This is a genomic window from Desulfogranum mediterraneum DSM 13871, assembly GCF_000429965.1.
GTDB lineage: Bacteria > Desulfobacterota > Desulfobulbia > Desulfobulbales > Desulfobulbaceae > Desulfogranum > Desulfogranum mediterraneum.
The window spans coordinates 1-57,553 of the sequence record NZ_AUCW01000019.1; the positions used below are offsets into that span (position 1 = coordinate 1).

53 protein-coding genes and 1 tRNA gene (1 of these 54 cut by a window edge) are annotated in these 57,553 nt (G+C 56.1%); 17 read left to right on the plus strand and 37 right to left on the minus strand.

Translation table 11 applies throughout. The annotated features are described in order from the left end of the window. On the plus strand, positions 1-852 hold an 852-nt coding region (locus tag G494_RS0110030), incomplete at its 5' end, for a reverse transcriptase domain-containing protein (protein ID WP_028584437.1). Between the two features lie 191 nt (positions 853-1,043). Here the strand turns inward: G494_RS0110030 and G494_RS0110040 are convergent. The 3 genes from G494_RS0110040 to G494_RS26115 form a co-directional block, all read right to left on the minus strand. Then, the gene (locus tag G494_RS0110040) at positions 1,044-1,733 is read right to left on the minus strand and encodes a hypothetical protein (protein WP_028584438.1); all 690 of its coding nucleotides are present in this window, start codon (positions 1,731-1,733) and stop codon (positions 1,044-1,046) included. 136 nt (positions 1,734-1,869) lie between these two features. Then, entirely contained in the window at positions 1,870-3,864 is a 1,995-nt protein-coding gene (locus G494_RS0110045) for a nuclease-related domain-containing DEAD/DEAH box helicase (protein ID WP_028584439.1), read from the minus strand. Positions 3,865-3,956: 92 nt separating this feature from the next. Further along, on the minus strand, positions 3,957-4,994 hold the full coding sequence (locus G494_RS26115; RefSeq protein WP_084456660.1) for a hypothetical protein: 1,038 nt from the start codon (positions 4,992-4,994) through the stop codon (positions 3,957-3,959). 430 nt (positions 4,995-5,424) lie between these two features. Between G494_RS26115 and G494_RS22800 the strand changes: the two genes are divergently transcribed. Next, complete coding sequence (locus tag G494_RS22800) at positions 5,425-6,765, plus strand: integron integrase (protein ID WP_208597663.1); 1,341 nt, start codon at positions 5,425-5,427, stop codon at positions 6,763-6,765. A gap of 265 nt (positions 6,766-7,030) precedes the next feature. On the opposite strand, the gene G494_RS26715 is transcribed toward G494_RS22800, so the two are convergent. The 5 genes from G494_RS26715 to G494_RS0110095 all read right to left on the minus strand — a co-directional run bounded on the left by G494_RS26715 (position 7,031) and on the right by G494_RS0110095 (position 11,849). Then, positions 7,031-7,174: a hypothetical protein gene (locus G494_RS26715; RefSeq protein ID WP_153305830.1), complete on the minus strand. Its 144-nt coding sequence runs from the start codon at positions 7,172-7,174 to the stop codon at positions 7,031-7,033. 454 nt (positions 7,175-7,628) lie between these two features. Continuing rightward, a tRNA-Arg gene (locus tag G494_RS0110075) sits at positions 7,629-7,705 on the minus strand. Positions 7,706-7,958: 253 nt separating this feature from the next. Then, positions 7,959-8,270, minus strand: coding sequence for an HNH endonuclease (locus G494_RS0110085; RefSeq protein ID WP_028584443.1), 312 nt, complete (start codon positions 8,268-8,270; stop codon positions 7,959-7,961). A 10-nt stretch (positions 8,271-8,280) separates the two neighbouring features. Beyond that, the gene (locus tag G494_RS0110090) at positions 8,281-9,606 is read right to left on the minus strand and encodes a bifunctional folylpolyglutamate synthase/dihydrofolate synthase (protein ID WP_028584444.1); all 1,326 of its coding nucleotides are present in this window, start codon (positions 9,604-9,606) and stop codon (positions 8,281-8,283) included. A 29-nt stretch (positions 9,607-9,635) separates the two neighbouring features. After that, the gene (locus G494_RS0110095) at positions 9,636-11,849 is read right to left on the minus strand and encodes an ATP-dependent helicase (protein WP_028584445.1); all 2,214 of its coding nucleotides are present in this window, start codon (positions 11,847-11,849) and stop codon (positions 9,636-9,638) included. Positions 11,850-12,007: 158 nt separating this feature from the next. Between G494_RS0110095 and G494_RS0110100 the strand changes: the two genes are divergently transcribed. After that, the gene (locus G494_RS0110100) at positions 12,008-12,403 is read left to right on the plus strand and encodes a pancreas/duodenum homeobox protein 1 (RefSeq protein WP_028584446.1); all 396 of its coding nucleotides are present in this window, start codon (positions 12,008-12,010) and stop codon (positions 12,401-12,403) included. Positions 12,404-12,562: 159 nt separating this feature from the next. On the opposite strand, the gene G494_RS0110105 is transcribed toward G494_RS0110100, so the two are convergent. Further along, entirely contained in the window at positions 12,563-13,576 is a 1,014-nt protein-coding gene (locus G494_RS0110105) for a GGDEF domain-containing protein (RefSeq protein ID WP_028584447.1), read from the minus strand. 229 nt (positions 13,577-13,805) lie between these two features. Between G494_RS0110105 and G494_RS22805 the strand changes: the two genes are divergently transcribed. Both G494_RS22805 and G494_RS0110120 read left to right on the plus strand, forming a co-directional pair. Next, positions 13,806-14,858: a glycoside hydrolase family 3 N-terminal domain-containing protein gene (locus G494_RS22805; protein WP_051305582.1), complete on the plus strand. Its 1,053-nt coding sequence runs from the start codon at positions 13,806-13,808 to the stop codon at positions 14,856-14,858. Then, positions 14,828-15,262, plus strand: coding sequence for an NINE protein (locus tag G494_RS0110120; RefSeq protein ID WP_028584449.1), 435 nt, complete (start codon positions 14,828-14,830; stop codon positions 15,260-15,262). Before G494_RS22805 ends, G494_RS0110120 begins: the two co-directional genes overlap by 31 nt. A gap of 27 nt (positions 15,263-15,289) precedes the next feature. Here the strand turns inward: G494_RS0110120 and yaaA are convergent, their stop codons facing one another. Further along, positions 15,290-16,060: a peroxide stress protein YaaA gene (yaaA, locus tag G494_RS0110125; protein ID WP_028584450.1), complete on the minus strand. Its 771-nt coding sequence runs from the start codon at positions 16,058-16,060 to the stop codon at positions 15,290-15,292. Between the two features lie 112 nt (positions 16,061-16,172). Then, positions 16,173-17,069, minus strand: a complete 897-nt coding sequence (locus G494_RS0110130; RefSeq protein ID WP_028584451.1) for a GGDEF domain-containing protein — start codon at positions 17,067-17,069, stop codon at positions 16,173-16,175. Positions 17,070-17,388: 319 nt separating this feature from the next. On the opposite strand from G494_RS0110130, the gene G494_RS0110135 reads away from it, so the two are divergent. Together G494_RS0110135 and G494_RS22810 are read left to right on the plus strand one after the other, a co-directional pair. Next, on the plus strand, positions 17,389-17,667 hold the full coding sequence (locus tag G494_RS0110135) for an HP0495 family protein (RefSeq protein ID WP_028584452.1): 279 nt from the start codon (positions 17,389-17,391) through the stop codon (positions 17,665-17,667). Then, positions 17,664-18,206, plus strand: coding sequence for a hypothetical protein (locus tag G494_RS22810; protein WP_051305583.1), 543 nt, complete (start codon positions 17,664-17,666; stop codon positions 18,204-18,206). The genes G494_RS0110135 and G494_RS22810 overlap by 4 nt, the downstream gene beginning before the upstream one ends. Here G494_RS22810 and G494_RS0110145 read toward each other — a convergent pair. The 8 genes from G494_RS0110145 to G494_RS0110185 form a co-directional block, all read right to left on the minus strand. Beyond that, on the minus strand, positions 18,178-18,546 hold the full coding sequence (locus G494_RS0110145; RefSeq protein ID WP_232362523.1) for a Smr/MutS family protein: 369 nt from the start codon (positions 18,544-18,546) through the stop codon (positions 18,178-18,180). The two genes, G494_RS22810 and G494_RS0110145, sit on opposite strands and share 29 nt — an antisense overlap. 1,343 nt (positions 18,547-19,889) lie before the next feature. Then, positions 19,890-21,092: a lipid-A-disaccharide synthase gene (lpxB, locus tag G494_RS0110155; RefSeq protein ID WP_232362524.1), complete on the minus strand. Its 1,203-nt coding sequence runs from the start codon at positions 21,090-21,092 to the stop codon at positions 19,890-19,892. Then, positions 21,089-22,087, minus strand: coding sequence for a Gfo/Idh/MocA family protein (locus G494_RS0110160; protein WP_028584456.1), 999 nt, complete (start codon positions 22,085-22,087; stop codon positions 21,089-21,091). Before G494_RS0110160 ends, lpxB begins: the two co-directional genes overlap by 4 nt. A gap of 125 nt (positions 22,088-22,212) precedes the next feature. Beyond that, a complete protein-coding gene (locus tag G494_RS0110165; RefSeq protein WP_028584457.1) occupies positions 22,213-22,920 on the minus strand; it encodes an ABC transporter ATP-binding protein in 708 nt (235 codons plus the stop codon). Then, positions 22,913-23,701 carry an ABC transporter ATP-binding protein gene (locus tag G494_RS0110170; RefSeq protein ID WP_028584458.1) on the minus strand — a complete coding sequence of 263 codons (789 nt, stop codon included), beginning with the start codon at positions 23,699-23,701 and terminating at the stop codon, positions 22,913-22,915. The genes G494_RS0110165 and G494_RS0110170 overlap by 8 nt, the downstream gene beginning before the upstream one ends. A gap of 148 nt (positions 23,702-23,849) precedes the next feature. Next, a complete protein-coding gene (locus tag G494_RS0110175; protein WP_028584459.1) occupies positions 23,850-25,064 on the minus strand; it encodes an ABC transporter permease subunit in 1,215 nt (404 codons plus the stop codon). A 36-nt stretch (positions 25,065-25,100) separates the two neighbouring features. Continuing rightward, entirely contained in the window at positions 25,101-26,003 is a 903-nt protein-coding gene (locus tag G494_RS0110180) for a branched-chain amino acid ABC transporter permease (protein WP_028584460.1), read from the minus strand. Between the two features lie 123 nt (positions 26,004-26,126). After that, positions 26,127-27,251 (minus strand): branched-chain amino acid ABC transporter substrate-binding protein, encoded by a 1,125-nt coding sequence (locus G494_RS0110185; RefSeq protein WP_028584461.1) that lies wholly within the window; start codon positions 27,249-27,251, stop codon positions 26,127-26,129. A 299-nt stretch (positions 27,252-27,550) separates the two neighbouring features. Here G494_RS0110185 and lpxK point away from each other — a divergent pair, with 299 nt between their 5' ends. The 4 genes from lpxK (at position 27,551) to G494_RS22815 (ending at position 31,686) form a co-directional block, all read left to right on the plus strand. Next, positions 27,551-28,600: a tetraacyldisaccharide 4'-kinase gene (lpxK, locus tag G494_RS0110190; RefSeq protein WP_028584462.1), complete on the plus strand. Its 1,050-nt coding sequence runs from the start codon at positions 27,551-27,553 to the stop codon at positions 28,598-28,600. Positions 28,601-28,867: 267 nt separating this feature from the next. After that, a complete protein-coding gene (gene lpxC / locus G494_RS0110195) occupies positions 28,868-29,866 on the plus strand; it encodes a UDP-3-O-acyl-N-acetylglucosamine deacetylase (protein WP_028584463.1) in 999 nt (332 codons plus the stop codon). Positions 29,867-30,013: 147 nt separating this feature from the next. Then, complete coding sequence (gene proC / locus G494_RS0110200) at positions 30,014-30,829, plus strand: pyrroline-5-carboxylate reductase (protein ID WP_028584464.1); 816 nt, start codon at positions 30,014-30,016, stop codon at positions 30,827-30,829. Next, a complete protein-coding gene (locus G494_RS22815) occupies positions 30,826-31,686 on the plus strand; it encodes an NAD(+)/NADH kinase (protein WP_035246142.1) in 861 nt (286 codons plus the stop codon). The genes proC and G494_RS22815 overlap by 4 nt, the downstream gene beginning before the upstream one ends. A 268-nt stretch (positions 31,687-31,954) precedes the next feature. On the opposite strand, the gene G494_RS0110210 is transcribed toward G494_RS22815, so the two are convergent. Both G494_RS0110210 and G494_RS0110215 read right to left on the minus strand, forming a co-directional pair. Further along, complete coding sequence (locus tag G494_RS0110210) at positions 31,955-33,343, minus strand: sigma-54-dependent transcriptional regulator (RefSeq protein WP_028584465.1); 1,389 nt, start codon at positions 33,341-33,343, stop codon at positions 31,955-31,957. 38 nt (positions 33,344-33,381) lie between these two features. Continuing rightward, a complete protein-coding gene (locus G494_RS0110215) occupies positions 33,382-34,233 on the minus strand; it encodes a PHP domain-containing protein (protein WP_028584466.1) in 852 nt (283 codons plus the stop codon). A gap of 232 nt (positions 34,234-34,465) precedes the next feature. On the opposite strand from G494_RS0110215, the gene G494_RS0110220 reads away from it, so the two are divergent. From G494_RS0110220 to G494_RS25385, 3 genes are all read left to right on the plus strand, one after another. Then, the gene (locus G494_RS0110220) at positions 34,466-35,278 is read left to right on the plus strand and encodes a CbbQ/NirQ/NorQ/GpvN family protein (protein WP_028584467.1); all 813 of its coding nucleotides are present in this window, start codon (positions 34,466-34,468) and stop codon (positions 35,276-35,278) included. A 3-nt stretch (positions 35,279-35,281) separates the two neighbouring features. After that, positions 35,282-37,567: a nitric oxide reductase activation protein NorD gene (locus G494_RS0110225; RefSeq protein WP_028584468.1), complete on the plus strand. Its 2,286-nt coding sequence runs from the start codon at positions 35,282-35,284 to the stop codon at positions 37,565-37,567. Positions 37,568-37,634: 67 nt separating this feature from the next. Next, the gene (locus tag G494_RS25385) at positions 37,635-38,423 is read left to right on the plus strand and encodes a tetratricopeptide repeat protein (RefSeq protein WP_153305831.1); all 789 of its coding nucleotides are present in this window, start codon (positions 37,635-37,637) and stop codon (positions 38,421-38,423) included. 69 nt (positions 38,424-38,492) lie between these two features. On the opposite strand, the gene dusB is transcribed toward G494_RS25385, so the two are convergent. The 15 genes from dusB to G494_RS0110310 all read right to left on the minus strand — a co-directional run bounded on the left by dusB (position 38,493) and on the right by G494_RS0110310 (position 54,721). Next, positions 38,493-39,455 carry a tRNA dihydrouridine synthase DusB gene (gene dusB / locus G494_RS0110235; RefSeq protein WP_028584469.1) on the minus strand — a complete coding sequence of 321 codons (963 nt, stop codon included), beginning with the start codon at positions 39,453-39,455 and terminating at the stop codon, positions 38,493-38,495. 82 nt (positions 39,456-39,537) lie between these two features. Continuing rightward, on the minus strand, positions 39,538-40,083 hold the full coding sequence (gene lptE, locus G494_RS0110240) for an LPS assembly lipoprotein LptE (protein WP_028584470.1): 546 nt from the start codon (positions 40,081-40,083) through the stop codon (positions 39,538-39,540). Positions 40,084-40,136: 53 nt separating this feature from the next. Next, positions 40,137-42,614, minus strand: coding sequence for a leucine--tRNA ligase (gene leuS, locus G494_RS0110245; RefSeq protein ID WP_208597664.1), 2,478 nt, complete (start codon positions 42,612-42,614; stop codon positions 40,137-40,139). Positions 42,615-42,686: 72 nt separating this feature from the next. Beyond that, on the minus strand, positions 42,687-44,069 hold the full coding sequence (gene dnaB / locus G494_RS22825; protein WP_051305586.1) for a replicative DNA helicase: 1,383 nt from the start codon (positions 44,067-44,069) through the stop codon (positions 42,687-42,689). 277 nt (positions 44,070-44,346) lie between these two features. After that, positions 44,347-44,802 (minus strand): 50S ribosomal protein L9, encoded by a 456-nt coding sequence (rplI, locus tag G494_RS0110255; RefSeq protein WP_028584472.1) that lies wholly within the window; start codon positions 44,800-44,802, stop codon positions 44,347-44,349. Between the two features lie 84 nt (positions 44,803-44,886). After that, the gene (locus G494_RS0110260; protein WP_028584473.1) at positions 44,887-45,801 is read right to left on the minus strand and encodes a DUF2232 domain-containing protein; all 915 of its coding nucleotides are present in this window, start codon (positions 45,799-45,801) and stop codon (positions 44,887-44,889) included. A 77-nt stretch (positions 45,802-45,878) separates the two neighbouring features. Continuing rightward, positions 45,879-46,118, minus strand: coding sequence for a 30S ribosomal protein S18 (rpsR, locus tag G494_RS0110265; RefSeq protein WP_051305587.1), 240 nt, complete (start codon positions 46,116-46,118; stop codon positions 45,879-45,881). Between the two features lie 49 nt (positions 46,119-46,167). After that, positions 46,168-46,638 carry a 30S ribosomal protein S6 gene (gene rpsF, locus G494_RS22830; RefSeq protein ID WP_051305588.1) on the minus strand — a complete coding sequence of 157 codons (471 nt, stop codon included), beginning with the start codon at positions 46,636-46,638 and terminating at the stop codon, positions 46,168-46,170. 135 nt (positions 46,639-46,773) lie between these two features. Continuing rightward, entirely contained in the window at positions 46,774-47,157 is a 384-nt protein-coding gene (locus tag G494_RS0110275) for a MazG nucleotide pyrophosphohydrolase domain-containing protein (protein ID WP_028584475.1), read from the minus strand. Positions 47,158-47,176: 19 nt separating this feature from the next. Next, a complete protein-coding gene (locus tag G494_RS0110280; RefSeq protein WP_232362525.1) occupies positions 47,177-47,734 on the minus strand; it encodes a response regulator in 558 nt (185 codons plus the stop codon). Between the two features lie 53 nt (positions 47,735-47,787). Beyond that, positions 47,788-48,624: a CheR family methyltransferase gene (locus G494_RS0110285; protein ID WP_028584477.1), complete on the minus strand. Its 837-nt coding sequence runs from the start codon at positions 48,622-48,624 to the stop codon at positions 47,788-47,790. 92 nt (positions 48,625-48,716) lie between these two features. Then, complete coding sequence (locus G494_RS0110290) at positions 48,717-49,838, minus strand: protein-glutamate methylesterase/protein-glutamine glutaminase (RefSeq protein ID WP_035246145.1); 1,122 nt, start codon at positions 49,836-49,838, stop codon at positions 48,717-48,719. Positions 49,839-49,952: 114 nt separating this feature from the next. After that, positions 49,953-50,423, minus strand: a complete 471-nt coding sequence (locus G494_RS0110295) for a chemotaxis protein CheW (protein ID WP_028584479.1) — start codon at positions 50,421-50,423, stop codon at positions 49,953-49,955. A gap of 185 nt (positions 50,424-50,608) precedes the next feature. Further along, complete coding sequence (locus G494_RS0110300; protein ID WP_028584480.1) at positions 50,609-53,518, minus strand: hybrid sensor histidine kinase/response regulator; 2,910 nt, start codon at positions 53,516-53,518, stop codon at positions 50,609-50,611. 762 nt (positions 53,519-54,280) lie between these two features. Further along, the gene (locus G494_RS0110310) at positions 54,281-54,721 is read right to left on the minus strand and encodes an FKBP-type peptidyl-prolyl cis-trans isomerase (RefSeq protein ID WP_028584482.1); all 441 of its coding nucleotides are present in this window, start codon (positions 54,719-54,721) and stop codon (positions 54,281-54,283) included. Between the two features lie 602 nt (positions 54,722-55,323). Between G494_RS0110310 and hisI the strand changes: the two genes are divergently transcribed. From hisI to yihA, 3 genes are read left to right on the plus strand one after another with little or no spacing between them, the layout of a single operon-like run. Then, positions 55,324-55,749: a phosphoribosyl-AMP cyclohydrolase gene (hisI, locus tag G494_RS0110315; protein WP_269746572.1), complete on the plus strand. Its 426-nt coding sequence runs from the start codon at positions 55,324-55,326 to the stop codon at positions 55,747-55,749. A gap of 42 nt (positions 55,750-55,791) precedes the next feature. Then, positions 55,792-56,664, plus strand: coding sequence for an ATP phosphoribosyltransferase (hisG, locus tag G494_RS0110320; protein WP_028584484.1), 873 nt, complete (start codon positions 55,792-55,794; stop codon positions 56,662-56,664). A gap of 33 nt (positions 56,665-56,697) precedes the next feature. Further along, positions 56,698-57,297 (plus strand): ribosome biogenesis GTP-binding protein YihA/YsxC, encoded by a 600-nt coding sequence (gene yihA / locus G494_RS0110325; protein ID WP_028584485.1) that lies wholly within the window; start codon positions 56,698-56,700, stop codon positions 57,295-57,297. 76 nt (positions 57,298-57,373) lie between these two features. On the opposite strand, the gene lepA is transcribed toward yihA, so the two are convergent. Continuing rightward, positions 57,374-57,553 carry the final stretch of a translation elongation factor 4 gene (gene lepA, locus G494_RS0110330; RefSeq protein ID WP_028584486.1) on the minus strand. The gene runs 1,614 nt beyond the window's last position, so 180 of the gene's 1,794 nt are visible here — the last part of the coding sequence; its start codon lies beyond the right edge, outside the window; the stop codon is at positions 57,374-57,376.

Here is a 57,553-nt window from a genome sequence, read left to right on the forward strand (position 1 = left end):
TTGGCCAAGTTTTTCGACACGGTGGAGCACGATGTGCTCATGGCCCGGGTCAGCAGCAAGGTACGCGACAAGCGTGTCTTGAAGCTGATCGGCACATACCTGCGAGCAGGAGTGGTGATAGGTTGCCGCCTTCACGAGACCCGTAAGGGTGTTCCCCAAGGTGGTCCGCTCTCACCACTGCTCAGTAACATCCTCCTGGATGAGCTGGACAAGGAGCTGGAGGGGCGAAGCCACCGTTTCGTCCGCTATGCCGATGACTTCGTCATCTTGGTAAAAAGTCGTCGGGCGGGCGAGCGGGTGATGGCCAGTATCAGCCGGTTCCTGGAAAAGAGGCTCAAGCTCACAGTCAATCAGGAGAAGAGCAAGGTGGCTCACATCAACGAAATCACCTTCCTCGGTTTTGCCTTTAGGGGCGCCAAGATACGCTGGTCGGACAAGGTCCTCGTGCGCTTCAAGCAACGCATTAAGGAGCTGACCGGACGTAGCTGGGGCGTCTCCATGGACTATCGACTGTTCAAGTTAGCAGAGTATCTGCGCGGCTGGATGGGGTATTTCGGGATATCAGAGCTGTATCGTCCCGTACCCGAACTCGATCACTGGCTGCGCCGCAGGGTGCGTATGTGCTACTGGAAGCAGTGGCGTTACTGCCGCACCAAGGTTCGCGAGCTGACCAAGCTCGGAACCTACCTGCATGCTGCTATTTCTGTTGGTTTGAGCCGGAAAGGTCCATGGAGATTATCCCGCACCCTGGCCACCCACTCAGGTATGACCAATCAATGGCTCAAGGGTCAAGGTTTGCTTTCTATCAAAGATCTATGGGTAAACATCCATTACCCGGCTACGGCTCGGTAGCTCATGGGAACCGCCTAGTGCGGACCCGCATGCTAGGTGGTGTGGGGGCTGGGGGAGAGATTCCCCCGGCTACCCGATTATAATTCTATTTTTTAGGTTTTGGAGGTGGAGGTGGTGCTGTTGGTTTTCTTGAACCTGTAGTAGTGGTTGGTTTTTGCACTCCACCTTTAATAGACCCTCTAGTATTACCTTCATTCAACGGTTTCTTGCTCATTTTCTTCCCCAATTAGTTCTTCTGAAATTTGTTCAATTAGAAAGCGACCTATGTTTTTACTTAAGTAAATAGATGGAACAGAGTAATACTCTTCTGATTCTTTGTAGGAAAAAACTGTTACATCTGACAACACAATTTCTTGAATATTATCATTTTCTGAATATGAAACAACTCGACCTTGATAAGTAAGGTTTTGCTCAATATCTCTTACGTAGACCCAATCAATTTCATCTGCATTTAAGAAAAACGAGAATAAATTTTCATCACCATACTTGTTGGAAATTGATAGTCTCTGAGCAATTTTATTGAAGAGTTTATAATTTACAATTGCAGAAGCAATATATGCGACTGGCAATGAAAGTAATGTTGCTTGAGCAACCTCTAATGGAAGTAGCTTGGTGTTACCATTAGAAATGATGCTCCAAATTTTTAATGTATGCCAAGCGATATCTTTTCTATCAACATTGAAGTAGATTAAGAAAAATACATCAGTGAAAAAAAATAATAATTGGAGCAAAATATAGCAACTGGCCCCAAGAACAAATGAGTAAATGCCAAACTTTACTTGATCCCATCTAGGATTGTGAACAATTACTTTGTCACATATGACAGCGGCAACAATTCCAGGGAACATAATTATTGCTACTGCTATGACCAATTGATTCAATGTTTCTTCCTATTATAACGTGGAGTTGAGGGGCGGCTTCTAAGTGTAATGTACTAAGAAAGAATTGCTTCCGTTTACCGATATTATGAAAGTGCCGCAAAGTTAAAGCCGTCCCTCTCGAACGCTTGGTTAACTTTTAATTCATTTTAATAGAGCTATGTTTCTTGAAAAAATCACGATATCTATTATGTTTATCAATGAATAAGATTAAATCTTTTTTTGACCTAGTAATTGCTGTATAAGTAATTTCCTCGCTATCTTTGTCGGTGGCAATATATATCAAGAAAGAAGCTTCTATGCCCTTAAAGCTGTGGATAGTTGATAGCTTTAGATGACCACTATTTTGTTCGAATGAAAATTTAAGACTGTCTCTTAGTTTCTTTAGCTCTATATCTAGCCGTTTTTGGACTTCAAATTCTTTAAATTCTTTTCTTATACTATTATTATTATAAACAATTTCACTTTCTCTCTTCTTAACCTCCTGATACACCTCCTCTTTTTCAAAAGTCCTCATTGTTTCTTCATTTGTCCTTTCTCTAATCTTCTTATCTAAACTCCTCAATATTTCAATGTTTTTGGACACTATAGCGATATCGTTAGGGTGGATTTCATGTTTTGTTATATTTTTGACAATACTTTCAAATATATCATCTATATTTTCCTTAACCTTTAAAGGCAAAGTTGTTCCTTCAATCACATCAAATGCTAATTGCATTTGTGTTGGCTTTGATTCAATAGTGTCTATGTCATACTTTTGAATGAGGAAGTTTGTTTGATAATCTTTCAACAATGATACCAACTGAGACTCCGACTGTGCTCTGTACGATTTTGTTAGTCGCTCCCAGCGACCAAAACCTCTAATATTAAAAGTCTTATCTCTATCTATTTCCCTTTCGTAAATATTCTGACTCTCATCACCAAAAAGTACCATTTCACCTTCCTCTGACAGGAAGTACTTTCGAACGATATTAATCCATTCAGGTCTGTAATCCTGAATTTCATCTATCAAAATAGTATTATACTTTTCAATAAGTTTCTCGTGTCCTTCAAACAAGGAAGTGTTAGAGTATATTTGTTCATAAAAAATAGACAACTCGTCAATGGACATATTCTCTTTAGTGCTGAATTCTAAACCACAAGCATTTATTTGAGACTTTATGAATGCGTGATAATTTAAAATTGCAAAACTTCCCCATGAGAAGTCGTCTCTTACATCACTAATCTTATCCCTTATAAAGTTTCTTAATGTTTTATTGTAGGTAAGGATTAAAATTTTACCATCATGCCTTTTGTGCCCATTCACAGCTCTCTTGGCCAGCACAGTTGTTTTCCCGGATCCAGCAACGCCTTTTACTTTTTGCAATAATCCTGTACCACTCACAACTAAACGTGATTGTTTTTTTCCATAATCTATATCAATGCCCTGACTGGCAACATGCATTGGTGGCTTCAAGTAACGCCTGAATTCATAATAAATATCGTCTTCAAATAATCTATTTTGAGTATTTAATATTTTATTTATTTTATATTTTAGATTGTCGGAATGTATTGAAATATTATTATCTCTCTTAATCTGACGACTTTTGCGATCAAGATAGATACGTGCTTTTTCATATTTTTGAAAGTCAATTTCCTTTCCCTTAAATTTTTCATTATTTTTAGCAGCTTTTTCTTTTAATGTTTTCTCTGCATTTGAATAGAGGCTCTCAATGTCAGATTTGCTCGAATTGTGAAAATATACAAAAGTGTCAATTACCTTATAAACGTTTTTGTTTAAAACATTTTTTTCAGCTAAGCCATTTATATGTAAATCAAACATGTTGGATTTATAACCAAATACCTGCTGAAAAGGAGATCTAAGAATTGCATTATTTTTATCAAGAATCCATGCATTTGAATAGTCCACACTATACAAAGACAATTCCCAATCTTTTACTTCAATAATCATCACTCCATAATCTCGCTTCATTACAATGATATCAGGCATATCCCCATTAAGAAATGGTTGAAAATATACCTCATATTCATCAGAAAGATGCTCAGACATATAATTGAGTAAAAATAATTCACCGGCTGTAGGCTTCACCTTCAACCTTTCAATATTTTCTAATGATGGTAACAATTCTGCCATGGTAATTATTCTTTATTGTAAATATCAATATAGTTAACGTGGACATAACCGGCGCAGTTCATCGCGTCCGTGTTGATGGATTTGTTAACTGTTTATTTTGCTGTTTCTTTTATCGCAGAGACCACGGGCGTTGATAGTATTTCAATCATTGATTTTTGATTTGAGATATCACTTTCTCCATTAGAGGAAGTATAACCTGTCGATTGAGGTGAGAAGATGCAGCTTGATGCTTGAAGCAACACCACATCCCTTACTCCTTCATTTCCTGATGCCTCCACCAGTGCAGTATGTGTCATTAGTGCATTTTGTCTGTGTTTATTTATAATTGCATTATGTTTGTGATTAAGGAAATTTTTTGTTGCCATAAACAGCATGTAAGCCATAACTGAGAATATTAGGAATTTACTGGTAGCAAGCTGTATTGTATCGTATGTATCGGCTGGTTTTAGAAATGGAATCTTATGAAGAAACAAAGTTAAAACTGCAAACGACCCTAACCCACAAGCAAGTTTTAATGAGTAACCTTGCCATTTTTCTGATTCTGCTTTGTGATGCTCATATTCTGCATTAAAATGTGATGCTTGTTTCGTTACCCCTTCTTCGGCTGCTACTCTCCTAATTTCATCTAATACTGTTTTTGCATTTTGTTCATGAGTTGATAGATTTTCGGAAATCTTGTTAGCTTTATCTTCAATGCTTTGCAAGGTTGCCCTAGCTTCTGTATCCAATCTTTGGAAATCGGCCGACCTATGAAGAGAATATGAAATATAGTGATGAAGAGATTGAAAAGCTGGTTGGTATGCTGACTCAATTTGGCTGATATATGATGTTCGAACCGAACTCGGATTTTGTTGCTCTGGGTCAAAATCTAAAATTTGTTTAAAAAGATTATAATTCGCATTAGCGTTGTCACGTATTGGGGTTAATACATTATCTGGAAAATCTTGAAGAGCTGTTGGAGATAATCTTTTATAAAGATCAATTAGTTGTTGAGCGGGATCTTGCACATCTTCAAAATTCAATTTACTACCAAGTTCTGACGTTCTTGAAAGAGTGCTAACATCAAAAGTTTGTATCCTTTCAAGAGATTCTTTTGCTTCATCATACAACTCTTGGCTTCCAATTGTCATATTAGCACCTTAATTTAATTTTCTGATCAGTTAACGTTTAATCTACGAACTTCGCTTTTGACGGCCTTTTTGAATTTCTTGGATATCTGGACAGGCCTGCTAACGGCTGCTGTTAAAAAAAAAGTGCTTAAATCGCAATGGCCTCAGGCAAGACACTCCTGATTCCAGTCATCCCTAATGTCCCAAAATTACAAGAAAGTTTCTTTAAATCTCTGTCTATATCTAAATTGTTTATCCATGACAAGTGAAAACAGTTTTTGATATACTTGAATTATTAGATATTTTTTAAGATCATTTTCGGCGGCCGCATATTGGGATATTTTTTTATGTTGCATCCGTCTTTTTTGCCAAATTTGGTTCGCTTTTGACTGCTCTGTCCCCAATATGCGTCGTTCGTATAAGCAGGTCTTTTTTATCGGATCAGGTTAATATGACTAAGGAAAACAACCATTTTCATGCTGAAGAGTTTGGGGATTTTTTGCTGAAAAGCCAGATGGTCGCCGCTGGCAAAGAGAAGTTCTATCTGATGTGGGTTCGTAAATTCTTTCAGCAGCGGCTCGATGCGGCACGGTTCAATTGGCAAGAACAACTGGATGCCTACACTTCACAGCTCAGCGATGAACCCACCATCCAAGCTTGGCAGGTAGTTCAGGCTGAACAGGCCGTTCGACTCTATTATCAAAATTTCCTGCCCAATTTTCACGGTAGCTCTGCAACCTCACCATCTCAACCCACTCCGCTGATAGTGCTCAGAGCTGATGGCACCTTTCAACCATCTGCAGCCCTCACCGCCTATCGCGAGGCAATGCGGTTGAAAAACTATGCCTACAGCACGGAGCAGACCTATCTCGGCTGGTGTCGCCGTCTCTTTGCCTACTGTCAGACCAATAACTCCTCAGGGAGGTTTCAGGATACCTTTCTATGTATAACCACTCAAAACGTAAGGGATTTTCTAGCACAGCTTGCCGTTAAGGGGCAGGTAGCTGCCCCAACCCAAAATCAGGCCTTTAGCGCGATACTTGGTTTTTTCCGGCTGGTGCTCAGGCAGGAGCTTGGTGACTTGAAAGATAGTGTGCGAGCGCACCAGGGGAGAAGGCTACCGGTAGTCTTCTCTCCAAAGGAGGTGCAGCGCCTCTTTGAGGTACTGCATGGGATCAATGGCCTTATACTCAGGGTAATCTACGGTGGAGGCCTCCGGTTGATCGAGTGCCTTGGTCTACGGGTCCAGGACCTGGATTTTGAACAGCAACTTATCCATATTCGCCGTGGTAAAGGGGACAAAGATCGGACCACCCTGTTGGCAGGGGCAACCATCCCAGAACTCCAAGCGCACCTGCAACAGGTACAGCTGCTTCACCAGAAAGACCTCCAGGAGGGGTATGGTGAGGCTGCTCTACCTAAGGCTCTTGCGAGAAAGTACCCAGCGGCAGGGCGGGAGTGGGGCTGGCAGTTGGTCTTCCCCAGTGGGAAGCGCTCTGTTGATCCCAGAACCAGGACCATACGACGACATCACCTCCATAGCCGCAGTGTGCAAAAGGCCATGAAAAAGGGCGTAAAAGCGGCAAACATCCACAAGCATGGTTCTGTGCATACCTTGCGTCACAGCTTTGCCACTCACCTGCTCTTAAACGGAGTGGATCTGCGTCAGATCCAGGAATATCTCGGCCATGCCAAAGTGGAGACCACCATGGTTTACACCCACGTGGTCAAAGATTTTCGTAATCCAGCGGTCAGCCCTCTGGACCTGCTGGAGCAGATGAACCGACACTAAAGCTAACCCTTCTCTTGGAGTCGAGTCGATGTTAAACAGGGAAAGGAAACGGGAAGGGGGAGGTGCTGGCTTTATGCTCTACTCTACTCAGGCCTCAGGTTTAGTGGTCAGGTATCCCGCCTATGGTGTATAGCGAGTGTATAGCGAGAACCATAAAATTCTGTCCCTGGCTCTTTACTCCTTTACTTCCGCATAACCGTCCTCCCGCATCAACTTGATGTAACCTCGATCCAGGTCGCGCCTTCGAATCAGCCCTCCCATGGAATCAGCCCTCCCATGTCTTGGCAGCCTTCTCTGTAACCGGCAGGGTGTGTTCCAGGGTCATGCCGGCAGACTGGAGGTGGAAATTGTTGCGCCGGTCTGCCAGATGCTCCACGGTCAGAGTACAGACCCCAAATTCCTCATCCACGGTGCCTTCAAGCAGTGGGGAAAATGGGGAAAAATAGCGTCAGATTTATTTGCACTAGCCAACCTCTTTCCACTATATCTGAACACACTATATCTGAACAGGAGACCCTCTGCCTCGAGGTGGCCACAACCGACCTGAAGCGTTTGCAGGAACAACATTTTCTCCTGGGAGCGGCTGTTCATATCAGGGGCCAGGTTGATCTATTCAGTATTATTTTATTCATTAAAATTGACCTGTTACACAGTACATCTGTTGCTTGAATTTGAAAAATATTTTTCTCTTAAACAAAAATTTTGATTACCAGGTGTTGTTGATGCTAAGAGGTTCGGTCTGAGGAAAGAGCTGTCCAGATGATCCGAGGTAGTCTTTCTTTCAATCGGGGTCGAGCTGTGGGGGGAAGGGTGGGGGAAACAAAAAAGGCACGTAACTGAGAGTCAGTTACGTGCCTTATATATGGTGGGCGGAGCGGGATTCGAACCCACGGCCTTTGGCTTCGGAGGCCAACACTCTATCCAGCTGAGCTACCCGCCCGGGAACTCAAGAATTGATGGCAGATATATACACCGTTGCTCGCCATCTGTAAACCAAAGATTGCAACCCTTTTTTCCCTGTTCGGGAAGTTCTTTCAAGAGATTCCTGCTCTGGCCCGGCTGACCCTGCGACTGACCCAACTTTACCGGGAACCAGGCTGGGGTGGGGGGAGACATGTTGAGGGCTCCCTGTCCAAGGTGCGGCATACAGCCGCCCGGTTCGAGGAGCGGACCGGTTCGATCAAGGGGCAGGCTTAGCCCCTGCGCTCCTGGAGCTGGCCCATGTACTCCTCCCACTCCACGGGCAGCGAGGATTTCTTCTTGGTGTTGCAGTCCTTGCAGCAGGGCACCAGGTTATCCTTGGTGCTTCTGCCGCCGCGGGCCAGGGGGATGACGTGATCCATGGTCAGGTTCTTGAACCCCACCTTTTCCCCGCAGTAGTAGCAGCAGCCGGTGGAGGTCTTCTGCTGCCACCAGCGGCTGCGCCGCATCTGTCGGGCCTTGTTGCGTTCGGCCCGGATGAGGTCATCATCCACACCGTCCAGACTGTAGTATTCTTGATTCATGCTCTCTTGTCTAGTGTTTCTGGGTAAGTGGGCCGCAGAGCAGCTCCCGTGCTGCCCCGACCAGGTAGAGGGAACCGGCTATGCAGATCAGCTCATCGTCCTTGGCCAGGCGGGCGGCCTGCTCCAGGGCCTGCTGGACCTGGGGCGCCAGCAGTAGCTTCCCTTGTTCCCGGTCCGGGACCTGGGCAGCCAACTGCTCCGGGCGGGCCGAGCGGCGGGGCTCGGCCTGGGTGAGGATGATGGCCCTGGCCCGTGTCAGCAGTCGTCTCCAGGCCGGGCCCAGTTCCTTGTCTGCCATGCTGCCCCAGACCAGGATGATGGGCTGCTCTGCAAAGTCCTGTTCCAGGGTTCTCAGCAGGGCGGTGATGCCGGCCTCGTTATGGGCGCCGTCGATAAGAATTTTTTTGTTTTCCTGCTTCTTTGAGTGGGGCCAGGGCGGCGAGTCGGCCTGCGAGCAGTTCAGCAGCTCCATCCGGCCGGGCCAGCTGACCCGGGCAAGTCCTGCCCTGAGCTGGTCGCCCTTGACAGGGAAGCCCCGTGTCCCCAGCAGCTCCATGGTGGCCAGGGCCAGGCAGCTGTTGGCCAGCTGATGCTGCCCGGGCAGGGGCGAGTGCAGCTGCTCGATTCTGGTTTCGTTGAGGCCGCTGTAGTGAAACAGGTCGGGCTCTCCCAGGGCGCTGAACTCCTCACCCAGGGTGAAGAGGGGACTCCGGAGGCGGTGGCAGCGCTCAAGGATCACCTCCCGGGCCTCGGGTTCCAGAACCCCGGAGACCACCGGCGTGCCGGGCTTGACGATCCCGGCCTTTTCCCGGGCAATCTCTGCAAGGGTATCGCCCAGGTGCTGCTGATGGTCCAGGGCAATGTTGGTGAGCACCGAGACCAGGGGGCTGAGCACGTTGGTGGCATCGAGCCTTCCGCCCAGGCCGGTCTCGACCACCGCGATATCCACGCCGCGCTCCTGGAACCAGCAAAAGGCCAGGGCCGTGGTGAACTCGAAGTAGGTGGTGGTGCGGCTGGCCAGGGTGGTGGTCAGTCGCTCGGCGCAGGCGGCAAACTCCTCTCTGGAGATGAACTGCCGGTTGATCCGGAAACGTTCCCGCACCGAGCTCAGGTGCGGGGAGGAGTAGAAGCCCACCCGATAGCCGGCCTCGGACAGCATGGCCACCAGGTTGGCGCCCACCGAGCCCTTGCCGTTGGTGCCGGCCAGGTGGATGGTGGGGAACTGCTCCTGGGGTGCGTCCAGCTCTGCCAGCAGCTCGCGGATGGACTCCAGCCCCAGCTTGATGGTAAACATCTGGAGCGCGTCCAGGGTGGCCAGGGCCTGTTGATAATCCATGATCCTGCTCTCTGCGAGTGGCTAGGTGGCTAGGAGGCCTGGCGGCTGTCCATCACGCTCAGGTTGGCATAGTCCAGGTGGAGGATCTTGGTGCCGTGGCGGTCAAAGGCCACCTCCACCCGCCGGGGACCGGGGATGCTGGTGATCCGGCCGTTGCCGAAGTAGCCGTGGTGGACGATCATGCCCGGGGCAAAGGTCTGGCGGGCGGACTGCACCTTTTGATGGGAGGGCTTCGGGGCAGCACCCTGAGGGGCATGGGTCTCCTGGACGCCATAGGGGGAGGGCGCCTGCTCCTGGATATAGAGCCCATGGGGGAGCTCCCGCAGGAAGGGCGACATCCCGGTGCGGTGGTGTTTGCGGTCCGGGGTCATCAGCTCACAGGGATAGGTGAGGAAGAGCTGCTTCTTGGCCCGGGTGGCGGCCACATAGAGCAGCCGGCGTTCTTCCTCCCACTGCTCGCCGGAGCCGGCATGCTGGTGGGGGAAGCGTCCCTCGGCCAGGCCGATCACAAAGACCGCATCCCACTCCAGCCCCTTGGAGGAGTGGATGGTGGAGAGGATCAGCTTGCCCGACTGCTCCTCGCCGCCGCCCTTGCTCTCCGGCTCTGGCGGATCCAGGGCCGTGTCATCGACAAAGGACTGGAGGTCGCCGTAGCCGCCGATCAGGCTGGAGATCTGGTCCAGCTCCTTGCGGCGTTTGGGATAGTCGTCGTAGTAGATCTTCTCAAAGATGGGCAGATAGTACTGGCTCACCAGGTCGTAGATCGTCGAGGGCGGCAGTTGGGGACGGCTGATCTCCCGGAGGATCGCCACCAGCTCGTCGAAGCCCGCCTTCCAGGTCTTGCCCGGCGGGTAGTCGGCCAGGCGGGCGATGGGATCGTCGGCCTGCTTGATGAAGTTGATGATCTTCTGGGCGGTCTTGGGCCCCACCTTGTCCAGCTGGAGCAGCAGCCGGTTCCAGGAGAGGGTGTCCCAGGGGTTGACCAGGATCCGGAAGAAGGAGAGGATATCCTTGATATGGGCCGACTCGGTGAGCCTGATCCCGCCGCGCTTCTCAAACTCATAGTAGTGGCTGGCCAGCTCCATCTCCAGCTTGTAGGAGTGGAAGCCGGAGCGAAAGAGGATGGCGATCTCGTTGATCGGGGTGCCCTCCTCCTGCAGCTTCTTGATGGTCGTGGCGATATAGCGGGCCTCGGCCGCCTCGTTGCGGGCCTTGAACACGGTGGGCCGGATGCCGCCCTCGATGGAGCTGAACAGGGTCTTGGTGAACTTTTCCTCGGCGCTGGCGATCACCGCGTTGGTCAACTCCAGGATAGGCTGGGTGGAGCGGTAGTTCTCCTCCAGCTTGATGATCGAGGTCCCCGGGAACTGCTCGGAGAAGCGCATGATGTTGTGGAAGTCTGCCCCCCGGAAGCTGTAGATCGACTGGGCATCGTCGCCCACCACCATCACGTTGCCGTGGATGGAGGCCAGGCGGCGGATGATATGGGCCTGGATCAGGTTGGTGTCCTGGTACTCATCCACCAGCACATGTTCAAAGCGGCTGCAGATGGCCTCGTGGGCCTCCTTGGACTCGCTGATCAGCCGCTGCCAGTTGACCAGCAGGTCGTCATAGTCCATCAGGGCATGATCTTCCTTGAACTGCTGGTAGTGCTTGTTGATGGCGTGGAAATCCTCGATGAACTCCGAGAGATGGACATGGCCTTCCAGCACCAGGTCGTCGATGGTCCGCGACTTGTTGATCGAACCGGAAATGAGGTTCATGATCACCCGCTTGGAGGGGAAGCGCTTGCCTGCCCCGGACATGCCCAGCGAGGACTTGATCAGGTTGATGATCCCCTCGGCATCGCCCCGGTCGATGATGGTGAAGCGGGAGCCAAAGCCCAGATGGTGGCCGTAGCGCCGCAGCAGCAGGTTGGCGGTGGCATGGAAGGTGCCGCCCACGATCCTGGCCGAGGACTGGTCGGTGAGCTGGCCGGCCCGCCAGAGCATCTCCTGGGCAGCCCGCCGGGTAAAGGTGAGCAGCAGGATCGATTCCGGCGGCACCCCCTGGCGGAGCAGGTGGGCCATGCGGTAGACCAGGGTCCTGGTCTTGCCGGAACCTGCGCCTGCGATCACCAGCACCGGTCCGGCTCCGTGATGCACTGCGGCATGTTGGGCAGAGTTGAGGCTGTGGGCGTCTGCTGGGGAGGAGTCGTTGAGCGGCTGGTTCGGGTCGGTGTAGATGGTGTCTTGATTGTGCATGGGGCCATTACTACCACAGCGCTCTGGAAGAGGCAATGGCTGTTGACACTATATAGAAAGGAGATTAAATTGGCGGCTCTTGAGCCAATTCAACCATGAGCCCCTGGGAAGATGGCTCTTCTCCCCGGGATCCAATCCAGCCAAGGAAAAAAAGACCCATGGATACTCTTGCCGACCGTTTCACCGCCCAGACCCTGCTCGACATCTTTCCCCAGGAGCGCAGCAATGACTTTTTTGAGGCCCTGTTCGGGGATGCCGAAGAGGGGGCCTTTGACATCCGGCTCGCCTATGACCGCTACGAGCAGAATGATCAGACCCTCCACTTTAAGCTGGAGCTGCATGAACGGCCGGGCAGGTGTCTTGCCTGTAACCTGACCTATGGCCTGCCCGATGTCTTTGCCCGTCATCCGGTGATCAATCTGGCCGGTCTGGTCAAGGATATCGATCAGCTGCTTAGTCCGGATCTGAGCTGTGAGGAGTGGAAGCTGGGCACCACCCAGCAGCAGCAGGGTTGCCACTGCATCCCGCTGGTGATCGCGCTCCGGCCACAGTAGCAGCCAGGGCAGGGGCAGGGGAGGTATCTTGTCCCGAGAGCTCCGTCCCGTAATATCAGGGACGCCGAGTCCCGGCTCCATCTTCCGCAGGCATCTTCCGCAGGCCGGTTCAACCGGCCCCGGGGTGCCTGCCAGGGCTGCCAGGGCCGGGCTGGAACCTCAGTTGGCCATGAGGCGATCGCTGTGCCGGGCCTTGCCCCTGGCCTTGACCCGGTAGAGGATATCGTCGGCCGTTTCCAGCCACTCTTTCTTATCCACGCCCTGGCTCCACTGGGAGAGGCCGATACTGACCCCGAGCTTGCCGGCAGTGGTCAGGACATTCAGGCGATCCACCGCGTTCACCAGTCGCCTGGTCAAAAACTTGGCCTTGTGGATATCGGTATCAGGCAGGATCAGTAAAAACTCATCACCGCCCATCCGTACCAGCAGGTCGGTCTGACGGATCTGCTCCTCCATCACCCTGGCCACGTCCTGGAGCACCCGGTCCCCCATGGGATGCCCCATGGTGTCGTTCACCGACTTGAAGTGATCCAGATCCAGGGCCGCGATGGTCAGGGGATGACCATGGCGCCTGGCCTGCTCGATGATCATATCGATGCGCTCTTCAAAGACAAAGCGGTTGGGCAGTCCGGTCAGGGTATCCCTGCGCACCTGGGAGAAGACCTTTTCAAACTCCAGGGTCCGCTGCAGGGGGGCAGCGATCACCGTCAGGGTCTGTTCGAGGAAGGGACGTTCCTCTTCCCGGAACGGCTCATCTTTGCGGATAAACACCAGCCTGGCCCGGTGATCGGCCTCGTTGAAGCTCCACTCAAAGGCATGCAGTGTTTCCGGCCCTGCTCCAACCGGGGAAACCTGCTGCCCTCTGAGGAGATGCTCGCCCATGGTGATGGCCTGGCGACGCTCCGGGCCGTGACTGGAGCAGTACATGTGCATCTTCTCCTGCTCCGGGTTGTAGTAACCGACCAGATCGTGGCTGCAGTGTTCCATGATCCAGATCGAGTAGGTCTCGAGCATGGTGGGCAGGTCAAGCACTCCGGCAATCCGTTGGTGGAGGATGTTCACCTTCTGCAGGATAGCCGACTGCTGCCGGTAATGTTCCAGTTCGGACAGGAGGGTGTTCATGGTGTCCGCTACTTGGGGGTCCTGGAGTGGGGATACGGTACTCGCGTTCATCGGTTTGGTCCTGATAAGTGGGTTTCGGAGTGGAGCTGGTTGTTCTTAAGTTTGAGCTTATGCGAATAGCATGCCGGTTTTTCTTCCCTTTTCAGGGGCATTCCCGGTTCAAAGAGCCGGATTTCATGGTATTTCATCCGGGGAAAGAGCCGGCTTGTCATAAATCTGACAGCCTGTTTCAAGATCATGTCAGTGATCTGTCTCTGGGCAGAGAGAAAGGAGAAAGCGTTTGAATATCGGACAGATGTTTCTGGTCGGCTTTCAGGAGGATCGGCTGGAGGAGGACTCCTGGCTGGTCGAGGATATCTGTGAGCATGATCTTGGCGGGGTGATCCTCTTTGACCGCAACATCAGCGGCAGAGTCCAGAATTTTGACAGCCCGCATTCCCTGGGGCGGCTGGTGGAGCAACTCAGGGGCTATGGTTCTTCCCCCCTCCTGATCGGGGTGGATCAGGAGGGGGGGAGGGTCTGTCGACTCAAGGAGCGGGACGGTTTCCCGGCCACGGTCAGCGCCGCTGCCATGGCCGCAGGCGGGGCTGCCTACGCCGGAACGCAGGCAGCACGCCTGGCCGCCATGCTCCGCGAGCATGGGGTCAACCTCAACTTTGCCCCGGTGGTGGATCTGGAGCTGAATCCGGATAACCCCATCATCGCCCGCTATCAGCGCAGTTTCGGTGCAGATCCAGCCACCGTTGTCCGCCTGGCCGAGACCTTTATCCGGGAGCACCACCTCCAGGGGATCGCCTGCTGCCTCAAGCATTTTCCCGGTCACGGCAGCGCCGGAGGAGACTCCCATGCGGGCTTTGTCGATATCAGCGACTGCTGGGAGGAGAAAGAGCTGGCCCCCTATGCAGCCCTGCTTGGCCAGGGCTATGCCGACGGGGTGATGAGCGCCCACCTGGTCCATAGGGGCCTGGATCCCAAGGGGCTGCCTGCCACCCTCTCCCGGGAGATGGTGGCCGGGATGCTCCGCGGGCAGTTGGGTTTTTCAGGGGTGGTCTTCAGCGATGACCTCCAGATGGGGGCCATAACCCGCGGCTGGAGCTACAAAGAGGCCGTGCAACTGGCGGTCCTGGCCGGAGTGGATATCTTGGTGGTGGGCAATAACCTGGAGTATCGGCCCGACTGCGTCCGCCAGGGGATCCGGGCCATCACCGAGCTCCTGGATTCCGGCCGGATAGAGGAGCAACAACTGGAGCGCTCCCTGGAGCGGATCAGGATCTTGAAAGAAAAAATCAAAGGAGAACGTCCATGGAAGAGCGTCCGTCAAGCCACAGCCTGATCATCGGCTATATCATCTGGATCTTCGGCTTCATCGGGGCCCACCGTTTCTATTACGGCAAGCCCATTTCAGGCACCATCTACTTCTTTACCCTGGGGCTCTTCTTTGTGGGCTGGCTGGTGGACCTCTTCCTGATTCCGGCCATGGATCGCGAGGCGGATATCCGCTTCCAGGCCGGTCCTGTCGACTATACCGTGGCCTGGCTGCTCCTGGTCTTTCTGGGGCTGTTCGGCATCCACCGGATGTACATGGGTAAGTGGATCAGCGGCATCATCTACCTCTGCACCTGCGGCCTGTTCGGCCTGGGTTATATCTACGACATGTGGACCATCAACGATCAGATCACCCTGATCAATGGCCGCCAGGGTAACTCCGGAGGCGGATTCGCCCTGCGGCAGCAGTGAGGAGCAGGCCAATCGGCATGGGCCTGATCAGGGTTTGGGCCGGGTAAAGAGGTAGCGAGCAGGGCTGGACAGGGTGGGGGCAAAAGAGTAGCCCTCGGCGCTGAAGCCCTCAACCCCTTTGAGGGTGGTGATGCGGTTCCTGATGATGTAGTCCGCCATCAGCCCCCTGGCCCGCTTGGCATAGACGGAGATGGTCTTGAGCTGGTCGCCCTGCTGTTCCTGGAACAGGATATCGACCATGGGCAGCTCCAGCTCCTTCTTGGGTATGACCCTGGAGTATTCGTTGGAGGCCAGGTTAAAGAGCACCCGGGCATCCGTGGCCCTGCCGGCCTGGTTGATGGCCTCGGCCACCCGCCTGCCCCAGAAGGCGTAGAGGTTCCTGCCCCGGCCGTTGGCCAGCCTGGTCTTCATCTCCAGGCGATAGGGTTGAATCAGATCCAGGGGCCGCAGGCAGCCATAGAGCCCGGAAAGGATCCGCAGCTGCGTCTGGGCAAAATCCAGATCAGCCACGCTGTAGTCTGCCCTCTCCAGGGGACGGTAGACATCACCGCTAAAGGCGTAGAGGGCCTGCTTGGCGTTGCCCGGGCTAAAGGGCAGGCTGAAGTCGGCATAACGCTGCTGGTTGAGGAGGGCGATCTTTTCACTGATCTGCATCAGTTCGCGGAGTTCTGCGCAGGAGTAGTCGCGGAGCAGTTTGATCAGTTCCAGGGAGTGCTCCAGAAAATCAGGGGTGGAATAGCGATCAGTGGGGGCAGGGTGGTCAAAATCCTGTCCCTTGGAAGGTGAGAGTATCAGCATGAGCGTGAGCGTTGGTTACCGTTAAATTAGCGTTACTTAACGTTAATTAGTGTTGTTATGGTTGGGCTGAAGGGGGAACTGTGGATCCGGCTGCTGCCATGGGCAGCGCGGTTCAGGGACAACAGAGGACCTGGTCGCCTCCGGCGGCCTTGGCCTGGAGCAGGCAGCGGTTGGCCAAGAGGAGCATGGTCTCGTGGTCCTGGTTGTGATCCGGGTATTCGGGGGCATAGCCGGTGACTCCGAAACTGGCGCTGATCCGGATCTTTTCCCTGTCAAAGCCAATGTCCAGTCCTTCCAGGCTCTTGTGGAGCCGTTGTGCCAGCCGGGCGGCGCCCCGGACCGCGGTCTCGGGCAGGATCAGGAGAAAGTCATCCTCCCCCCAGCGACAGAGCAGATCGATATCGGTACGGATCTGCTCCTCCATCGCTCGGGCAAGGCGGCTGAGCACCAGGTCTCCGCACTCAAACCCATGGCCATCGTTTATCCGGCCGAGCCCATCCAGGTCAAAGACGATGATGGAGAGGTGTTGGCCATAGCGGTGGGCCCGGACCAGGTTTTGCCGCAACCGTTCCAGCCCATGGAGTCGGGAGCTGCACCTGGTGAGGGGATCCAGATCAGGCGTGTTGCCGCCGGGCAGTAACAGCCGGTAATGGGTAACCGCGTCGTCCAGTGCGGTGGTGAGCGCCGAGAGTGTGGCGTGTTCGCCGATGACGCGAAAAAACGAGCCCTGGTTGGCCAGTTCCACGGCCTGGCTGAGTTGTGCGTCCGGGCTGAAGAGCAGGGGCACGATGCCGTGGCGTTTGCAGAGCCGGGCCAGGGTCGCGGTCTCTTGGTCGGAGAGGAGCAGGGGGTTGTAGAGCGCCGCCATCGGCACGGTCTCGTCCTGTTCCAGGATGGCGCGGGCCTGGCTGATATCATCCGGGCAGAGCAGTTCAAAGCGATCGCTTAGCTGCTGAGCGAACCGGTCGAGCAGAAAGTTGGGTGGAATAATCAGAATCTGGGGCCGCATGCCAATGTCTCCTGAGAGGGGGATAAAAGAGCGCCTGGACCGACTGATGCTGCCTTGAATATAGCACTGCGCCGGGAGAATGAGAACCGCAAAGCTCCCTTAGGCGGTCCTAGGCTATCCTTAGCCGGTTTCGAAAACTTGTTTTCCCTTCCGGTCTCTACGCAAACATCACCCTCTGTTGAGAGTTTTATTCCCGAAATATCAGGGAGATAGTTGCTTGATGTCGTCCCCCATGTCTTGATCCTGATCAAAACCTCTAATTTTTCAAACGATTCTTTAGAGCTTGTCTTGACCAGGGAGCTGCAGTATATTCCCTGCCATGAAAAAGAACCCTTTCCAGCAGACTGAAGGCTGCAAACCAGAGATCGAATATCCCTGTCTGTGGCAGTATAAAATCATCGGCAGCCAGCCGGAGCACATCCGTGAGGCCGTGGCCGCCGTGGTCCGGGATGCATCCCACCTGCTCACCGACTCCAACACCAGCTCAGGCGGTCGTTACTGCAGCCTGAATTTGGAACTTGTGGTCCAGAGTGAGGAAGAGCGGCTTGCCCTCTACCAGCAACTGGTTGAACATAAGGCGATAAAGATAGTTTTATGAGTGATCCTTCCCAGCAGTCCCCTGATAGCCAGGATGTCCCCAAGAACACAGATACCCCCGAGATCAGCAGCAAGATCCTGCCGGTCATGCGGGAGGCCATTATCATGGTTCAGATGGTGCTCTTTCAACGCCTCCAGGCTGACATAGCCGGTCGTTATCCCGAGTGGTCGCCAGAGCGGCAGCGTACCCTGGCCGGGGCCGTGGTCAACAACCTCTTTGGCAGCGAACCCACGGATCCGGAGGTCACCCTCTTTGGGCGTGAACACCGGCAACTGGTGGAAGAGGAACTCCGCGGCCTGGCCGTCCGTCTGGAGAGCCTCTGTCCCTACCTCACCGATGCCCTGCGGATGAAGACCATCTGTGATAATCAGGAGGGGTTCCACTCCATCCCCTCCCTGTTGATGGCCCAGGCCCTGGGGATTCTCCATCAGGACAGGGCCCTGCCCATGCCCTCCACCTTCATGCTCTCTGTGCGCAGCCTGGCTGCGGAGAGCGGCCTGGTCAAGCAGTTTAAGGCCGCTCCACCTCCTGAAGAGTAACCAGGGTCGCCCCCCAGGAACCGGCAGATTCGTCGGCCAGCCTGAAGCTGCGGACAGTGGCCTGGCGCTGGAGAATGGCGTGGACCGAGCGGCGCAGGCTGCCGCTGCCCTTGCCGTGGATGATCCGGACCTGGGTGATCTTCCTCTCCAGGCACTGCTCCAGGTAATCCGGGATCAGGGTCTTGATCTCTGCCGGTCGAAAGGTGTGGAGGTCCAGGGTGCCGTCTATGGGCAGCTCCACCGGTTCATCCTGCGCCCATTCCTCTTGCCGATCCTCCTCCAGGGGACTCTCTTCCGCCGGAATCTGCCTGTCATCTGGGTTCGCGTCTGGGTGCATCATCGTTACTCCTGCCTGGGGTTCCCTGAATATCTGCTTTTTTTCCAATCTCGGGTTTAGGCCTTATGCCAGCTGGTGATTTTTTTTTTGGAAATCGGTATATTCCACCCTCTGTGTCTGTTTTTTGGCCTGTCTCCTCTAATCTTTTCACGGTTCTGTCAAGAGTGGATTCCCGCCTGCGCGGGAATGACGACTCCCCAAAAAGCTCCTCCCTGGTCTTAACAGGAGATCCTAACAGGAGATCCAAACAGGAGATCTTAACAGGAGATCTTAACAGGAGATCTTAACAGGAGATCTTAACAGGAGATAAATCGGGGGATCCTTTGGCCACGCCTCTCCCGTCATGCCCGCGGAGGCGGGCATCCAGGCCGGTCCCCTTATGCCATTAATGTTATTAATGGTATATATCCTGCCTTCCACTGTCTTTCACTGGGTTTCACAGGATTCATCTCCAGCCTGGGGGGCACTTCCAAGTGCTGCGCCGGCCGTTTTATTCCTTCGCGTCGAGCTGAGCTGGAGGCTGGGCATCATGATGGTTCTGTCAAGAGTGGATTCCCGCCTGCGCGGGAATGACGACTCCCAAAAAAGCCCCTCCCTGGTCTTAACAGGAGATCCTGACAGGAGATCGAAATAGGAGATAAATCGGGGGATCCTTTGGCCACGCCTCTCCCGTCATGCCCGCGGAGGCGGGCATCCAGGCCGGTCCCCTTATGCCATTAATGTTATTAATGGTATATATCCTGCCTTCCACTGTCTTTCACCGGGTTTCACAGGATTCATCTCCAGCCTGGGGGGCACTTCCAAGTGCTGCGCCGGCCGTTTTATTCCTTCGGCCCGAGTGACTTGGAGGTTGGGCATCATGATGGTTCTGGCAAGAGTGGATTCCCGCCTGCGCGGGAATGACGACTGCTGAAACAGCTCGGCCTTCCTACTACCTGGCGATATCCGAATCGAAATCTCAATCGATATTACAAGGTTTCCTTTAAAAACGGTCTTTCCTGCCAATCCCGGCCTAGCGTTCAACTTTATTTCCTCTGAATATCACACATGCTTCTGACGTCATGCCCGCGGAGGCGGGCATCCAGGTCATTGGCGTATGCCTCCTGTCCTGCCTGCCTGGCTGGCATCTTCGCTCTGTCTGCTGGCCGCGGCTGATGTAGCGGCAAGGGGGATGATGGTTCTGGCTGGAGTGGATTCCCGCCTGCGCGGGAATGACGACTCCTGAAAGGGGCGGCCTTCCTACTGGCAGGTGATATCCCAATAGATATTCCCGTCGATAATCCAGCCGATAATCCAGCCGATATTTTAAGAATCGAGGTGTTGAGGATGGGTGGTAGCCGGGTGGCTTAGCGCCCGGCAGCGTCCAGCATCTCGAAGACCAGGGCAGCCGTCTTGCTCGAGGCCCCTGAACTTCCCAGCAGTTCTTTGAGCCTCTGAAAGTCTGCGATCATGCTCTTACGGCGTTGCTCCGAATCCACCACAGCCTGCAGTTCCCGGCAGAGTCGCCCCGGAGTGACCTCGTCCTGGAGCAGTTCCGGGATGATCTCCTGTTCTGCGATCAGGTTGACCAGGGAGAAGAAGCGGAGGTGGCGGATGAGCAGGCGTCCCAGGCGATAGGTCAGGGGCGCCAGCCGGTAGGCAACCACGGTGGGCGTCTCCAGGATGGCCAGTTCCAGGGTAACGGTGCCGGAGGCGGCGATGGCCCCGTCACAGGCCGCCATCAGGTCGTAGCGGTCGCTATCGATGATCCGCAGGTCCAGGCTGTTCTTCGCCTGGGCGGCTCCGTGCTCCAGCAGCAACTCCTGGTCCACGGTGGAGGCCCTGGGGAGGAGAAAGGTGCAGGGGTGGCTGCTCTCGGCCTGGTACCGTTCTGCAGCCGAAAGAAAGATGGGCAGCAGGGTGGAGATCTCCTTGCGCCGGCTGCCGGGAATGATCCCGATCAGGGGATGGTCCCCGGGCAGATCGTACTTTTCCAGGAATCCATCCCTGGACATGGTGGTGGTCACCGTGTCCAGCAGGGGATGGCCCACGTAGTCGACCCGGTAGCCATGGCGGCGGTAAAAGGCCTGCTCAAAGGGCAGGATGGTGGCCACCCGGTCTGCCAACCGGCCAATCTTCTTTACCCGGCCGGAGCGCCAGGCCCAGACCTGGGGGCTGATGTAGTAGAGCACAGGGATGCCCAGCTTCCGGGCCTGGGCAGCCAAGAGCAGGTTGAAGTCCGGGAAGTCGATCAGGATCAGCAGGGCCGGACGCCTCTCCTTCATCTCCGTGATCAGGATCTTCCTGGCCCTGAGGACGTCCCCCAGGTGATGGAGGACCTCGACCACGCCCACCACCGCAATCCGGGCCGCATCAAAGAGGACCTCGACCCCGGCAGCGCGCAGCTCATCGCCGCCCATGCCGCTGAGGCGGATCTCCGGGCGTTCCCTCTGGATGGCCCGGGCCAGGTTGGCTCCATGGAGATCACCCGAGGCCTCCCCGGCGACGATCATCACCCGGGGACCTGCCTGCTCAGAGGGCGGCAGGCTACTCTTGGAGCCGCCCCTCACAGGCCTGTGCCCACCGGCCAGGGACTACCCTCTGCAGCCAGGAGCTCCTGGACACGGGCCTTGTTGCTCGAGATCTGTTCAACCACCTGCAGGGCCACATCCAGGGCTCGGCGGCCCTCCACCCCAGAGACCTGCGGCCGGCTGCGGGTGGTTACGTTGGCGATAAAATCGGTCAGCTCCAGCTCCAGGCTGTCCTGGTTGCTGAAGCCGTGCTTCTTGATATTGGGCTGGGGAATGGGGCTGTTGGACTCCTTCTCCAGCTCGATGGACATGACCTCCTTCTTGCCGAAATCCACGGAAAGATACTTGCCGGGCTGGAAGATCCGCATCCTCCGCATGTTGTCCATGGAGATCCGGCTGACCGTGACATTGGCGGTGCAGCCGTTTTCAAAGATAAGCCTGGCGTTGGCGATGTCGGTGAGCGGGGTGATCACCGGGGCGCCGACGGTATGGATGGTCTTGATTGGGGCGTTGACCATGGAGAGGATGATGTCGATGTCATGGATCATCAGGTCCAGGACCACGTCCACATCGGTGCCCCGGTCCTTGAACACCGAGATCCGGTGCGCCTCTATAAAAAGGGGGTGGTTGAGCAGGGGCTGCATGGCGATGACCGCCGGATTGAACCGCTCCAGGTGGCCGACCTGGAGGATCCGCTGCCGCTCCTCGGCCAGGGCGATCAGTTCATCGGCCTCAGCCAGGGTGGTGGTAAAGGGCTTCTCCACCATCACATCCACAGGCTGCTCCAGGCAGGCCCTGGTGACTTGATGATGGAGGCTGGTGGGCACCACGATGGAGACCGCGTCCACCTTGGTAAGCAGCTGACGATAGTCGCCAAAGGCCTGGGTGTCGCACTCCTGGGCAACTCGTTTGGCCTGTTCGGGATCGGTATCTGCAACCCCGACCAGGTCGACATGGGCCATGGCCGCATACTTCTGCGCATGGAAGCGACCGAGGTAACCTACCCCGATGACTCCGACTTTAATTGTTTTCACGGTGAACCGATATTGCTGAGGTTGTTAATAGGCGAACCAACACAGAGGCGTTCTTCCTCCTCTCTGAGCAGGAAGGCTACCATGCTGTGTTGGTGGGTGGAAAGGAAAATCTGGCTTGGCGGAACTCAAATACCCAGGTAGGCCTTCTGGACATCCTTGTTGGCAAGGAGCTTGTCGGCCTGATCGTGCATGGTGATCCTGCCGTTTTCCAGGACATAGCCGCGGTGGGCGATCTGCAGGGCCAGGTTGGCGTTCTGCTCGACCAGGAAGATGGTGGTATTCTGCTCCCGGTTGATCTTTTCGATGATCTCAAAGATCTGTTTGGTGACCAGCGGGGCCAGCCCCATGGAGGGCTCATCCAGGAGCAGCAGCTGGGGATGCGCCATCAGGGCCCGGGAGATGGCCAGCATCTGCTGCTCGCCACCCGAGAGGTTGCCGCCGGGCTGGTTACGCCGTTTTCGGAGGATGGGAAAGAGGTCGTAGAGATACTCCAGGTCATCGGCAATGCCTCGCTTGTCATTGCGGAGAAAGGCGCCCATGTCCAGGTTCTCGGCCACGGTGAGTTCCGGGAAGATGTGGCGGCCCTCTGGTACCTGGGATATTCCCAGGGTGACGATCTTGTTGGCCGGCAACTCGTGGATGGGTTTTCCCTTGAAGATAATCTCCCCGCTCCTGGGCGGGCTGATGCCGCTGATGGACATCAGGGTGGTGGACTTGCCGGCACCGTTGGCTCCGATCAGGGTGATGATCTCACCTGCTTCAACCGTAAGATCGATCTGGTGGAGGGCCTGGATGTTGCCGTAATAGGTATCTATGTTGCGGAGCTCAAGCATGTTCAATCTCCTCGCCCAGGTAGGCCTTGATGACGGCAGGATTCTTGGCGATCTCTTCAGGGCTTCCCTCGGCGATCTTCTTGCCGTAATCCACCACAAAGATCGAGTCAGAGATGTTCATGACCAGTTTCATGTCGTGTTCGATCAGGAGGATGGCCAGGCCGTCATCGCGGATGGTGGTGATCAGTTCATCCAGTTCCAGGGTCTCCTGGGGGTTCATTCCGGCCGCAGGTTCATCCAGGAGCAGCATGAAGGGGTTGGTGGCCAGCGCCCTGGCGATCTCTAGACGGCGCTGGGCGCCGTAGGGGAGGTTCTTGGCGTACTCGTTGGCAAGCTGGGCCAGCCCGATCTTTTTCAGTATATCCAGGCTGTCCTGGATGATCTCCTCCTCTTCCCGCCGGGTTCCGGGGGGCCGGAAGATGGCTCCGAAGATCTTGGACCTGGTCCGGCAGTGGCGGCCGATCATCACATTTTCCAGGACCGTCATGTTGGGAAAGAGGCGGATGTTCTGGAAGGTCCTGGCCAGCCCCTGCTCGGTCACCTTGTTGGGCTTGAGGCCGTTGAGCTTCTTGGTCTTCTTTCCCGGCGGGGTGAGCAGCAGATCCCCCTTGGTGGGCTTGTAGATCCCGGTGATACAGTTGAAGAAGGTGGTCTTTCCGGCGCCGTTGGGGCCGATAAGGGCGACGATTTCGCCGGAGTGAACCTGCAGACTCAGGTGGTCCAGGGCCCTGATCCCGCCAAAATCCATGGTGAGGTTCTGTACGTTAAGAATTGGTTGCATACGTGACTGAAGGCAAGGGTTCATCTTGGGGAGGATCCGAAGGACTGCAGGGGCGTCGTGCCGGTCTCTGCAGGAGGGGAGGTCCGGCGTAGGCTGGCTCGCCCGGACCGATCATCTGCCCCTGCCTGATCACGACGGGATCGACTGCCTATTCGAGATCTCCTTTAACCGTATAGGTTCGACGCAGCGTGGCAATGATCCCCTGGGGACGGAAGATCATCATCACGACCAGAATGGCACCAAAGGCAAGCATTCGATAGTCGGAAAAGGCCCGCAGGTACTCGGGCATCAGGATCAGGACCAGGGCGCCGACGATCACCCCGACAATGGAGCCCATGCCGCCGAGAACCACGATGCAGAGAATGATCGCCGATTCGAGAAAGGTGAAACTGGCAGGGTTGATAAAGGTGGTCTTGGCCGCAAACATCACCCCCGCCATGCCCGCCCAGGTGGCGCCCAGGGAGAAGGCGGTCAGCTTGGTCTTCATCTTGTCGATGCCCATGGCCTGACAGGCGATCTCGTCTTCCTTGAGGGCGAACCAGGCCCTGCCGATCCGTGAGTCCTGGAGGCGATTGACCACAAAGATGGTGAAGAGCACCATCAGCACGGTCAGGTAGTACATATAGACGATGGACATCTCCAGGGAAAGCTCGATCCCGAAGAAGCCGGGTCTGGAGATGTTGGAGATGCCGCTGGGACCGTGGGAAAAACTACTCCAGTTCTCGAGGATAAGGCGGATGATCTCACCGAATCCCAGGGTGACGATGGCCAGGTAATCACCGCGCAGGCGCAGCACCGGAATACCTAAAAGGATCCCGAAGATCGCACCCAGCACCCCGCCGATGGGCAGCACGGTCCAGAAGCCCAGACCAAAGTGCATGTTCAACAGGGCGTAGGTATAGGCGCCAACGGCATAAAAGGCCACATAACCCAGGTCCAGCAGGCCGGCGACCCCCACCACGATATTCAGACCCAAGCCCAGGACCACATACATCAGGGCGGTGATCATGATGTTGACCTGGTAGGTGGAAAAGAGACCCGGGAAGAGCAGAAAGAAGACGGCCACCGCGGCCAGCAGGGGGAGGTAGAGCCTGGGTTGGGAAAAGAGTTTGATCGACCAGGCGACCTTTTCCTTGACCAGGCCGAGCTTGATCTTTTTCTGCCTTTCCAGTTTTCTGGCCATGACCATCCGGGTGATCAGGTAGATCAGAAAACTGAAACTGCCCACATAGACCATGTTGAGCCAACGCCAGTTGACGCTGTTTTCAATGGGGTTGATCTTGATCACCAGCAGGGGAAAGGTGAGAAAGATGAACCAGAGCGCAACCAGTAATCCTTGGCGGATATCTTTAAAAGAGAGCATGAGTCACAAGAGAGGTGGAGGTGCGTTTATAAAAGGCTAAACTTTTTCTATGGTGGCCTTGCCCAGCAGTCCAGCCGGTTTAAAGATCAGGATCAGGACCAGCAGGCTGAAGGCAAAGACGTCCTCATAGTCACTGGAGACATAGCCGGTGGCAAAGGCCTCGGTGAGCCCAAGGATAAAGCTGCCCAGCACGGCTCCAGGAATGGAACCGATGCCGCCGAGTACTGCGGCGGTAAAGGCCTTGATCCCGGCGATAAAGCCGATGTAGAAGTTGATCTGGCCGATGTGCGAGGCAATCAGCAGGCCGCCGATGGCAGCCAGGGCGGAACCGGTGATAAAGGTGATGGAGATCACGTTGTCCACATTGATTCCAACCAGCAGGGCCATCTTCTGGTCCTGGGCCGTGGCCCGCATGGCCTTGCCGGTGCGGGTGTACTTGATCATGCAGGTCAGAATGATCATGGCCAGGGCCGAGACCACCAGGATTGCCATGTCCGAGGAGCCGACGATATGGGCATAGGGCTCCATGAAGGCAAACTCAGGGACCAGGGCAGGGAAGGGCACAAAATCCGAGGTCTGAGCCAGGAGGACATAGTTCTGGAGAAAGATGGACATCCCGATGGCGGAAATCAACGGGGACAGCCGAGGCGCACTGCGCAGGGGGCGGTAGGCCAGCCGTTCGATGGTATACCCGTAGGAGGCTGCCCAGACTGCCGCTGCCAGGGCGGTGAGCACAACCACTGCCAGCAGGGGAAAACCGTAGATGGTCAGGGCGGTGGAGACCACCAGCGCGGTAAAGGCCCCGATCATATAGATTTCGCCATGGGCAAAGTTGATCAGGCCGATGATGCCGTAGACCATGGTGTAGCCCAGGGCGATGAGGGCGTAGATGGAACCGCGTGTCAGGCCGCTGAAGAGGAGTTCAATAAAGTATTCCATAGGAAGAACCGCTAAGGGTGCAGGATCAGGCTGGGGTGCAGGTTAGGTGGTGTGAAGGATGATGGCTGAACGCGGCTGGAGCTGCCGAAGCAGCCCCAGCCGCGGGACGGACCGAGACGGTGATTACTGGACTTGCTGGTATACGCCGTCTTTGACCTGGTAGATTACAAAACCGATGCCAATGGGCTCCCCATTGTCTGCGAACTTGATCGCGCCAAAGGGGGTGTCAGCGGTTTCGGTGTGGAGCACCTTGGCAATGGCTGCAGAGTCGGTGGACTCGGCCTTGGCAATGGCGTTGGTCATGGCAATGGCTGCAGAGAGGGCGTTATCAAAGAAGGCGCCCGGCTCAGTACCTTCGGCCTCGATGAAGGCCTTGTGAAACTTCTGGGTGATGGGGTTCTTGGAGACATCGGCAGGACCGGTGGCATAGACGCCTTCAGCCTTGTCGCCGGCAACCTTGATGAAGGTATCGTCCTTCACCCCGTCCGGGCCAAGAAAGGCGGTCTTCATCCGCTTCTTCCGCATCTGGCCCACGATCTTGGAGGCCTCAGGATGGTAGCCGCCGTAGATGACGGCCTCTGCACCGCTGCGCTTGATCTTCTGAACCACGGCTGAGTAGTCCACGGCACCGGGGGTTACCCCTTCAAAGAGGACGGCCTTGGCCTTGCCGCCCTGCTCGATAAAGGTCCGGACGTATTCGGCCAAGCCCTTGCCATAGTCGCCCTTATCGTGAATGACCGCGATCTTGGTCATCTTGAGGACGCCGGTGGTGAAATCCACCAGGGTGCGGGCCTGGGCATCATCGGCTGCGATGGTGCGATAAAAGTTGGGGTAATCGCCGCTCTGGGTGAGGTCCGGAGTGGTGGCTGAGGGGGACATCACCAGGATATTGGCGTCACGATAGATCGGCAATGCCGCCTTGGTGGCACCTGAACAGATATGACCGATGACCACGTTGACATTCTCAGAAACCAGCTTGGTCGCGGTGTTGGTGGCGACCTCGGGCTTGCAGACATCATCTTCGGCCAGGACTTCGAGCATCTTGCCGTTGATACCGCCCTTGGCATTGACATCTTTGACAACAAGTTCAGTTGCTTTCATCGTAGGAATCCCGTAGGATGCCAGGTCGCCGCTGTGGGCGCCGGCAACACCTATCTTGATGGTGTCTGAGGCAAAGGCTGGAGCTGCCAAGGCGGCACCGATGGTGAGTGCTGCAAGAATCGAGAGCGTTTTTCTTGGGAAAATCACGGGACGTTCCTCCTGGGGTTGAGATAATGAGATGAAAGGACTGGCTGTAATCAATTTCCCTTCTTAACCTATCCCTAAAAAAAATTGCACTAAAATTAGTCTCAAAAATGTAATTATGAGCCCAGGGCAGGAGTGTTCGGAAAGACACACAGGGTAGCACCTGGCAGCAGCCTGGTTCATACCCGGTCAGCAAGTAAGAGCCAGGTGTTCAGAGTCGCTTCACGGCAGCTTCCTGGTCTTGAGCGTTCTCTGACGCCCCATCATCCTCTCAGCCGTCAACGGACTTCGGAGTACCCAAGATGCAAAGATCCTTTAACTACTTTATCTTCGGCCGCCCTCTGGCCCCGCTCTACAGCCTGGCCATGACCATCAGGGAGCGCTGCTACCAACGCGGCTGGTTTAAGAGCCATCGCCTGGCAGTGCCTGTGCTCAGTGTCGGTAACTTGACCATGGGAGGTACGGGCAAGACCCCTGTGGTCCAGTATATTGCCCGGCTCTTACAGAAAAACGGCTATAGACCTGCAATCATCAGCCGCGGCTATGGCGGCTGTGCCAAGGAGCCGGTCAACCTGGTATCCGACGGAGATTCTCTGCTGCTCAGCGCCGAATTTGCCGGCGACGAGTCGCGTTTTTTGGCTGAGACCCTGCCCGGAGTGCCTGTGCTCACCGGAATAGTCCGTCATCTGCCTGCCAGGGAGGCCATCGCCATGGGCGCCGAGGTCCTGATCCTTGACGACGGTTTTCAGCACATGCAGTTGAAGCGGGATCTCAACCTGGTGCTCTTTAATAGCGATACCCTGGCCGGCAACTCCCGGGTTTTCCCTGGTGGAGATCTTCGGGAACCGGTAAAGGCCCTCAGGCGGGCCGGCGCCTTTGTCATGACCGGGGTGCGCGCCGACAATCGGCAACGGGCCGAACGCTTTCAGGAGCTTCTGGCCGCTCGATTTCCCGGTAAGGCAGCCGGGTATGCCGCCTATCAGCCAGCCGGATTTTCCCGCCTGGCTGACTCCGGTGTTTTGGAGGAGGTGGATCCTGGCCAGGCCCTGGAGAGGAAATGGTTCGCCTTCTGCGGGATTGCCCATCCAGAGTCCTTTCATGCGACCCTCCAGCGGCAAAACTTTGACCTGGCGGGTTTTTCAGCCTTTGCCGATCATGTGGGCTACAGTGACAAACGATTGGCCAGGATGGCCGGACAGGTGGTTGACAGCGGGGCCGAGCAGCTGATTACCACGGAAAAGGATCTGGTCAAACTCGGCGCTGTCTCCCTGCCCCTGCCGGTTTATGCTCTCAGGATGGAGGTCTGTTTTGATCCTGGTTTTGATGAGCTGATTCTTGATGCCGTCTCCTGAGGAGCACTGGCCAAGCCCTCCTTTTCCTGCCTGTGTCGAAATTTCAACATCCTCTGCATAAACAATGGATTGTGGGCTTTTTGACACAGCTGTCTCCCTGGGATGTCACCATGTGGCGAAGCCGCAGTGGCGGCCTATCTGTCTGAGTTGACAGTCTTGTTCGGGGATGTGTTGCCAGGTTACCTTCTCTCGTTGCAACTGGATTGCTAATTGCATAAGAGAGTTCACACCCTCCAAAAACGGATCATACTAGCAACAGGACAGCACATGGCATCTTACATTGAGCCTCACCAATATACCTTGAAACGAACCGTCAGTTGTTGCGGAGTTGGCCTGCACACCGGCCGAACCGTCAACCTGACCATTAAACCGGCACCAGCCAACAGCGGAATCCGCTTTCTCCGCTCCGACCTGCTCGGTAAACCCGAGATTCCTGCCCGGGCTGAGAACGTGGTCGACACCACCCTGGCCACGACCATCGGCCATGGACGGAACCGGATTTCCACCACCGAACATCTGATGGCCGCCCTGCGCGGTTCCGGGATCGATAACGCCGAGGTTGACCTGGACTCCCATGAGGTTCCGATCATGGACGGCAGCGCCAAGCCCTTCATTCACCTGCTCAAGCGGGGCGGACGGAGCAAGCAACAGGCCCTGCGGAAGATCCTGCGGATCACCAAGCCCCTGAGTTTCACTGCAGAGGGGAAATCTATCCGGATCGAACCCTATGACGGTTTCAAGGTTACCGGTCGAATCCACTTTGACAACGAACTGATCAACGAACAGGTCTACAGCCTTGACGTGGATCAGGAGCGTTTCTGTAAAGAGATTGCCTCTGCCCGAACCTTCGGCTTTGTCGAGCAGGTCGAATATCTCTGGCAAAAGGGCTTGGCCCTGGGCGGGACCCTGGATAATACCATTGCCATCCATTGGGATCGTCGCTCGATTCTCAATGAGGATGGCCTCCGTTTTGATGATGAGTTTATTCGCCACAAGGTCCTGGACCTGATCGGTGATCTGGCCCTGTTGGGGAGCCCGGTCTTGGGACATGTCTTTGCCGATCGTTCCGGCCACGGTCTCCACCTGGGCCTGATGAAAACCATTGCTGACAATCCGGACTGCTGGGAGTATGTCAAGTTTCAGAAACGTGGTGACTGCCTGCTGCGGCAGGTCGTGGAACACACCAGGAACGCCGGCGACTGCCTGACCCCCTTCTTTGTGCCGGGTACCGAGAATGTCAATCAACAGCCGGCCTGTGCCGCATAGGCGAGGCGCTTGCTTGCAGGATCGAGTTTGTCTTGTTGCTGTTATGGAGGGTGTCGAGTAAACTGGGAAAAGTGAGAGGAACGTTAGTAACGTAAACCGCCGGGATATCCGGCGGTTTTTTCATTTTAGGAGAGGAATCAGGTGGATATGCAGATACCAGATCAGACCATTGGCCTCCTTGGCGGAGGCCAGATGGCAGAGGCCTTGATCCGCGGCCTGCTGGCAGCCCGGGTCGTGGCCGCTGAGCAGCTTGTGGTCATTGACCCGGAACCGGCGAGAAGAGCCTATCTCGAAGCAGAGTACGGAGTGACCTCCACCGATGATCCGGCCGAGTTTGCCGGCAGCTGCACGGTGGTTATCCTGGCCGTGAAACCGCAGATGCTGTCGATGGTGGCCCAAAACTATGGTCCGCTCTTCACTGAAGCCCAGCTGCTGATCTCCATAATGGCTGGGGTCCCGATCCAGACCCTGGCAGAGAGCTTTCCAGGGGTGAGCAGAGTCGTCCGGGTCATGCCCAACACCCCGGCCCTGGTACTTGAGGGCGCCTCTGCCCTGAGCTGTAACGATAAGACCAGCGCAGCCGATCAAGAGATCTGTCGAGCTATCTTCTCGGCAGTAGGGCTCTGTGTTGAGGTCCCGGAATCGCAGCTGGACGCGGTCACCGGCTTAAGCGGCAGCGGTCCCGGATACGTCTATACCATCCTGGAGGGGTTGATCGACGGCGGAGTCCTGGCCGGCTTACCCAGGCCTACGGCTGAACAGCTGGCCATCCAGACGATCTATGGCGCGGCCAGGCTGGCCAGGGAAAGCGGGCAAAATGCAGCCCAGCTCAAGGCCCAGGTGACCTCACCGGGAGGCACGACCATTCGCGGTATCCAGGTCCTGGAACAGAACCAAATCCGTGCTGCCCTGATGGATGCCGTGGAGGCAGCAGCAGCTCGTTCCAGGGAGTTGGGTGGATGATTATCAAGCGTGCGGGCGTCATTACCCGCCATGACAGCCCTGAAGTCGAGAAGATCGGCCACAGTCTGCTGGCCTGGTTCAGCGAGCGGGAGGTTGAGGCGCAGCTCAACCAGGTCCAGCCGGAGATGGATATGCTGGTGGTCCTCGGCGGCGACGGAACCCTCCTCCATGTGGCCAAGGAGGCCTCCACCTCTGATATTCCGATCCTGGGGGTGAACCTGGGGGACCTGGGTTTCTTGACCGAGGTGGCAGCCGACGAACTCTACTATTCCCTGGAAACGGTCTTAGCCGGCGACTATCGCCTGGAGGAGAGGATCATGCTCGCGGCCTGTGTGGTCCACGGCACAGATGGCGCCAAAAGTGCCCCGGTATACGCCCTCAACGAGGTGGTCATTGTCAAGGACAGCACCGAGCACATGGTCAGACTGCGCTGCTGGGCAGATAAGGAGTATATCACCACCTACCGTGCCGATGGCCTGATCCTGGCCACGCCAACCGGTTCAACAGCCTACAACCTTTCGGCCGGCGGCCCCATTGTCCATGCAGAGTTGGACACCATGGTCGTCACGCCGATCTGCCCCTTTATGCTGGAGTCCAGGCCGGTGCTGCTGGCTCCGCAGACCAGGATAACCACCCAACTGATGGCCCCGGCCGGTGAGGTCAAGGTGATCGTGGACGGTAATCTCCAGTGGAAGATCAGCGAAGACGACTACCTGCTGGTCCAGAAGGCGAGCAAGCCGCTGCTCCTGATCAGCTCACCCTTGAAGAGTTACTTCACCATCCTCCGCAATAAACTCAACTGGGGCGGCTCCAGGGTTGACCTGCCCCTGCCTGAGCTGGTCTGCCGCCACTGCTGAGGGGAGCCCTCTCCCGGCAGGCGAGCAGGCATGGCTCTTCCCGGTGGCTAGCTTTGAAGCGACCCCTGTGGCTGAATGCATTGGGAATGTATTCATTCATTTTTTTTCCGTCATGCCCGCACCCTTACCGTCATGCCCGCTAAGGCGGGCATCCAGCTCTTTAGGGTAAGGCCTCCTTCAGATCCATTGGGGGAACTTTTCTTCTCTGCAGCCTCAGATTTTGATCAAGGGCTGCGCCTGGACCAACGCCCGCAGGTCCGGGCGGTCCCTACTTTTTCTTGCGCTGGATCTTATACTTCTTCATCTTATACTGGAGCAGACTCTTGGTGATGCCCAGCTGCTCCGCTGCCCGGGCCTGGACATTGCCTGCCTGTTCCAGGGCCTGCCGAACCAGCTTTTCCTCGATCCCGTTGAGGATCTCTGCCAGGCTGAGGTCCTCGGGGATAAACTGGGTCAGATCCAGGCCGCTGCTCCACTCCTGGGGCGCCTGGAATTCGCTGGAATCAGGCTGGACATCCTCGGGCTCGATCCGATTGCCGCTGCAGAGGATGGCGGCGCGCTCGATGGTATTTTCCAACTCCCGTACATTTCCCTCCCAGGGCAGGGTGACCAGCAGGCGCAGGGCCTCGGAGGAGATGTCCAGCTCCCTATCCAAATTTTTCCCATTTTTTTCAATGAAGTGAGCCACCAGTGCGGGGATGTCATCCACCCGTTCCCTTAGGGGAACCAGGTGAATATGGATCACGTTTAAGCGGTAGTAGAGGTCTTCCCGGAAGTTGCCCTTTTCCACCTCATCCTTGAGATCCTTGTTGGTGGCGGCCAGGATCCGGACATTGACCTGCTGGGTAATGCTGCCTCCCACCCGTTCAAAGGCCTTCTCCTGGAGCACCCGCAGCAGCTTGGCCTGGAGTTGGGCAGGCATCTCCCCGATTTCATCGAGAAAGAGGGTGCCGGTATCGGCAAGTTCGAAACGGCCCTTACGCATGGCCACGGCATCGGTGAAGGCACCCTTCTCGTGGCCAAAGAGTTCGCTCTCCAGGAGGTGTTCCGAGAGGGCGGCGCAGTTGATGGTGATAAAGGGCGCCTCTTTGCGGGGGCTGAGGTTATGGATGGCCCTGGCCACCAGTTCCTTGCCGGTACCGGATTCCCCGGTTACCAGCACCGAAGAGGGGGTTGGGGCGACCTTTTCGATCAGTTGATAGACCGCCCGCATGGCAGGGTTCTTGCCAATCATCCCCCCAAAACCGGAACGGGGCGTGGCCTCGTCGCGGAGCCTGCGGATCTCTCTGATCAGATTGTAGTGTTCAATGGCCTTGCGCACACCGGCCAGGAGCTGCTCGTTGGAAAAGGGCTTGGCCAGGTAGGTAAAGGCCCCCAGACGCATGGCCTCCACCGCCTTTTCCACCTCGGCAAAGGCGGTGATCAGAATGACCGGCAGCTTGCGGTTGTACTCCTTGATCCGGGCCAGGAATTCAATGCCGTCCATGCCCGGCATCTTCATGTCCGAGATTACCAGATCCAGGTCTGAATCATGGACAAAGGGAAGCCCCGAGGTACCGCTGTCCGCGGTGAAGACCTCGTAGCCCTCATCGCGGAGCAACTCGGAGAGTACGATCTGATAGTTGGGTTCGTCGTCTACAACAAGGATGGTATACATAGTGTTCTTTTGGAGGATGTTGGCTGGTTGAAGCGGCCTCAGTTCTGATAGTGTGCTATCCGTGCCTGCAGCGGAGCCAGCAGCGCTGCAGGCGGCCGGAGGCTCCCTGTGCCGCCGGCCATCACGTTGGCCGGCCGGGTGGCGCCGTGATAGTCGCTGCCACCGGTGGAGAGGAGTTGGAAGGTTTCGGCCAGGGCAGTTAATTTTTTCTTCATCTTCCTGGTGTGGGAGGGATAGTGGATCTCAATACCGTCGAGACCATGGGAGGCCAACTCACGCAACAGTCCGTGGTGCAGTCGCATGGTGGGATCGAGCTGGCCGGGGTGGGCAAGGATGGCGGCACCGCCGGCCCGGTGAATGGCAGCGATGGTGTCGATGACCGAATAGCAGAAACGGCTGTGCCAGGCGGCCCGGCCCCTGCCCAGATACTGTTTGAAGGCCTCGTTAAAGGAGCGGACCACGCCCTTCTGAATGAGGAGGTTGGCGATATGGGGTCTGCCGGTCAGGCCGATCCCTGCCTCTGCGGCAACTTCCTCCAGGCTGATTTCAATACCTCCGGCCTGCAGCGTCTGGATAATTTTCAGGTTTCGCTCTTCTCTTCCGGCCTGGAGCTGCTGGAGCCAGTCGTGAAAAAGCGAATCCGCCGGGTCTATGCCGTAGCCCAGGATATGCATGGACTGGGCCCCATGGCGGGCACTGATTTCCACCCCGCTGAGGATGGTCAGCCCCTGGTCGCTGCCGTAGCTGCAGATCTCGGCGATCCCTGCCATGGTGTCGTGATCGGTCAGGGCCAGAGCGGTGATGCCCCGGGCCAGGGCCAGATCGACCAGCTCGGCAGGGCTGGCAGTCCCATCGGAGTAGATGGAGTGGGTATGCAGATCAACGCACATAGGGTAGGGCCAATAGAGGTCAGCGGGAGGCCTGGGGGACAGCCTGGTTCCGGTTCTGCAGAGAATGAGCCTTTGCTCCATCCCTGGCCGGAACCAGCTCCAGGCAGAGAACTCCAGAGTACCCAGGAGTCCTCTTTTCTGCAAGAGTCAAATAAGAGTACAAAAAACTCATGGTTGTCTTTCGCTGTTCATTTCTTATTTTTTGTATAAAAAGCCCAGTCAAGGAGCGAGCATGCAGGATATCGAGCAAAAAATTGAAGAGCATCATATCAGAGAGGAACCCTACTACCTGCCCACGGCCAACGAGCTTGCCGTCTCCCTGGCCGCCTATGCCACCGGCACCCCGATCCTCCTGAAAGGGCCTACCGGCTGCGGCAAGACCAGATTCATGCAGTACCTGGCCTGGAAGCTTAAGCGGCCCCTGATCACGGTTTCCTGCCATGACGACCTCTCCACCGGCGACCTGGTCGGACGCTACCTGATCCAGGCAGGGGAGGCGGTCTGGCATGACGGCCCCTTGACCATGGCCGTGCGCAGGGGGGCTATCTGTTACCTGGATGAGATCGTCGAGGCCCGCAAGGACACCACCGTGGTGATCCATCCCCTGGCGGACGATCGCCGGGAGCTGCCGGTGGAGAAAAAGGGGGAACTCCTGGTTGCCCCTCCCGAATTCATGCTGGCGGTCTCCTATAACCCAGGCTACCAGAGTGTGCTCAAGGACCTCAAGCCTTCGACCAGGCAGCGTTTTCTTGCCCTGGACTTTGACTATCCGAGCCTGGAGAGAGAGGCGGAGATTGTCGCCAGTGAAGCCGGGGTCGAGTCCTCTCTGGCCCGTTCCCTGGTCAAACTGGCCCGGATGACCCGGGGCCTCAAGGATTCCGGTCTGGTGGAAGGGGCCAGCACCCGCCTCTTGATTCAGGCAGGTAAGCTGGTGGTTCAGGGCATCCCGATCCATTCGGCCTGCAGGGTTGCCATCACCCAGCCCCTAAGCGACGATCCGGAACTGTTGGCTGCTCTGGACGAGATGGTCCGTTCCCTGTTCTAAGCCATGAACGACGCAAGCCTGAAACAGCTCTTCTATCGCCTGGTTGCCCCCTCGCTGCCCAACGAGTGGGACGTGGAAGAGGCCCTGGAGGGTTTGAGCGGCGCCGATGAGCAGCTCGTTACCGCCTTTCTGGAACAGGTGCCGATGATCTGGCCGGTGTCCCATTCGCTCTGCTTCCTCTGTATCTCCCAGGGTGAAAAGATCGGTGCCCATCTCAAGCCGGAGATGATCAGCCCCTGGTTCAAGGGGGTACTGGATAACTATGAGCGCCACGGGCTGCGGGGAGCCCAGCAATTTATCGATGATGTCCCCAACTTCATGGCCTGTGTGCAGGGGCGGAGGGGTCTGCTGCTGGAAGAGGCACAGGGCAGGTTACAGCCCTATGTCAACGGCCTGGCCGGGAGAGAGGTCCCCCTCCTGCCTGGGGAGCAGCTCTTCACCGATACCTGTTCGATCTTTCTGCCCAGAGCCCTGCGTATCCGGGGCAGCAGCGAAGAGGGCTTCCTGATCTACAAGTTTATGGTCAGCTTTCAGTGGGGTATCATCGCCCTGGGTACCCTGGCCATCAAGGGTCATGAGCAGGGTGCAGCCCAGAGCCACCCCCTTAAACGATTCTTTGCCGATTTTCCCGAATCCGAGACTGGCAGAGGGCTCTACTATTTTTTTGAGACCGTCAGGGTTCTGAGCTATCTGCAACAGGAACTGCCTGGCCTGATCCGCCAGATCAGCCCCCTGAGCCGGCAGCTCTTTGGCCGTGAGCCGGCAGGAGCGTTCTCACCGCCAGAGCTCTTGTTTGAACGCTGTTGGCAGGGCCGTAGCCAGTTGGCTGGGCCGGATCACGCCTCCCTGCTGAGCCTGGTTAAAGGGTGGTGCCTTCGCTGTCAGGAGCCCCAGGCCAATCGCAGCCTCAGCATGACCGCGGCCGTTGAGGTCTATGGAGGGCTTGAACAGTGCGGCCGGCTGCCCCTGGTCTGGGAACCCCTGCTCTTCCAAGGGGCCATCCAACTGGAGGCGGTCTGCAGGGCTGCCTTAAAGCAGCGCCAGGAGCGGCATGAGCTCTTTGTTGCCTCTCTCTCCAGCCACCTGCTCCAGCTGCCCCCAAGGGCAGCCGATGATGCCGACACCTCCGGCGAGGAGGAGCAGGAGCAGGAACAGCGGAGCCCGGCCCCAGGCCAGAGTGATCAGGCCATGATCTTTGAACAGCGCTCCACAGGGGAGCACCCTGGCCAGCGCCTCCTCTCCATCACCATCGATAACCAGGAGGTGGAGCTCAACGCCGAACTGAGTGAACTGGCCGGAGCAATCAGCGAGGATCTCGGCGAGCTGCCTAAAACCTATATCAGCAGTGCCGTGGGCAAGGCCGGCAGGAGCCGTGGGGCCCCCGATCTCCACCCCGATGAAGAGGGGCCGGAGATCAAGGCCCCGCTGGTCTATGATGAGTGGGATTACCGGCGCCAGGGGTATCGTAAGAACTGGTGTCTGCTCAGGGAAAAGGAGATTCCTGCGGTCACCTCCTCGTTCATGGCAGAAACCCTGACAAAATATCGCGGCCAGATACTCCAACTCCGCCGCCAGTTCGAACTGATGCAGACCAGGGAACGTTTTGTCCGCCGCCAGCGCGACGGTGATGAGATCGATTTTGACGCCCTGGTAGAGACCCTGGCTGACAGCGCGGCCGGCTACCCGCCGTCGGATCGCCTCTTTATCCGTCTGCAGCGTGACCAGCGTGAGATCGCCGTGATCCTGCTGGTGGATATGTCCAACTCCACCCAGGGCTGGGTGGGGAAATCCATCAAGGAGGCCCTGGTGCTGCTCAGTGAGGCCATGGAGATGCTCAACGATCGCTACGCCATCTACGGTTTTTCAGGGATGCGGAGGCTCCGTTGTGAGGTCTATCCCCTCAAGACCCTGGATGAAGCCTACTCCTCCACGGTGCGAAAACGGATTGGCTCCATCTCTCCCAGGGAGTATACCCGGATGGCTCCTGCCATCCGTCATATGATCTCGCTGCTGAAACCGGTGGAGGCCAGGTTACGCTTGCTGCTCATCCTTTCCGATGGTAAACCAGAAGACTATGATGACTATAAGGGCAGCTATGCCATCGAGGATACCAGGCATGCCCTGTTTGAGGCCAAGGCTGCCGGCATTCAATCCTTTGGGATCACCATCGATCGCCATGCCCAATCCTACATGGGCCATATGTACGGGCCGGCCAACTGCATCTTTGTCGATGACATAAATCGGCTGCCGGCCCTGGTCCCTGAAATCTATCGCACCCTGACCAGCTGACTCCATAGAAGAGCGGGCTGGCCGGAAAGGTGTGGCAGGTCTGCCGTTTTCCCGAGGTCTTTTGCCCATGCGCTTACTCTGTTTATCGCTCTGTTTCTGCCTGCTGGCCGGCTGTCTGTTTTCCCCGCTTAGCCAGGCAAGGGAACTGAATCCCGACGAGAGGATCATCCGCTATAAGGTCGATGCCTACCGCTATTACACCGGCAAGGGCAAGCCCCGCAACTATGGCCGGGCCTTCAGGCTCTACCGCCAGGCTGCTCTCCTGGGGGATCCTGAGGCACAGTTCATTGTCGGAGGAATGCTCTACAGGGGACAGGGAACGGATCCGGATCAGCAGCAGGCCTTTACCTGGTTGCTCAAGGCCGCCAAGCAGGGCAAGAGCTCGCCTGAATCCATGGCGATTATCGGGGGGATGTTTCTGCGGGGAAGCGGTGTGCCCCAGAATTACAGCGAGGCAAGGAGGTGGCTGGAACCGGCAGCCAGGGCCGGTCGGCTGGAGGCGATCAATGACCTGGCCTATATCCTCTATCACGGTCTGGCCGGAGAGCAGGATATGGCCGGAGCCCTGGCACTCTACACCAAGGCGGCCATGCAAAAAGACCCGCTGGCCCAGGCCAATGTCGGCATGATGTATGCCACCGGCACCGGCACCGGGGTCGATCGTGCCAGGGGCTATGCCTGGTATTCCCTGGCTGCCAGCCAGGGCAATACCATGGCCGTGATCCAGCGCAACAATCTGATGGTCGAAATGAGCTGGGAAGAGTTGAATCATGCCCAGGCGATTTCGCTCCAGCTCTTTCAGCAGATCGAACAGTTCGACGGTGGAGATGGGGTCAGCATCGGCCCGGCAGAGTAGGAGCTTTGAACGGGGATATGGGTGCAGACTCTCGGCCGGGGGCCGGGCAGGTGGGCCAGGCCAGGGCGGCTAGCCTTCTGCAGCGATCTTTTGGTTAAAGACCTCCAGTAACTCCTGGAGATCCGCACTGTCGTAGACCTGTTTGCGCAGTTGGGCAGCCCCGGGCAACTCGGCAAAGTAGCGGCCGGCATGGTTTTTTATCCGAAAGAGCATCTGTTTGTTGGGCAGGTACTGCTCGGCCAACTCAAGGTGACGCACCACCTGGGATAACCGCCCCTGCAGGGTTGCCGGTCGACCCTGCAGGGAAAAGGCCCAGGGGTTGCCCAAGGCCCCGCGTCCGATCATGATGCCGTCGCAGCCGGTCTGAGCCATCCGCTCCACGCCCTCCCTGTGACTGAGGACATCACCGTTGCCGATTACCGGCAGAGCTACCGCCTCCTTGACCGCCTGGACTACGGACCAGTCCGCACTGCCGCTGAATCCCTGGGACCAAGAACGGGCATGGACCGTCACCGCAGCGGCACCTGCCTCTTCCGCCATCTGAGCAAATTCAACGGCAGTGATATGATCCAGGGTCCAGCCGCTGCGAAACTTGACCGTCACCGGCAGCTGGGTGTTGGCCCTGACGGCCTGGATAATGGCGCGGGCCCGTTCAGGGTCCCTCATCAGGGCGGAACCTGCCCCCTTCTTGATCACCTTTCGCACCGGGCAGCCCATGTTGATATCGATCAGGTCAACCGGATAGGTGGAGACCAGTGCTGCTGCGCGGCCCATCATCTCCGGATCGCTGCCAAAGAGCTGAATCCCCACAGGACGTTCCTCTGGAGAGGAGTTCATCAGGACCAGGGTATTCTTCTGCCCGTAGACCAGCCCATGGCAGCTGACCATCTCGGAGAAGCAGAGGGCAGCCCCGTTTTCCCGACAGAGAATCCGGAAGGCCAGGTCCGTATAACCGGCCAGCGGGGCAAGGACAAAGGGGGAGGCGAGCTGTATGGGGCCCAGGTTCAAGGGAGGAAGCTCTGAATCGCTCATCTGTGTTGTCATTGTGATTGGATAAAAAAAGGCGCTCCGGAATCTCTCCAGGAGCGCCTTGGTTGGATGGGGTGTTTCGGGCCTAGTTGGTCACGGCCGTGGTCTGGCTGTTCTGGCGTCTGATTTTTTTCAGGGTTCCCAGGTAGATGGACTCTGAGAGATCATCGACAATCGTGGCCAGGGTCTCGTCCTCAATGGTGGCATTGGGGGTTTGGGCAGGATAGTCCTCGGTCCATAACTGCTGGGGAACCTCCCAGAGGATCTCTCCGGATTGCAGATCCTTCAGCACATAGCGGACTCCAAGGCGGACCTTGATGTCGGTGGCGTTGGACTGGCCGTCCCAGGAGATGCTGGGCAGGGAGATGGAGACGATCTCACCGGCCATAATCAGGTCGGCAGCCCCCCGGTCCTTGGTCAGGTTGATGGATTCCGACTTCAAGAACCAGCGTGAGAGGGATTGGTAGATCTGCGCATCCAGGCCCAGCTTGTTGGTGCGGTTCTCCCAGGTAGGCATGTAGATTACCCGACTCGGTCCGTCGTAGACATGGGGAAAGTAGTAGGCGCTACAGCTGCAGAGGCAGAGCACCAGCAGGGCAATGACGGCAAGGCCACGGAATTTGATGTTCACGGTCTCTCTCCTTGATTGCTTAGGGGACAGGCATCCTCTCAGGCCGTGCCTGATCATGCCACAATATTAACCAGTTTCTTTTTAACTACAATAACTTTCTTGGGCTGTTTCTCCTGGAGGAAGTTGACCACCTTCTCATTGGCCAGGGCCAGCTCCTTGAGGGGTTCATCCTCGATATCGCTGGCCACCTCCAGCTTGGCTCGCACCTTGCCGTTGACCTGGACCACGATGGTCAGCTGCTCCTCCTTGACGGCCTCGCGGTCATAGCTCGGCCAGCGGGCGCTATCCAGGGTGGTCCCATGGCCGGTGGCCTCCCAGAGTTCCGCACTGAAGTGGGGGACCATGGGGTAGAGCAGCACCAGCACCGTTTCCAGGGCCTCCCTGACCACCGCCGGTGGAATCTCTTCCGCTGCAGAAACCAGGGTGGTGGTCAGGTTGACCAGCTCCATGATCCCAGAGATGGCGGTGTTGAAGTGAAAGTTGGATTCGATGTTTTCGCTGACCCGTTGAATGGTCTGATGGGTCTTGCGATGCAGTTGCTTGGCCGCACCCTGGAGCTGCTCCGCTTCAACGGGGTCCGAGGCCGTGCAGCAGCCGAGCTGTTGGTGGACCAGACGATGCACCCGGTTGAGAAAGCGGGAGGCACCCTCAACCCCCTGGGCATTCCACTCCAGATCGCGTTCCGGCGGGGCGGCAAACAGAGAGAAGAGCCGGACCGTATCTGCGCCGAACTGTTTGATCAGTTCGTCGGGATCCACCACATTGCCCTTGGATTTGGACATCTTGGCGCCGTTTTTTATCACCATCCCCTGGGTCAGCAGGTTGACAAAGGGTTCGTCGATCTGGAGGTAGCCCAGGTCGCGGAGTACCTTGGTGAAAAAGCGGGAGTAGAGCAGGTGGAGGATGGCGTGTTCCACCCCGCCGATATACTGATCCACGCCGAGCCAGTGGTTGGCAGCCTCTTTATCGATGGGGCCGTCGGTGTACTGGGGGTTGGTATAGCGAACATAGTACCAGGAGGACTCCACAAAGGTGTCCATGGTGTCGGTCTCCCGGCGGGCGTCGCGGCCGCAACAGGGGCAGCTGGCGGCGATGAACTCCTCCTGCTGGTGCAGGGGGGTATGGACACCACTCTCATGTTCGGCACCAGGCAGCACCACCGGCAGCTCTGTCACGGGTACCGGGACGATCCCGCATTCCTCGCAGTGGATCACCGGGATGGGCGCCCCCCAGTAGCGCTGCCTGGAGATCCCCCAGTCGCGCAGGCGAAAGGTGATATGGGGCTGGCCAAAGCCATGCTCCTGGGCATGAACGATCAGGGTCTGTTGGGCCGCGATGGAGTCCAGGCCGTCAAAGGCGCCGGAGTTGGCCAGGCGTCCGGGCTGGGTAAAGGCCTCTTCCATGGTGGCAGGGTCAAGCTGCTCCCCTTCCGGCTGAATCACCACCCGCACCGGCAGCTGATACTTGCGGGCAAACTCGAAGTCACGCTGGTCATGGGCAGGCACGGCCATGACCGCACCTGTGCCGTACTCCATCAGCACGAAGTTGGCCACATAGATGGGCACCCGTTCGCCGTTATAGGGATTGATGCAGTAGCGGCCGGTGAATACCCCGGTCTTGTCCGGCTCCTTATCGGCGCTGGCACGCTGTTTTTCCAGTAGGGTGGCCTCGATATACTCCTGCACCGCCTGCTCCCGGTCGCTTCCCTGGATCAGGCTCGGGATCAGGGGGTGTTCAGCGGCCAGGGACATGAAGGTCACCCCAAAGATGGTATCCGGTCTGGTGGTGAAGATGGTGATCTGCTCCTCCATCTCCTCCACCTGAAAGTCACAGGCCAGGCCCGTGCTCTTGCCGATCCAGTTGCGCTGCATGGTCACGACCTTCTCCGGCCAGCCGCTGAGCTTGTCCAGGTCGGCAAGGAGTTCCTCGGCATAGTCGGTGATCTTGAAAAACCAGCCATACATGGTCTTGGGCACGACTGGCTGGTCGCAGCGCCAGCAGAGGCCGTCGACAACCTGTTCCCGGGCCAGCACGGTTTGACAGTCGTTACACCAGTTGACCGTGGTCTCCTTACGGTAAATCAACCCCTTTTCCAGCATCTCCAGAAAAAGCTGCTGTTCCCAACGATAGTACTTGGGGTTACAGGTGGCCAACTCGCGCTGCCAGTCATAACTGAGGCCCAGCTCCTTGAGCTGGGTGCGCATGTAGTCGATATTATCGTAGGTCCAGGCGGCAGGGTGGATACCCCGCTTCATGGCGGCGTTCTCGGCGGGCAGGCCAAAGGCATCCCAGCCCATGGGATGGATGACATCATAGCCCTGGAGCCTTTTGTAGCGGGCAATCACGTCGCCAATGGAGTAGTTGCGAACATGGCCCATATGAATGCGGCCCGAGGGATAGGGAAACATCTCCAGGACATAGTATTTCTCACCCGCGGAGTTGTGGTCGACCCGGTAGGGGGTCTCGCTTTCCCAGCGCTGCTGCCATTTCTGTTCAATGGCCTGAAAGTCGTATTTGTCGGATATCTGCATAGTAGGGTCAGTGGTGTATGGGAAGAGAGAAAACGGTAACAGGGTGGATCAGCCCTCTGGTCTGCTCCACGGCTACATCATATTGTTCATCGGAGGGGAGAGGGGGGTGTAATTTTCAAAGGTGGTGAACTCTCCAAGAAAGGTCAGCTTCACCGTCCCGGTGGGGCCGTTTCGCTGCTTGCCGACGATGACCTCGGCAAGACCGCGGTTCGGGTTGTCTTCGCCCTTATTGTAGACCTCGTCGCGGTAGATGAACATGATCACGTCGGCATCCTGCTCGATGGCGCCGGACTCACGCAGGTCAGAGAGCTGGGGACGTTTATCGGTGCGGCTCTCCAGGGAGCGGTTGAGCTGGGACAGAGCGACCACCGGGACATCCAGCTCTTTGGCCATGGCCTTGAGCGAACGGGAGATGTCGGAGATTTCCTGGGCGCGGTTCTCGATGCCGCTCTTTCCCTGCATCAGCTGGAGGTAATCGACCACCACCATGCCGATATCGTGTTCAGACTTTAAGCGTCTCGCCTTGGCCCGCATCTCCAGGACCGTGAGGCCGGCGGTATCATCGATGAAGATCTGGGCATCCGAGAGCATGCCTGTGGCCCGGGTCAGTTTGGGCCAGTCATTGTCATGGAGTTTACCGGTACGCATCCTCTGGGAGTCGATCCGGCCCAGGGAACAGAGCATACGCAGGGCCAGTGACTCCATGGACATCTCCAGGCTGAATACCGCCACCGGCTCTTTCTCAATAAGGGCCGCATGCTGGACGATGTTCATGGCCAGGGCAGTCTTGCCCATGGAGGGGCGGGCGGCCAGGACGATCATATCCGAGGGTTGAAAGCCGGCGGTCATCCGGTCGAGTTCATCATAACCGGTGGCTACCCCGGTGATGTTCTCCTGGCGATCATAGAGCTTAGTAATCCGATCAAAGGCACGGGGAACGATGTTGGCCATGGCCTGAAAGCCGGTGCCGCTCTTGGACTGGGCGATCTCAAATATGGTCTTCTCGGCCTCGTCCACCAGGGAGTCGATGTCGTCCTGGGTGTCGTAGCAACGGGCTGCGACCTCTGAGGTGGTCCGAATCAGTTTACGGAGCACCGATTTCTTGCGGATGATCTTGGCGTGGTGGACCAGGGTGCCGGTAAAGGGGATAACATCGGTGAGTGAGGCCAGATAGGCAGCTCCGCCGACCTGTTCCAGCTTATTGCGGTCACTGAGCAGACCGGTGACCGTGATCAGGTCATGGGGCTCACTCTTTTCAAAGAGGGTCTGCATCACCGAGTAGATGGTCTTGTGGGCATCCTTGTAAAAATCGTCGGGCTCGATGACCTCGGCAATTTTCAACAGGGATTTATCCTGAATCAGGATGGTCCCAAGAACGGCCTGCTCTGCCTCAACATTCTGGGGTGGCAGCATTTTTTGGGGGATGGGTTGCGCAGGGTGTGTTGGCTGTTGCATCGTCGGGCCCGGGACAGGAAAGGGTACAGGAGTGGATAACGACCACTACTATACTGGGAATGTTTTTTTATGCACGTTCAAAATACAAGTGCCTTTTCTGAAACCAGAAAAGGCACTTACAGTCAAACAACCCCTTGTCAGGAGGCGGCTGGGTTGGCCGGCGGAACGCAGGGCCGGCGCAAAGGGCTTGGCCTGGGCAGGCCGAACTTCTTTGTCCTGTACAGGGCAGGTTTACACGCTCCTGCCCCCAGCCTGGTCAGCACTGAGGCGTCACTGATTACTCACCAATGACTTCAGGAACCACTTGAACCTGGATTTCAGCGGCAGCCTGGTAGCCAACCTTGATGGCAACCTTGTACTCGCCCAGGGCCTTGATCGCATCTTTGAGGACGATGGACTTCTTGTCCACGACCACGCCCAGCTCTTCCAGGCCGGCGGCGATGTCGCTGCCGGTCACAGAGCCAAACAGGCGATTTTCATCGCCGACCCGCTTGGAGATGATCACGACCTTGTCCGCCAGCTGGCCGACCATCTTCTCGGCATCCTGCTGCTGCTGAGCCAGGCGTGCGCTGATGGCCTGTTTTTCTTTTTCCAGAATGGACAGGCTGGATTTGGTCACCAGCACGGCCTTTTGTTTGGGGATGAGGTAATTCCGGGCATAACCAGGTTTTACATTAACAATCTCACCTTCCTGGCCAAGGGTTTCGATCGTTTCTTTGAGTATGATTTCCATGAGTGAACCCTCTTTGGTCTTTGGTTCAATTATTGACGGTGGGGTGGATCAGCACCTGGTCACCGATAACGTAGATTGAGTATTTCAGCGGTCACCCTTGTCCGCTACCCTGCTGCGGATATTGAGCCATACCTCGCTCATGCCTAGCAGGGAGATGATCAGCAGCCCGTAACTCTGGATGACCAGGGTCACGTAGAGCATGCCGCGGAGATAACGGGGCACATTCCACCTGTCCAACAGGTGGAAAAAAACCGCAAGCCCTTGAAAAAAGTAGAGCAGCATCCCAACCAAGAGCAGACAGATGCCGATATTTCGGATCGCTTCCTGCCCTGGCAGGATGAGCAGAACCGCAGCTATGGGCAACCAGACCAGCTGTTCGGGTAAGGACCAGCTGGAGTAGGGCCTCCAGCCACCTTCCTGCGGCCGCATCCTGCGGATCAAGCCGTTACAACAGATCAGGTTGAGCCAGACCGTAGCCAAGGTGATACAAGCCAGGATGCCTGGAAGTATTTTCGGCAGCAATGACCGGCTGGTCTCGATGATCTGATGCAGGGTGAACAGGCTTTCCGGATCAAGGTCTGCCTGTTCACTGTAGAGCAGGTAGGTCTGGGCAAAACTAGCATCCAATTGCGCTACCAGTTGGTTATACGGCTGGACACCTGTGACGATCCCGTAGATTGTCCAAAAGGTGAACCAACTGAGGCTGAGGGTACACAATCCCCTGGCCCCGCTCTCACAGGCTGATTGTTCCGAGCTGATCCCCCTGTAAAGGGTGTATCCCAGGGGAACCAAGGTCAGGGAAAAGAGGAGCTGTTCAAGCTGTCCGCTGAGCAACAGACCCCCTGCAGCGAGGAGCAGGCTGTTTCTCAGCAGGACCGTGCCGGCCCTGGATCCCTGCAAACAGAGAATCAAAAAAACCGGAATTCCCAGCAGTCCATGCATCCAGCCAAACAACATGGGCTGGAAGGATGGTAGGAAAAACAGGGCTGCCACCAGCATAACCAGCAGCAGCTGCCTTTGCCCGAAACTCGACCCCGGCTGTTCAGCCCTTGGTACCACTCTGCTCTTACGAACCCTTAATACTGGGTAGTACCAGTATAGGGCAACAGGGCGAGTTGTCTGGCCCGCTTCACTGCTTCGGTGAGCTGGCGCTGATGGCTGGCACAGGTGCCATAGATCCGCCGGGGGATGATCTTGCCCCGCTCTGTCACAAAGTTTCTCAGGGTCTTGGGGTCCCTGTAATCGATGATAATTTCTTTGTCAGTACAGAAACGACAGACGCGACGACGGGAAAATATTTTTTTTGGGGGTGCCATGATAAGCTCCTTGATGAAATGCTAATAGATAGAAAAGGGTAGAATACGCTTACTCGGCAGCAGCTGTATCAGCAGCAGCTGTATCAGCAGCAGCTGACTTGGTCTCTTCGCCGGCAGGTGCCGCTTCGGTGGTCTCGGCTGCCTCTTCGGCACCTTCTTCGCTGCCCTCTTCTTCCGCAACCTCTGCAGCAGCCAAGCGTTCCTGCTCCTTGGCAATGGCTTCGGCATCCATGGAATCGTTGAGCTTGATGGTCAGAAAACGCAGCAGGCGGTCATCAATCCGGAAGATGCGATCCATCTCCCTGATGATCTCGCCAGGGGCGGCATAGTTTACATAAACGTAGTATCCTTGGACTTCCTTCTTGATTTCATAGGCCAGCTTCTTCATCCCCCAGCGGTCAAGGGTGAGGACAACACCGCCGCTGTTGGTGATGAGATTGTTGGTTCTCTCAATGATTTCAGTGAATTGCTCTTCTCCCAGGTTTGGGCGAAGAATGTACGTTGTTTCGTAATGACGCATGAATCCTCCTCGTGGTCAAATAATGGCCCTCGCTTCTATCACGATGATGAGAGCGAGAAGGTTATTGTGATGAACAAGACATAATACAGGAAAACTGGGTGCGGTCAAGGGTAAATCAACGTCCCAGGGCTGGGCTTAGGCGGATTTCTCTTCTTTTTTAATACGTTCCCACTGGCTGCGCAACTCGGCTTCGTCGCTGTACACGGCATCGGCAAAGACATGGGGGTGACGGCGGATCATTTTTTCACAGCTGGAGCGTAGGGGATCCAGCGGCCCAAAGCTCTGCTTTTCGGTATACATCACCGAGAGCATGGCCAGGATGAAGTAGAGATCACCGATCTCCTCACAGATATCCTGGGGCTGTTCCTTTTCCAGGGCCTCTGCCAGTTCACGACACTCCTCAAGCAGATATTTTTTCATCGACAGGGGGGTCTGCTTTTTATCCCAGGGGCAGCCCTGGTCACCACGCAGGGTGGTGACGATATCGAGGAGTCGGGAGAGTTCCTGGTCGGTCTTCATGGGGTTTGGTTGCTCTTCTTTAGCGCTGGATAACGTCAAGGGCCTCATCAATCCTATCCTGCTGATCCCGGCTGGCATCACAGAGGATGGTTTCCAGGCGGTCGATTTTGAGTTGGAGATCGCCTGCGGTGATCTCCAGGTTCTGAATGGTTTTTGCGGCCATGGATTCGGTGACATCCATGGCTTCGCGAAGATCGCCTGCATTTTTGACCAGAGAATTGACCTCGGCGATCTTATCCAGACGGAGAAAGAGCTCATCAAAGTTGATCGGTTTCTCCAGATAATCCACGGCCCCATTTTTCATGGCATTGACCGCGGTGTCAATGGATGAGTGGGCGGTGATCACGATCACCTCGGTCCGCGGATGGCGCTGTTTAGCGATCTGGAGGAGTTCCAGGCCACCAATGTCACCGGGCATGACCAGATCGGTGATGATGATATCAAAACAGGAGGTATGGAGCTGCTGGGCCGCATCCATCCCGTCAACGGCAACACGCACCTGGTAGCCGGCATTGGTGAGTCTTTTCTCAAAGAGTTTGCGGATGACCGGATCGTCATCTGCTATGAGTATGGTCATTGTATTCATTATCCTACCTCGTGCCACTCTATCTGGGATTCCAGGGAGTGCGGTTATTTCAGCTGATAAAAAATGGAGCGCAGGTGCCGTTTGGGAGTAAATCGTGGGCTGACCCCGGTGAGCGACTCGGTGGACCCGATGAGCAGGTAGCCGTCCGGCTCAAGGGTCTGGGCCAGGCGGTTGAAGAGTTTTTTCCGGTCTTCCAGGGTAAAATAGATGGCCACATTCCGACAGAGGATGATATCAAATTTGCCCATGCCGACCAGGGGCATCATCAGGTTGATTTTACGAAAGTTGGCCATGGACCTGATCTGGTCCTTGATCTTCCAGTTACCGCCGGAGGGGGTAAAGTATCTGCTGAGTTTATCCTTACTCAGGCCTCGTTCAATCTCAAACTTGTTGTACTTGCCGCTACTGGCCTGGGCAACGGCAGCGTCGGAGATATCGGTACCCAAGAGGGTGATGGAATATTTGGAGAGATCACCAAGCAGTTCCTGGAGGACAATGGCCACCGAATAGAGCTCCTGGCCAGTGGAACAGGCGGCGCTCCAGACTCGCAGCCGTGTCTTCAGGACAGGGCTTTTGGCAGCGCGGGCATCGATGAGTTCAGGGAAAATTTTATGTTTGAGCAGCTCAAACGGACCGGAATCTCTAAAGAAGAGGGTTTCGTTGGTGGAGATGGCGTCAATGATTTTGCGCTCGATCTTTTTAGAAGCCTCTGCCCTGGCCTTGCGACAGAGGTCATGGTAACTGGAGCAGCTGTACTCCTCAACCACAGCGTGAAGACGTGTTTCCAGGAGATATTTTTTGGTCGCATCCAGGTGAATACCGGATACATCATAGATGTAAGAGGTAATCAACTTGATCTCGTTGGGGGTGATTTTCAGCATCCAGTGTCTACAGTCTAGGGTTTGATTCTACCTGATTCTGGTCCACGGCTCAGGACCAGCTCCGCTACAGTGGTCTTCTCAGCAAGTGCTCCTCATTTTATTGATTTGACAATCTCTGCAGCTATCTTGTCCAACGGAACCACCCTGTCGACCAGTCCCAACTCGGCAGGAGCTTTGGGCATACCATAGACAACACAAGAGTTTTGATTTTGTCCAATGATAAATGCCCCTTTTTGTTTTAGGACCTGGAGGCCGGAGGTCCCGTCAGAGCCCATGCCGGTCATGATCACGGCGGTGGTCCTGCCCACGTAGTAATCGGCCACCGAACGAAAGAGGTAATCTGCGGAGGGCCTGCAGGAGTTTTCCGGAGGATCATTGGTGAGTCTGATCAGACGGTTTAAGCCATCGGCAGAGGCGACCAGCTTCATCTGTTTGCCGCCAGGGGCGATATAGGCCACGTTGGCCTGGATGGCCTCACCGTTTTCCGCCTCCTTGACCCTGAGCGCGCACTTGGCATTGAGGCTGTTGGCCAGGGAGCGGGTAAAGACCGGCGGCATGTGTTGAACGATGACCAGCGGCACGCCCAGGTCCGCCGGAAGCATGGGCATCATCCGGGCCAGGGCATTGGGACCACCCGTGGAGATGCCGATGGTAACGATTTCTGATTTTCCCTGGTGGAGGCTTGCTCCCCTGCCGGCGGCGGCGCCTGCTGTCCGTCGCTGCGGGCCGTTGGCTGGTCTCGGGCGAACAGGTGCTGTCGGCCGGAGTTTGGTTCCATTTTTCCCCATGGAACCAACGGTGGTTCGGCCGGTCATAAAGGCCTTGATCAGGGGGGCAAGGTGGGCGCGGAGGTGTTTCTTGCTCTCGCTGATATTGGTTGTGCTCGGCTTGAGGATGAAGTCATAGGCGCCAAGTTCCAGAGCCTTCATGGTCATGTCTCCGCCTTCGCTGGTCAGGGTGGAGACCATGATGGCGGAGACATCAGGGGCGTGTTGGCGCAGGTAATCCAAGACTTCGATGCCGTTCATCTCCGGCATCTCGATGTCCAGGGTGAGCAGATCCGGTTTAAGGCTTTTGATCTTGGAGACGGCAATCTTGCCGTTATGGGCTACGCCGACTACCTCGACTCCCGGGATCTCTCCCAGGATATCAGAGACTGCCTTGCGGTAGACGATGGTATCATCGACGACCAGTGTTCGAATTTTTTTCAACATGGGGAAAGGGACTCGGCTAAACGATTAGAGGGTGACCTGAATAGTTGGCCTGGGTATCGCTCTCGACACAGGCAGATTCGACCATGGCTGTACTCTTCTGGTCTTCAAGCGCCTCTATACGCGGTTGATGTTTTCGGAGCTCATCTTCAGTACAGCCTGGATATCCAGAATACCGATCAGCTTGTTATCCGTCTTATAGACCCCGGTGAAATAGCCACCCTGGATACCGTTCATGTTGGCGGGCGCAGACTCGATCTTATCGGGATCAGCCATGACCACATCGCTGATCCTTTTAACCAGCAGGCCTATATGTTCACTCGGGGCGTTGACTATGATATTACGGGGATCAAGCCCAAGGTCTGTTGAGCCCAGGCCGAGTTTTTTGCCCAGATCGATGATGGTGACAATCTGGCCGCGGAGATTAAGAATCCCAATCACGTAATCCGGGGCCTGGGGGACCTTGGTCATCTCCATCAACTTATTGATCTCCTGCACCTTGAGGATATCCATGCCGCAGAGGGCGTCGCCGACATAAAAGGTGGCAAGTTCAATAATATTTTTGTTGGCTTGAGTGGATGTTGTCATCGTCTGTCTCCGGAAAACTTTGAAAATCAAGGGTGGAAATTTGGATCTTATCGGCGCTTCCCTTCAGTCACCAGGAACCGCTGCGCTGAGGCTCTGGGCGGTCAGGAAAAATTGGCATAGGGGTTGTGCAGGATAGCTGGCAGGGGGTCGGAACCCGATCCCTGCCAGATCGCTGATCCGTGCCTTCAGGCGAGGCTGCACTCTTTGGCATATTTATGAACACTCTTCATCAGCCGTTCCTTGTCCAGCTTGATGTGGTACTCATCCACACCCACGGACTTGCCCCGGGCGATATCTTCGTCGGCGGCCAGGGTGGTCAGGGCTATCACCGGCAGGTGGGCGTATTCGGGGTTATTCTTGATCTTTTCGGTCAGCTCAAAGCCGTCCATGTTGGGCATCTCAATGTCGGTAACCACCATGGTTATCTCACTGATATTTTCCTCCAGGACCTGGAGGGCTTCCAAGCCGTCTTCGGCCTCCAGGACCTGGAAACCAGCCTCCTCCATATAGCCTTTTACCTGGTTGCGGAAAAAATTGGAATCTTCAACAATCAGGATTGTGGGCGCGACTTCTTCATCCTCAAAGGAGCCGCTCGCTGTAAGCTCTTCAAACCACTGGGGATTAATGGTTTGAACGATTTCAAAGATATCAACCAGCATGGTGGTTTTTTCACCGATAATGGAGGAACCCATGATCCCGGTCTGTTTGAGGGTGACGTCATCGATGTCTGAGGAGATCTCGATGGCATCGATGGGGCCGGTGGCCAGCAGGCCGACATCCCTGCCAGCCAGATGAAAGACGATGACCAGCAGGTTCTCCTGGATATCCATCGGCTGAACCATGGCCACCTCATCGATGCTGACCAGGGGCAGGGTGCCGCCCCTATACTGCATGACCCGGCGACCGCCGACATCCTCGACGTCATCCTGCTTGATTTTCTCCACCCGCTCCACCTGATTGAGGGGCACCCCAAAGAATTCGGTGGGGGCGCTGGAAAAGGTGAGCAGGGCCTGCTTGTCCCTGGTCTTGGTGATGGCATCTTTCGCTGCATCGGCGAGTTCAGCGGCTCGCTCTGAGCCCTCAAGGGAGGTCAAACCGGCCATGCCGGCGATACTGCTCACATCCAGGATCAGGGCGATTCGACCGTCACCCATGATGGTGGCGCCGGCATAGCCCTGACACTGTTGGAGATGTCGTCCCAGGGGCTTGATGACGATCTCCTCTGAATCCTGGAGTTGGTCGACGATCAGCCCGTATTTCATGGCTCCGGTGGAGACCACCACGATATTCATGGCACTGGCTACACTCTGTCGGCGATCCCCCTTGCGGGGCTGTTCCTGCTGCTTCCTGGCCGCCTCGGCCTCCTCCTGCTCTTCTTGATCGGTCTTGAGGGGGGTGCTCTTTGACCTGCGGTCTGCGACATTTTCCCGACGGTCCAGCCGAGTCTCCTCGCTGACCGGGTCAAAGTAGGTCCGCTCGATCTCAAAAACATCTGCCATCCGAATCAGGGGCAAGAGGTTGCCGCGCAGGCGGACGACTTCGGCATCTCCGACGCGTTCAATCCGTTCTTTGATCCTTGAGGCCGGGATGCGGAGCAGCTCTTCCAGGTTCACCTGGGGTATGGCATAACGTTCACCGCCGGTCATGATGATCTGGCAGGGAATAATTGCCAGGGTCAGAGGCAGTTTAATGGAGATGGTCGAGCCCTTGCCCACCTCGGAATCAATCTCGATGGATCCGCCTAACTGATCAAGGTTGGTCTTGACCACATCCATGCCCACCCCGCGTCCGGAGACATCGGTGACCTGTTCGGCCGTGGAAAAACCGGGCAGGAGGATCAGGTTGATCCGCTCCTTCTCCGACAGCACGTTGGCCTGTTCTTGGGTGATCAAACCCTTCTTGATGGCAGTCTCGGCCAGGGCGTCGCCGTCGATTCCTTTACCATCGTCACTGATCTCGATAACGACCTGGCCGGCTGCATGATAGGCCTTGAGAACGATCAGGCCCCGGGCATCCTTACCCTTCTTTACCCGATCGGCTGGACGTTCTACTCCGTGGTCCACGGAGTTGCGGACCAGGTGGGTCAGGGGGTCGTTAATGGCTTCGATGATGGTCTTGTCCAACTCAACATCCTTACCAACAATGGTCAGATCCATCTGTTTGTCCAGCTTCTTGGACAGATCCCTGACCACCCGGGGAAATTTATTGAAGACATTGCCGATGGGCTGCATTCTGGTCAACATGATCGCTTCCTGGAGTTCGGAGGTGACCAGGTCGATGCGTTGTCCCACGGCCTCTGCATTGCGGCCATCTCCGGAGGAGATGGTCTGGAGGAGTTGGTTCCTGGAGAGGACCAGTTCTCCGGCCAGGTTCATCAGCTGATCCAGCAGGCTGACCGTGACCCGGATGGAGGTGTCCTGTTTGGTGACAGGCACTGCTGCCTGCTTGCTCGGCTTTTTTTGGGCTTTCTCCTGCTGGGGAAGCGGGGCTGGTTCCGGCAGAGCTTCGGCAACTGGGTCGGCCTGCGGTTCCGGTATCGGTTCCGGTTCGACCTCAGCCACGGGTTCAGGCTTAATCAGCTCCTCATCCAGGTAGAAGGGAGCAGCCTCCTGGGGCGGGCTCTCTGCCTCTACTGTCCCCTCTTCGATCGGGGCCGGCTCATCGGCTGCTGCCTCAGCAACAGGCTGGTCGCCACCAGGGGCTGGTTCGCCCTGTTCGAAGATGAGATTTAAGGCACTTACATGGCTGTTGATGTCCACACTGTTGCTGTTGCCGGTATCCTCGATCAGTTGCTGGAGCTGATCAGATGCCAGTAAGAGGGTGTTGACAATCTCAGGTGTGGGTGTCAGTTTTTCAGCTCGAATCAGGCCAAGGACGTTTTCTGCAGCATGGGCCAGGTCCTGGATGACCGTCAGTCCCATGAATCCGGCGCCGCCCTTGATGGAATGGGCCGCTCGGAATACCTTGTTGACCAGCTCAACATCAATATCTGCTCCCCGCTCCTCTATGGCCAGGAGGTCATTTTCGATATCTGCAAGATGCTCCAGTGACTCTTCAATAAAACCTTGCAAAATTTCGTCATCTTCAAAAGACATATCCTGTTCTCCTACAATGTATCATCTGCCTGTGGGGTCAGTTCTGTTGTTGAACTAACATTTAAGCTGTTAAAATAAATACTTACTTTCGATGCTCTTCGACGTTCGGTCGATTTTTGGCCATCCTGAGGCCTTGCGCCCCGGGCAATTTCTGGGGCTATACTCGCTATAGACTATAAGGCCTCATTCATTGCACATCTATCGGCCTGTGGCATCTTTGTTTCCAGGCCTGGGACCCGCAGGCCGCAGATCCCGAAGATGCCAGCTGATGCTTTACCGTACCCAATATCCTTATATTGTACGTTTCCATGGTCCGTTGTACAGCTTTTTCTCTCTTTTTCCTGAGTCAGCACAGGGGGGAGCGCCTGCTGATGCTTTAAAAGAGCCCTATAATCGAGAAAAAGGGGCATCGCCCTGGATCCTCCCGGCTCTCCCCTGTCCCACCATGATCCACCAAGACCAAACCTGCTCAGCGCCGATGGCAGGGAACCTCGACCGAGGAGGGATGGTATCGGAGAGAACCACGCGGATGTTTCACCCCCGAGGAGTTTTTGGCATCACTGGCTGGAGTATCGGAAAAAGAGGCCGCCTTCGATGCTGCCGACGTCTGGGGGAGGGGAGGGCAGGAGGGAGACCTGAGCCTCTGAAAAAAATGAGGATGGGCCTGCTCAGGGGGAGGGGACCGGTGGATCCAGGAATCCTGAAGTCGCGACCTCCCTGTTCCTGAGAAGGGCAAGGAGCCTGGGCAGAACGAGCTGCTGCTCAGTTGCCGATGGCGTGCAGTTTTACAGTATAGGTGATGGCCTTGTCAGCAAGGGGGTGGTTATAGTCAATGGTGACGGTGTCGTTATTGATACCCAGAACCGTAGCCGGCACCTGTTGCTCCTGGCCATCTTTTTCCACGGAAAGCGAGAGGATCATTCCGGGTTTGGGCTGGACTTTATTACCGAAGTTTGCCAGGGGCACCTCGTGGACCAGGCTTTTGTAGTAGCGACCAAAGGCATCTTCCGGGAGAATTCGGACGGTCTTGCTCTCTCCAGGCTCCATCCCAAGGAGCGATGCCTCTACGGCCTGCAGGATCCTGCCAGAGCCGATGGCCAGCGCGATGGGCTTGTTCTCAGGAACGCTCTCTACGGCCTCTCCAGAGTCCAGGGTTGCTGTATAACTGACTAAAATTTGATCTGTGAGCTGCACTGGGCACATGTACTTTTCCTTGATGATCGGATTTGAGGGCCACCTGAATCCCTGCTGACTTGTCCGCTCCCGGCCTTGTGTTTGAAGTCTATCCTCGGAATATCCAAAGGATACCTGGGGTATTCTTCTCGCAGTCCTTAAGCCGGTCCAGGATGACGCACTCTTCAAGATAGCCCTGGGGTGGATACTTTTGGCCCTATGATAAACATCCTGCCATGATTTGACAATAGTTGGATCAGTGGTTGCCGTGTCCGGAACTTGGCCGCAACTTGCTCTTGAGGGCTTGACAAAGTCGGCTGGAACGCATACAAGTCCAAGGCCTGAGATGGCTTCAGGTGCGCAGGGGTCTAGGCAAAAGAAGATAGACTAAACATACTTGCCGCTCAATCCCGGTGGCTCGCGGCCAAAAGTATCCTCCATGCCCTCCTGAACTCCCACCTAACCAGCTCCGGGCAAGTGTCCAGTACCGTCTTTGACCATCTTTACCCAGGGCCGGGTCTGTGCCGGCGATAGGGCCGGTACGGTATCGTGGGCCTTGAACCGGGGGAAGCTCAGGCCTGAACCGGCCGTGATCGGCTCGGCAGGGGGAGAAATCCGGGTGATGAAGAGACATCGGCCTTACGGTCGGTGGGAATACAACCAAGACCGAAAAAATGATTGAACTGGATTTTAGCAAAGACAAAAATGGATTGCTGCCTGCTGTGGTCCAAGACCATGCCACCGGCCAGGTACTGATGCTGGCCTATATTAACGAGCTTGCCTGGCAAAAGACCCTTGAAACCGGCAAGGCCCACTACTGGAGCCGCAGTCGGAACGCACTGTGGTTGAAGGGGGAGTCCTCCGGGCACGTGCAGCTGATCAAGGAGATTCTGGTGGACTGTGACCAGGATACCGTGGTGTTCCAGGTGGAACAACTCGGTGGCGCAGCCTGTCATAAGGGCTACCATAGCTGCTTTTTCCGAAAGGTGGCTGGCGAACAGCTGGTAATTCACGGGAAGCTGGTTTTTGATCCCGAAGAGGTATATGGAAAAAAATAAGACCCTGACCGCTATCATGGGGTCAGGAAGAGGGTATAGATTATGAGCGTTTTAAAGTTGGGGATTCCCAAGGGTAGCCTGGAGAAGGCCACCATCGAGCTGTTTGAAAAATCAGGCTGGCAGATCAAACTCATGTCCAGGAACTACTTTCCGGAGGTGGATGACCCGGAGCTGTCCTGCTCCATCTGTCGCCCCCAGGAGATGTCCCGCTACGTTGAATCGGGTATGCTGGATGCCGGAATTACCGGTAAAGACTGGACCATGGAAAATGAGTCCGATGTTGAGGTGGTTGCCGACCTGGTCTACTCCAAGGTCAGCAAGAAGCCGACCCGTTGGGTCATCGCTGTCCCCGGCAACTCAGAGATTACCACGGTGGAGCAGCTCAACGGTAAGCGGATCTCCACCGAGCTGGTTAATGTGACCCGACGTTTTTTTGCAGAAAAGGGCATGGACGTGGATATCTCCTTTTCCTGGGGAGCCACCGAGGCCAAGGCGGTTTCCGGGCTTGCCGATGCCATTGTTGAGGTCACAGAGACCGAGTCGACGATCAGGGCCCATGGACTGAGGGTGATCCATGAACTGATGGAGTCCAATGTCCAGCTCGTGGCGAACAAGGCCGCGCTCCAGGATCCCTGGAAACGGGAAAAGATTGAAAATATCATCCTCCTGCTCCAGGGCGCCCTGCGGGCCGATCGGATTGTTGGCCTGAAGATGAACGTTCCCCAGGACAGCGTTGACACCATCATTGCCCTGTTGCCCAGCCTCAACGCCCCCACCGTGGCCAAGCTCTATAAACAGGACTGGTTCTCGGTGGAGACCGTGATTTCGGAGCATCAGGTCAGAGATCTGGTGCCGCAACTGAAAAGAGCCGGTGCTGAAGGGATCATCGAGTATACCCTGAACAAGGTTATCTGATCCTCTTTATCTGCTCAAAGCATCCAGAAGCGTATGTCACAGCCCCTAAATCTCCAGAAGGTCGAGTTTTTACTCTCGGCCTTCAGTTCCAAACAGCTGCCCGATGAGATCTATCCGGAGATAGCCTTTGCCGGCAGATCCAATGTGGGCAAATCCAGCCTGATGAACAGGGTGCTCGGTCGTTCCAACCTGGTCAAAACCAGCTCCAAGCCGGGTAAGACCCAGAGTCTCAACTACTTCAGCGTGGATGAACGACTCTATCTGGTGGATCTGCCCGGCTATGGCTTTGCCCGGGTGTCCAAAAAGGTCCGCAACCAGTGGCAGGACCTGATCTCCAGTTACCTGGAAAACAGGGAACGGCTGGCACTGGTGGTCGTTATCGTTGACCTGCGCCACGAGGCCAAGGAACTGGACCGTGAGTTGATCAACTGGTTACGCTATCACCGGCGCCCCTACCACCTGGTCTACACCAAGGCGGACAAGTTGACCCGTAACAGGCAGAATCAGCATGCCGCAGCCCTTGATCGGGGCCTGGAGATCCAGGCCGACCAGCGGTTGATCTTTTCCGCCAAGACCGGTCAGGGGGTAGATGGAGTGCGCCAGCTGCTCTTTGATTATCTTCACCAAGGTTGAGAGCAGGGGCTGAATCGTCCCCTCTTGAGTTACGCGCCCGGAGTTCGCTGCCGGGCGCGTCTTTGCCTTCTTCCCCTTACTGGTCTGACTTGAGTACGGCCAGGAAGGCTCGCTGGGGGATCTCCACATTGCCCACGGTCTTCATCCGCTTCTTGCCGGCCTTCTGCTTTTCCAAGAGCTTTCGTTTCCTTGAGATATCACCACCATAACACTTGGCTGTAACGTCTTTGCGCAGGGCAGAGATGTTTTTTCTGGC

Bases quoted from the DNA above. Each gene is read 5' to 3' on its own strand.
- G494_RS0110220 (WP_028584467.1), top strand. From the start codon at position 34,466: ATGCAGGATATCGAGCAAAAAATTGAAGAGCATCATATCAGAGAGGAA.
- G494_RS25385 (WP_153305831.1), top strand. From the start codon at position 37,635: ATGCGCTTACTCTGTTTATCGCTCTGTTTCTGCCTGCTGGCCGGCTGT.
- G494_RS0110180 (WP_028584460.1), bottom strand. From the start codon at position 26,003: ATGGAATACTTTATTGAACTCCTCTTCAGCGGCCTGACACGCGGTTCC.
- G494_RS26115 (WP_084456660.1), bottom strand. From the start codon at position 4,994: ATGACAATTGGAAGCCAAGAGTTGTATGATGAAGCAAAAGAATCTCTT.
- G494_RS0110310 (WP_028584482.1), bottom strand. From the start codon at position 54,721: ATGTGCCCAGTGCAGCTCACAGATCAAATTTTAGTCAGTTATACAGCA.
- lpxK (WP_028584462.1), top strand. From the start codon at position 27,551: ATGCAAAGATCCTTTAACTACTTTATCTTCGGCCGCCCTCTGGCCCCG.
- G494_RS0110225 (WP_028584468.1), top strand. From the start codon at position 35,282: ATGAACGACGCAAGCCTGAAACAGCTCTTCTATCGCCTGGTTGCCCCC.
- G494_RS0110100 (WP_028584446.1), top strand. From the start codon at position 12,008: ATGGATACTCTTGCCGACCGTTTCACCGCCCAGACCCTGCTCGACATC.
- rpsR (WP_051305587.1), bottom strand. From the start codon at position 46,118: ATGGCACCCCCAAAAAAAATATTTTCCCGTCGTCGCGTCTGTCGTTTC.
- G494_RS0110095 (WP_028584445.1), bottom strand. From the start codon at position 11,849: ATGCACAATCAAGACACCATCTACACCGACCCGAACCAGCCGCTCAAC.
- G494_RS0110165 (WP_028584457.1), bottom strand. From the start codon at position 22,920: ATGCTTGAGCTCCGCAACATAGATACCTATTACGGCAACATCCAGGCC.
- G494_RS0110280 (WP_232362525.1), bottom strand. From the start codon at position 47,734: ATGACCATACTCATAGCAGATGACGATCCGGTCATCCGCAAACTCTTT.
- G494_RS0110105 (WP_028584447.1), bottom strand. From the start codon at position 13,576: ATGAACGCGAGTACCGTATCCCCACTCCAGGACCCCCAAGTAGCGGAC.
- lpxC (WP_028584463.1), top strand. From the start codon at position 28,868: ATGGCATCTTACATTGAGCCTCACCAATATACCTTGAAACGAACCGTC.
- hisG (WP_028584484.1), top strand. From the start codon at position 55,792: ATGAGCGTTTTAAAGTTGGGGATTCCCAAGGGTAGCCTGGAGAAGGCC.
- rpsF (WP_051305588.1), bottom strand. From the start codon at position 46,638: ATGCGTCATTACGAAACAACGTACATTCTTCGCCCAAACCTGGGAGAA.
- G494_RS0110210 (WP_028584465.1), bottom strand. From the start codon at position 33,343: ATGTATACCATCCTTGTTGTAGACGACGAACCCAACTATCAGATCGTA.
- yihA (WP_028584485.1), top strand. From the start codon at position 56,698: ATGTCACAGCCCCTAAATCTCCAGAAGGTCGAGTTTTTACTCTCGGCC.
- G494_RS0110090 (WP_028584444.1), bottom strand. From the start codon at position 9,606: ATGGATTATCAACAGGCCCTGGCCACCCTGGACGCGCTCCAGATGTTT.
- yaaA (WP_028584450.1), bottom strand. From the start codon at position 16,060: ATGCTGATACTCTCACCTTCCAAGGGACAGGATTTTGACCACCCTGCC.
- G494_RS0110145 (WP_232362523.1), bottom strand. From the start codon at position 18,546: ATGATGCACCCAGACGCGAACCCAGATGACAGGCAGATTCCGGCGGAA.
- G494_RS0110130 (WP_028584451.1), bottom strand. From the start codon at position 17,069: ATGCGGCCCCAGATTCTGATTATTCCACCCAACTTTCTGCTCGACCGG.
- G494_RS0110045 (WP_028584439.1), bottom strand. From the start codon at position 3,864: ATGGCAGAATTGTTACCATCATTAGAAAATATTGAAAGGTTGAAGGTG.
- G494_RS0110175 (WP_028584459.1), bottom strand. From the start codon at position 25,064: ATGCTCTCTTTTAAAGATATCCGCCAAGGATTACTGGTTGCGCTCTGG.
- rplI (WP_028584472.1), bottom strand. From the start codon at position 44,802: ATGGAAATCATACTCAAAGAAACGATCGAAACCCTTGGCCAGGAAGGT.
- G494_RS0110300 (WP_028584480.1), bottom strand. From the start codon at position 53,518: ATGTCTTTTGAAGATGACGAAATTTTGCAAGGTTTTATTGAAGAGTCA.
- G494_RS0110215 (WP_028584466.1), bottom strand. From the start codon at position 34,233: ATGTGCGTTGATCTGCATACCCACTCCATCTACTCCGATGGGACTGCC.
- G494_RS0110085 (WP_028584443.1), bottom strand. From the start codon at position 8,270: ATGAATCAAGAATACTACAGTCTGGACGGTGTGGATGATGACCTCATC.
- G494_RS0110260 (WP_028584473.1), bottom strand. From the start codon at position 45,801: ATGCTGGTGGCAGCCCTGTTTTTCCTACCATCCTTCCAGCCCATGTTG.
- G494_RS22815 (WP_035246142.1), top strand. From the start codon at position 30,826: ATGATTATCAAGCGTGCGGGCGTCATTACCCGCCATGACAGCCCTGAA.
- G494_RS0110170 (WP_028584458.1), bottom strand. From the start codon at position 23,701: ATGCAACCAATTCTTAACGTACAGAACCTCACCATGGATTTTGGCGGG.
- G494_RS22800 (WP_208597663.1), top strand. From the start codon at position 5,425: ATGACTAAGGAAAACAACCATTTTCATGCTGAAGAGTTTGGGGATTTT.
- proC (WP_028584464.1), top strand. From the start codon at position 30,014: ATGCAGATACCAGATCAGACCATTGGCCTCCTTGGCGGAGGCCAGATG.
- G494_RS0110290 (WP_035246145.1), bottom strand. From the start codon at position 49,838: ATGTTGAAAAAAATTCGAACACTGGTCGTCGATGATACCATCGTCTAC.
- G494_RS0110285 (WP_028584477.1), bottom strand. From the start codon at position 48,624: ATGCTGAAAATCACCCCCAACGAGATCAAGTTGATTACCTCTTACATC.
- G494_RS22810 (WP_051305583.1), top strand. From the start codon at position 17,664: ATGAGTGATCCTTCCCAGCAGTCCCCTGATAGCCAGGATGTCCCCAAG.
- dnaB (WP_051305586.1), bottom strand. From the start codon at position 44,069: ATGCAACAGCCAACACACCCTGCGCAACCCATCCCCCAAAAAATGCTG.
- leuS (WP_208597664.1), bottom strand. From the start codon at position 42,614: ATGCAGATATCCGACAAATACGACTTTCAGGCCATTGAACAGAAATGG.
- G494_RS0110295 (WP_028584479.1), bottom strand. From the start codon at position 50,423: ATGACAACATCCACTCAAGCCAACAAAAATATTATTGAACTTGCCACC.
- G494_RS0110135 (WP_028584452.1), top strand. From the start codon at position 17,389: ATGAAAAAGAACCCTTTCCAGCAGACTGAAGGCTGCAAACCAGAGATC.
- dusB (WP_028584469.1), bottom strand. From the start codon at position 39,455: ATGAGCGATTCAGAGCTTCCTCCCTTGAACCTGGGCCCCATACAGCTC.
- G494_RS0110120 (WP_028584449.1), top strand. From the start codon at position 14,828: ATGGAAGAGCGTCCGTCAAGCCACAGCCTGATCATCGGCTATATCATC.
- G494_RS0110275 (WP_028584475.1), bottom strand. From the start codon at position 47,157: ATGAAGACCGACCAGGAACTCTCCCGACTCCTCGATATCGTCACCACC.